The sequence below is a fragment of the Sunxiuqinia sp. genome, assembly GCF_055140945.1.
Genome location: NZ_JBSQYS010000002.1, coordinates 1 through 57,671, shown reverse-complemented (window position 1 = coordinate 57,671; position 57,671 = coordinate 1). Strand labels below are relative to the sequence as shown.

Sequence of the window (57,671 nt, the reverse complement as noted above, 5' to 3'; positions counted from 1 at the left end):
CACCCGAACAACTGACGGATCAGGATAATCACCTCCTAAAACCGGATTTTCGTAATAACTCCCTTCTTCCATTTGACCATTCTTTTCTTTTTGATCTGACTGACTGCAAGAAAAGCAAGTTCCCATCAAAGCAACCAGAAGTAAAAGTGTATTCCATTTCATTTTGTATAAGTTTAGTGTTATTTTGTTTTTCTAATAATGGCGATAACGATTTGGAACTGATGTCTTTCAATCAATAAACCTGGTTCGTCCACCCGAGAGCTTAATCAAATCAGCTAAATCATAGTAGTTCAAAACACCATATAAGACATTTGAATAAACATCGCGTTGCATTGGATTTTCAAGATATTCAACATATGATTTCACCGATCTAAACACCTCTGTATTTTCAATTCGTGAATCAAGAAACGTTGCATGAATAGCAGCAGGTCCGTAGCTTCCATTCGCTTTTAGCTGAACCGGATGACTAGCCAGCAAAGAGTTGGATTTGCAAAAATTGAGCAATGAGAAGATATCAGTTACCCGCTGACCAACAATTGGCTTGCCAATATGCATGCTGATCATCGCATTTCGATATTCGCGATTCCAGTATTTTGTATCGTTTAAAGAAAGAGGATCGGTAGTTTCGCCAAATCCACGCAAGTCAGCACATATCAATAGTTGATGTTGATTGACAAATGAACTGAGGGTGGTTTCATCGCTCAAAATTTCATTTTTACCCCCTTCGTTCAAATAAAGAACAACCGGACTTTCCGGATCTATTGTTTCGGGTTTAACAACAATGCAAGGAATAGGCATTTGCCCTTTACGCACAATCTGATACTTGATCAGATCGTAATTTCGATTTTTGATCAAGCCGGTTTGTTCCACCTCAATTTCTTCATTGGGCAAACTGATGCCGAGGATTTCCATTACCTTTTGACTGACTTCTGCATTATCTTTCTGAAGAAAATCGTGGCGCTCAGACTCATATTCGTTGGCCAACTTTAAATGATATTCAGGAATGGAAACATTGCCAGAGATGGAAGTGATAACTTGTCCTGTGACGGTGCATTGTAAATCAGCCGCAGAAATATTGGGCTGATCAGCCTCTTTCACCGCCACTGTATCCTGAAACATCCATCGGCGAAACCAGCTAACCATTGCTTCACGTTTGGGTTTTGGCATACCGTGCCCGCCTTCAATTGTAAATAAACTGACTTTTTCAGGGACTCCCAACGCCGTATAAGCCATTTTGAGTTCATCAAAGGCCTGAGTGGCTCCCCAGTAATCAACAAAATCATATTTTCCCGACATAATGAGAACCGGCTTTGGAGCCATCATCAACACAAAGTCAGCGATTTCCAATTGTTCCCTTCCTTCGTATGGAGTATGCTGACATCCGTCGGATGGGCCATCCAATTCCAACACCCTTTCTCTTTTTGAAAAGTAGCTGCAAACGGTGGCCACCTGAATACGATCGTCCAGCCCAACCAGATAACTGGCTTGAGTGCCCCCGCCCGAACTACCAAATGCACCAATCCGTTTTTTGTCAATATCAGTGCGGCTAACCAAGTAATCCACGGCCCTGTGATTATCCCAAAACTCATAAGCTGCCAGGCTGTACCCCAGTAAATTGGCTCCACTGTTCAGCAAGGTATGTTCGGTTGTTGCACCACGCGTTTGTGCCTTGCTGTCTGCATCCACAAACTGTATTCGCTCGCCCTGACCAATCGGATCGACAACCAAGGTGGCAATTCCATTCCTGGCACAAAGGATAGCTGCTTGCGATGCAGGTATTTTACCGCCCAATCCATGACCACAAAGTTTAACCACCGCCGGAAAAGGGCCATCGCCGTCCGGCAAATACATATTGGCGGTTACAAATCGATTGGGAATACTTTCAAAGATGATTTTTTCAATACGAAAACCATCATACTGTGAGCTTCCTATAATTTGGGCGTTTAAAGCTGCCCCCTCAGGAAAATTACCAACAATCTTTTTGTATCGTTCAATACATTCATCCCGATATTTAATCATAGAAGCCCTTGATGCAGATGCCTCTCTAAAATGGAGTTCCCGACCTGAATATTGACGATGCACTTCACGCATCAGATATTTATTGTATGCTGTACTCATTCGCCATGGAAGCGAATTGAATCTTGCTTGCCCTTTTACATTTAAGGCAAACCCGCCTATAATGATCAAAACGACAATTAGTTTTTCAAGCTGAATTCTTCTATTCATGATGATGATTTAGTATGTGTTATTTCATTTTCAGCCAACAAACAGTGTCCCCTTTAAAAGGAGCTTTTAAGGTAATCATCTTTCCGCCTGTAATCTCCGTTTTACTTTTCAGTAGTTCACCTGTCAGAGGATTGACCCAATTAACGAGATAAGTCGTTGAGTCATCAGTTAAATCAATTTGCAGATCAGTAGATTTACTATAAACAATGTAGCCTGCCCCTTTCTTGCCTAGCGCATATTGAGCAACATCATCTTTTTTGCTCACCAAAGGACTCATTTCAACGGCGTTTTGCAAAAAAGAATCATCGGTCACAGGGATCGTCTCGAAAGAACCGCCTCCCATAAATACGGCCCAATTCTCCAGTTTATTATGTCGTCGCGAATACACAATCGCTTTGGACGGATACAACCGTCTGAATTCACTTACAGCACGGTAGATCTGATCAAATGAAGTTTCACCGACATCCATAATCCTCAGGTATTGACGAGGCGCCAAACTTACACCTCCTACTGGTGCATACAAACTACCATCATCCCGATATTGCCATTGAATGACATCAATAATATCGACAATTTTTGAGCGTTTCGAATCTGCTAAAACCGCATCCTGTACATCCTTTGTCCCCGGAAGCATAACGAGCACATCTTGGCTGTTCTCCTTTTCCCACTCCGCAATAACATCCAGCCAAAACTCAACAAAATGCAAAGGACCGGTGTATTCCAATCCTAAATGATGAATCACGTTCGTGTTGTCTTTAAATTCAGTGAGGCTTTTACGGATGTATTGCTTATGATATTTTTTACGAACCACATGTGTTGTATCGTAAAACTCCTCGGCCATGTAAACACGTTTATCGCCTGCATAATGCGGATTTTCAGCAAAGCCCAGTTCATTGATATTATTGGCCGATCGCCATGGGTAATCAACCCAATGAGCCCCTTCTTCAATAATGTTGTGTTGCAGGTAGTGTTCCTGAATGAACAGCAAGCCATTTTGATCAGCCAGATCTGCAAATCTTTTGAGTCGCATCCAGTACCAGGGATTCCATTTGTTCAAGTCGTATTTGCTCAGGCGATCGAAAGCTTCGCCAAGGCCACTTCGGCTAAAAGGTTGTTCAAAAAACGGAGCCCAGACATCCGCATCTGCTCTTCGCGTGCGGGCATGATCATCGCGACGGCGTTCGTACCATAAGCTCGGATAATGCATCAGAACGAGCGTCCCAGCCCTTTGCATATCTAAAACCAGCGTGTCGATCTGATCAGTTAATCCTCTTCCATATCGTCCGGGAACAAAACGCGTTAAATTTGGAATAGCTTTTTTCACGTAGCTCGGACGTGTTGACCCGCGCCACAGCGAGGTTCGGTCTCTCCCTCCTGTTGCAACTTCGCCCGCAATGGTAATCCATCCATTTGTAATTGATGCCGAAATTGCTGGTTTGTTGGAACCATTCCATTCTTCGCCGTTGCTTTTTGTCCAACGTTTAGCCGTTGAAACATCGTTTTGAATTGGATACTTTTCTATCATTTGGTCAATCCACCCATCCATCGTCAAATCAGGAGTTTTCGATCGTTCACTGTTTCTTGCAGATAATTCGGGACTTGGGGCCGTTGTTTCTCCGGAATCGTAAACCAATATCTTTTGCTCCTCTTCCGACTTTTTACCGGTTCGGGCTTCCAGTTGCGCATAATAAATGCTTTCCGGTTTCACGAAGGTATGTTGTAACTCATGATGCCCGCTGCCATAACCCTGTGCCCAGCTTGCAAACGCCCAGTTTTGAGCTTGCGGAGGAGCATCTAAATGAATTTGAGCTGCGCGGCATTGCCAGCAAAGTGAGTTCGCAGCGGTCCATCCACCACCCTGCCCATCGACATCGCGAAAGGCGAAATTGATGTTTCCTCCGTCAATCGTCATTTTATCGAATAAAATACCCGATGACCAACCACCAACGGCTCCACTAAAATTGTAGGGCAGATAGGAATAACATTGTACAAAAGCATTCGGTCCGGGGGTCGTAAACCCTACTGAAAAAGCATGATAGGCATATTCGGCATAACAACGCTGAAAAAGTATTTGCTGTCCTAAGGTTTGAAATGCATAACGCCTGTAGTTGCCGATCTCACCAACCGGAGAAAGCGACTTGCAGTCTTCAACCGTAATGCGGCTAGCTGTTTCCCAAATTGCCACCGCCGAGCTCACAAAGTTTTCAGCCACGACTCTACGCACCCATCCATCTTGAATATTCTCCATTGTGATGGCCATCCAACGATGATTCTCATCTTTTTTATTGGACTCGTCAAACGCTGAAACACATCGCAAGTTCTCAATTCCGACATGACTAATTCGGCCTTCCCATTCATAGTTGATTACTTTTCCGCTACCAAACTGAGGATCAATCGAATTGGTTAATGGAGCATCTAATTGGATTGAGTTTGAAGTAACAGCGACAACCGTTCGATCCCAATTAAAATCGAAATCGCCTGCATCCCATTTAGTCAGCAGGTAATCCACATAAATCCCAATTTTATCAGCACTAATACTTTCAATCCATTTTTGGGTTGAAGGTCTGTTAACAACAACATGGTCTCCAACTTTAAACGAATGGCCATTTTCAAAAGACAATTCGCTGGTATTAACCGGGAAATAGCGATTTTCCAGTTCCGTTGTGTCAAGCCCGTGCTTGTTATCTATCCCTACAACCTGAATTAAGGTTTCGCGACCAACTCCTGCTCCTAATAAGGTTGTCCCGTCCTCCTGACAACCACTCCCTCTTAACACTACACCTGAAGTTCTAATTTTCAAGCTGCCTTCCAGACGGTAAGTACCTTTTTCCAACAAAACTGTTCCGCGAAACCCGTTTTCGTCAATCGGTAAATCAGAGACATAGTCAATAGCTGACTGAATTAATACCGTTGCATCCTGTTCTGATGACGGCACGATAACTTTTACAGGCACATTAGGAATGGAACTTTCCGAAGCATTAAATCCGCAATAAGAAAAGTCGGGCACCCGATCTCCGTTTTCATTTAATTTATACTCCAGCTTTCCATCCGAAGTAATATGAATCGGAGAATCAGAAGTTGTTTTAAAATGAGCAAATCCTGATTGATCAAAGACATGCATTAAAAATAGAATCAGCAATAGGAGTTTTCCGGATTTTCGTTTCATTTTATTCGATTTTTATGTCAGGTTGGATAGACTAAGGTCACGGACCTATTTGATATTTTCGGTTTCGCTTCTATCATAAATTGTTAAAGACTCGAAACATGACACTAAATTATTCGCACTACTTAAAACCATTCAATTTTTAAATCTTTAATCAGAGTTGCTCCACTACCAATGCTACCGGTATGTTGAATACTAAATCCACCATACGGTGATGGTTCAATTTCGGCTTCCATATCAACTACTCGTTTGACCTGACCGCCATCGTGAGCAGTAAAATACTCCCCGGTGTTTTCAGCATGCACAACTAACTTATTGCCTTTTATTTCAGCGCTTATCAGGCATTTTGGTCGGTAACATGATGCCGATACAGGCTCGCTAATCGCTTTGGCAACTCCATCTTCGTATTTCATTAATATAAAATCGGTGGCATCGCTATATTTCGTCGTTCTGATCAGTCGCAGCGCATAACCGTTCATTTTTTTCAGATCCATTTTTAAGCCAATATCCATGTATTGTGCCCGGGCACTGCTAAATCCCTGACCCGCTGTTTTTGCCGGAACAGCAAGAAAACGAACCTTCATATCACCAAAACTTTCACCAGCCGGTTGATAACGCATCCGTGCCCCCTTTGTTGCTTGCACAAAACCGGTATCGCTAGCAGCACCGTTTACTCCGGAGCCATAATACCATGGATCTTTGCTGTTGTCTGCTTCCCAATTAAAGTCGTGTGTGTCGGCAGGCGCGTAACTATCGAGCGCCCAGAAACCGGGGATTACTTTGGGTTGATGGGCTGTTGACAGGTGTTCAAGATCCGGAATCAACACTTTTGGATTCTGTGTGACATCGGCAGCTGCAATGGTTTTCTGAAAGACTGTTCTCACGGGGTCACCCGGGTGGCAACGCAAATGTTTTGGCGAAACACTGGCCATGATAAAGTAGCCTACGTCTCCCGCAGTGAGGGTGTAAGTTTTTAGCGGCGTGTTAAAACGGGAAACCGCAACTTCAATTGGATTCGAACCATTGGAATCAGTGCATCGATACCAACTCACCAAAGATTGATCTTCATAGCTCATGTCCAGTTCGTAATTCACGTTTAACTGCCCTTTTTCAGAATTCTGAATCTGTGGTAGTTCAATAAACCCAGGAGGTGAAAGAAACGATGGAGTGATGTATAACACAGACGCAGCCTCCAGACCGGAATTTGTAGACGCTGTGACAACCACTTCGCGGGTTTCATCACTTTCATTTGTTGGGATCACCAAACAGGTTCCGTCGCCCTTATCCTGCAATTTAACAAGCTCTATGAAATCAGAAGCCACCGACCAGTTTACATTGATATCTTCCTTTAATTCGTAGTTTCCAAATTTATTGATTGTAGCAGTTAAGGTCAGGCTATCTGTCCCTGTTTCCAGCGTATCTCTTGTTGGCTTGATTATAAGTTGAGTCGGTAAATCAGCATAATCCTGACCATCTTCTTTCTCCGCGTTTTCAACCAATTCTTTCACGCCCATCGGGTCCCAATCATCATTTCCCCGAAGCAAGTTGTAAGTATTGTAAATGACTTTTTCATCATGTACAAAACGATAGGCATTCAAAACAGGTTTGTTCGTCATATCAACAGTTGCATAGGCATGCTGTTGACTCAGAAGAACTGGTGCATTATTTAGACGAATATTGTATTGATAATTGCGTGCTTCCAACGAAGGATGATCTCGCCAGCCCAAGGATGAAAGCGTTTCGGAGTGGAAACGGGTATCAACTACAGCAAGCTGTCCTCCACTTTTGGTAAAATATTGACTGCCACGAGTAAAAGAAGTAATATCGCAATTCAGAAAAACCGCTCCGGTACCGGAAGTTCCCCAAAAAGGTTTACCGCTGTGAAAATCAAACGTACAGTCCAGATAAACCGCTCTTCCATTCAATGCATCATCGGTTGACTCAAAATGGCAACGATCAAACAACGTACGCTTGCTTCCCCAAAAAGGCCCGAGATTCAGTCGGCTGATGAAATTTGTATTCCGAGCGACAACTTTGTCGCCATCAGAAAAAACGAGTTGTGCCTGCACAATGGCGGAGCCACGTTTCTCTCGATTCAGTTTCGGATTGAGCGAATAAACCAAATCGATATTACAATAGTTTCCAAAAGTTATATTTTCGGCACAAAGTCCATCTCCTTTAATATTGAACATGGTGAAATTTCCCTTTGCACCCATCGTTTGCCCACGATTGGAAGCCAGAATCACATCGTAAGGATTATCAGACAAACCAAAAAACTTCAGCCATTCGCACGACAATTCCATTCCAAACGGCGTGCTTTGTCCTTCCTCTGGAAGTCGAATTTCAGGATCATCAGGATCATCAATCCAATACACCCAGGGAGCAATATATAAAGTCATTGGTTCATCTTCCGTTCCATTCGAAATATGATTTACAGCTTCGGTAAACGAATTAAAAACGAACGGAGATCGTTCTGCTTCTTTCTCACTGAGCTGTCCATCAATGTAGAATGCATGCTCACCAAGCTGTATTTTATTGCCTTTGTAAATAATGTAGTTGCCGTCAAAGCGAAGATCGGCATTGAGCGAATTAATCCTTTCCTGACCGGAAGACACCAATGTTGCCCCCAACAAAAATGATATAATCAAACTCTTTAAAAAGAGACACGATACTTTAGATACGCGTTTCATCAGTTCTCTTTTTTAAGGTACTCCATTAGTAATTTCATATTCCGAATGTATTGGCGCGTTGATATATACATTTGATCACTCTCATCAAGATAGGGTGAAGTATCCGAATTGTCGCCAACCATCGTGGATACAAATTCATCTGTTTGCTCTATCTTCTGACCTTCTCCAATGTACGGATTGCTTACCATTGCGTGTTCTACTAACCATCTGCCTTTATCATCCAACGACTGAATAATTTCATCAACGCGTTTTTTCAATGAATCGTTGCGATCTCTAATACTTCTTTGTTCCGTTAAGCCTTTCAAAATCTCAATCCCATATTCTCCGGATTCATTTAGTGGCGAGTTCGCAATGGCTTCATCAGGCGATAAAGAAGCGATTCTTTTGTACTCCTTCTTTAAAAAATCAAGAGGAATGTAGGTTTTCCCACCATAATGGCGCAGCAGCTTTTCATCATTTTGGTCAGTATAATAGTGCCCGTATTTTACATTGGAACCTGTGCGATGCACATAAATGGGATCACCAGTTTCGGGATCGATAAAAGCAGGATGTGTATATTTTCCTTCCTGCGTTTGATCTTCAGGAAGTTGGTTTTGTTCGAGCCACTCAATAGCTGGTGGAATTGCAAGTAGAAACTTTCTTTCGCCGGAAAATTCATAAAACTTGAGAAGAAGCATGCAGTTTTTAAACGTCGCCGAAGGCAAAAGACCTGCCGGCTCATAGGTCCTTGCGCTTGCAGCCTTTAACTCCATGTTTAGTTGTTGACTCCAGCCACCGCTGCCATTCTGGGCAACAAGATAAAAATTCATTGCCCGCCTGATCGGATCTAAAAATCGTTGTTCTCCCAGCAGTACATAACATTGAATCAGAAACTGAATATTGTCCCAGGTCACATCATCGTTGAGCGTATAATAGGATGAATAATCCGCGTTTCCATTTTTACTATAATCAAATTTCAAAGGATATCTTTGCGGCCAGCCCCCCAGTGGATATTGGCTTTCAAGGATGAAATTGATCGCCTTATCGAGAGCTGGCTTATAGGTGGGGTCGAGTTTGGTCATGTACATACGAAGCAAATATCGGGCTGCTCCGGAGGTCACCCCATCGTCGAACGTGCTATTGCCATAGTAATGTTGAAATTCTTCGAGCCGCCAGCCATTTTTACCAATGGTGTTATACCACTTCTTTAGAGAACGATCGCCCCCGAAATCAATCATATAATTCCATCCACCCTGATGGCTTTGTCCCCAAATAAGAGCTGCTGCAACTTTCTTTGCGGCTTCATAATAATACGGATTGCCTGTTGTTTCGTAGGCATCCAGAAAGGAATCCCCCATCGTCACGGTTCCAGGATTTTGGACCCAAATCATGGTTTTGCAGGCTTCCATTTCGCCCCAACGTCGAGAAAAATCGGGTAGATAGTACCATACATATCCACCATTATAACTTACTTCTTCAACCATAAAGCGGGTCGCTTTTAGCATGGACTCCTTGGCCTGGACTGTTAGTTTTTTGGTTTGCGCTGAAGTGATATTAATGATGAAAGAAAAAAGGATCAGAAAAAAAAAGCCTTTTAGGTGTTTAGTTTGTCTCATAAGTTTGTAGTTATTATAGTTTCAACTTCCTACTTCTGTTCAGCCTTCACAAGGCTAATCATCAGTGGGTTATTGTATTCCAATTCACATTTTTTTACGTATTCGGTAAATGAAATTTGGTTGTTGTACACAGCTCCTTCCGACCAGGCATTAAGCAACATGTATTCGTAACTATTATTTGCATCGGGACTTACCCGAAAAGTATGGTTCCCTTTGAAATCTTCTATAAAATGATACTCCGGTTTGTATTGGGTTTTAACAATTAAGCCAGCCCCAATGAACGGTAGGCGCCATGCATCACGGTCATCAATATTTTCAGGGTCTTTAATATTTTCCGGACCTGATGAAAGCAACATCCCATTTTGCTGGATGAAAAAGTTTTCCTCGGGTTTTTTGCGTATCCCGCAGCCCATGAGCACTCCGGATTGTTTGGGAAAGAATTGCGTATAAACCACTTTCGATGTGCAGTAGCTTTGTCCGGCATAAGCAGTGTAGTACTGGTTGTATTCGTAAAAGCCATTACCGGTATCCCAGTTCATGGTTTTTATTTTTATGGTCGATCGAAGCGGGCCATTACTGATTACTTCGTAGGCGTAACGGGTGTCCGAAATTTGCCCGGCGTTCCATAACGAATTGGGCGCTAGTCTTTCGTGCGTGGGCGTAAAGCGCGGACGACTTATTTTTTCCGGTTGACCGGCAAATTCGAACAAACAAATGGCACCACCGCCAAAACTAAAATCAACACTTTGAATATCGCTTCCAAAATCTTCATTTTCATATACTACCCCGTAACCATCAAGGTTTTCCATGTACAGGCGGTTCGACATAAGCATCGGTTTGCGTTTTGCAAACACATCGACACTGTTTGCAAACCATATTTTCCATCCTACGTTTTCACTTTCCCAGAATGGCATTTGATGGCGGCAGTAACTACCAATGTTGGCATGTGTGCGGTGCGGGTTCCAACCCCGTATGTTTTCGCCAAAGTAGATGTAAACGGTTTTCTTTTCTTTTGCCTTAATATTCACCTGGAAAAATAGTTCATCCCATATTCCGTCTTTATCAAGGTCATCGAGTTGATGAAAAATAACATGGCCGTTGGTTTCCTTCCGCAATTGATGACCTCCGTTGCGTTCTAAAATTTCCGGGCTTGGCTCATCTGCCGATGGTAGTATCGGGTCAACAACGGTAATCCACATTTCATGAATATCGGGCATTGGAAAGTCATCGCGCGAAATAATAGCCGGACAATTTTCCCTATCAATATTTAACGAATTTTCGATTGTATATTCCAAACGAAGATTTGGCTCAAAGTTTCCTTGTGTGTACCAACTCTTTTGTTGGGAAAATACTCCTGTGGAAATGAAAAGCGAAAAAAATACGATTGTGATGTGTTTCATGTTTAGTGTTTTATTGGTTAAGATAGCAAATTAGTCTGAACATATTTTCAATGTACGTACTGGTAGATATTCCTTTTGTATCTTCGGAAAATCGGAAAGGAGATGTGTCATACTTATCACCATTCTGCGTGCAACTGAAGTCGCCTTCGGTAGGTTGAACAGGGCCATCGCCAATGTATGGGTTTGAATAAGCAAACGTTCCTTCCCAGTAGGGTTTAATTCTTAGGTCATTTATAATCTGTTGGGCATCTTGTTCGATTACCGGATGAATAGTACCACTTACAAATTTTGGAAGTTTCTTTCTTTCAGTTGTTTTTAATGGCGAATTCTCTGATGCTTTTTCCGGGCTAAGCATTTTCAAATGGGCAAAACGATCTTTTAATCTTTGCAGATTAAGCGATCTCATTGAAAATGTGGGCATCCATTGGTTGAGGTGATTATAGTCGGCGAAGTACTTTCCGCTTGTGGCATTTGATCCTGAGCGATGTACATAAAGTGGTTTATTGGTGCCAACTTCAACGCACGAAGGATACAAATCAAAACCTGGCAATATCTCCCGGGGGTAGTATTCCTTAAATTCTTCCGGTAATTTTATTGATTCAAGAAACTGAAGTGCTTCAGGGATACGGGTTAAAAATTTGGTTTCGCCGGTTAATTCATAGTAGTCCATCAGTAAACCGATACACGAATAGGTTGCCCCGGAATAGATTCCGGCAGGTTCATATGTTCTTGCGCCGGTTGGTTTCAAATCTGTTGTAAATTGCCACGACCAGCCGGGTTGTGGTGCGTCTTGCTGCAAGATCATTATACAATTCATCGCTCTTTGGATGGGTTCGAGCAAGCTGGAGTCGCCTAAAAGTTCAAAGCAGGAAACCAGAAAAAGAACATTGTTCCGGTGAACATCGTCATTTAATGTTATGAATGAACTATAATCGGGATGATTATCTTTTTGATAGTCGTTGTTTAAAGGAAAGCGCTGAGGCCACCCGCCAATCGGATATTGACTTTCGAGTACAAAAAGAATTGCCTTTTGAAGTGGTATCTTAAATTGTGCATCATTTTTTTCCTGATACATTCTCAATAAAAAATATGCCGGACCAAAGGTTGCTTCGTCATCAAAGGTTGCGTTTCCGTAATAATGCTGAAATTCCTCAAGTCGCCAGCCATTTTTGCCAATGGTGTTGTACCAATCAATAAGTGATTCTTCTCCTGCAAAGTCGATCATGTAATTCCAGCCCCCGCTATCGAGTTGCCCTTTGATGAGCGCCTGTGCGGCTTTTTCTGCTGCCTGATAATAATACTCATTGCCTGTTGCATGATAGGCATCCAAAAATAATTGTCCCATGGATGGTGTTCCGGGCGCCTGTGTCCATATCATAGTCGGTTTGGCTTCCATTTCGCCCCAACAACGCGATCTGTCAGGCGTGTAATTCCACACATATCCACCATTATAACTTACTTCTTCAACCATAAAGCGGGTCGCTTTTAGCATGGTTGATTTAATCTCTTTTACTAAAGGTTTGTTTTGAGCTGATAACAATTGAAATGAAGTCAGTAAAAACAATGCAAGGATCGCATTTACTCTTTTAGCTTTCATATCAGGTTAGTTTAAGTTGTCAAGTTTAGTTCGTTTTCGTTGTAGTCACATTTCGAATGATAAAAAATCCTTCGGTGCTAATTGCCTCGGCGTAATCTTTACTTTGTAAATAGCTCCCTTAAACCAGGAAACTTTATTTTGCCGAACTCCGATGGAGGTTTGCCCTGAGATTATAGGCATCATTTCGATTTTTCCTTCCAATTCTTTTTCATGATTGACGTAGGTGATCAGTTGTCCCTCGTTCACCACCAAAGCCACATGATACCACTGATCGAGTGGATGCAATATACTTGGGTCAATTAATGCAATATCGTCTTTACCACTATTCAGGTAGGCATCAAAATACCAGTCAGTTTCTGTAGCACGAATTTCAAATAACATTCGGTTATCAGAAACCTCACCAATATGTACAAAACGCTGCTCAAAATTACTTTTACTAGAAGGTTTGAATATTGCTTCAACTGTATAGTTGGATAAATTGTACAATGGTAGAGAGTCTAAAAAAATCGCATCATCAACCCCATCAAAAAATACTGCGCTACCAAAGGGGCTTTCGATTGTCTCGGGAGATCCTAAAATGGTAACAAGCGAAGAATCAGCTTTTAGAAGGTCGGCCATATTCCACTTTAGATCGGAACCAGTAACCAGAGAATTGACTTGGGCTTGAGAATACGTTGGAGCTGTAATAGCAAAAAAAATAGTGAAGATAAGATAAGTTAGAGATAGTCGGTTCATGGTAGTTTAGTTCATGGTATTTCGCTTTTTGGAATTAGAAAGTTAGTAAGATTTTTGCGGTTAGTGGTTTATTTAAAAAAATCCGTCAGAAGTTCTGACGGATTTTTTTATTATATCAATTGTTACTTATTGTTGATCAAAACCATATCCATTGGTTATTAGTCCGTCAGAAGTTGCAATTGTTTGAGCATTCATCGGGATCAAGTAGATTGGTGCAGTTCCTGGTACATAACCGATGAAAACATAGTCTGAATACTCAGCTTCATATTCGATTAACCACTGCCCCCATTTTTGTCTTTCATACCCGTCTGCTTCAAGAGCTGTAGCTTCAGCGCCATCCGGATCAATGTGAGTGAACAGACCTTCGATAGCTGTGTTTGTAGCGTAATTGCCATTGTAATCAGCACCGACGCCAGCACCCCCAACGTTTTCCCAATTGTTGTATTGACCTCTCCATCCTGGGTTTAATACTGGATCTTCCATATCTGGAGCCTTAGTTGTTAATCTGTATCCATACATTGATTCTGCGTCAACTTGCTTAGTCCAAACATAGTTTGAGATCACGTTACCGTTAGGGAATTGGTAGTATCCATTAGACTTTAGTCCATTGATCATTTCAGTAAGATCATTACGCAGATCTGCAATCATTTCAGGCAATTTACCATTTCTGATCATATCCCATTTACGAAGACCTTCGCCACCAAACTCCAGCTTTCTTTCTGTAAGAATAGCATCTAACAATGCTTCACCTGATAAGCTATTAATGTAGTTTGTAACTTTCTCTGATTGCATATCCTCAGGAAATGCGCGACTCCGAACTTTGGTCAATTCTGCTTTGGCATTACCTTCTTCACCCAGCACGGCATAAACTTCGGCAAGCATTAAAACAACATCCGACATGCGCATATAGGGGTTATTAACTCCCGACTGGCGTTGCTTTTGATAATAAGGTGGGTTCATGCGGTTTTCATCCCATTTGTTTAAAGCAAGACCACCATTGGTTTTACTTCCTGGCTCTAAACTCAATAATGTTTCTCTACCATTACCCTGGCTCGCTGTAACTGCAACAGTCACGTCACGCCTCAAGTCGTAAGGATCAAAGTCGTTGTAGTAATAGGTTGGATGCATTCTAGCTTGTCCGTAACTTTTGGCTGGATAAGCATTAGAACCACCACCCCCGGATGGGCGACCAAATGCGTATGGACGTTCTGAATATACGCCTTGTGTTTCAGCAATCTCATAAATAGACTCGTCTGATACAACTAAATTAAGCATTTGCTGGAAAACATACTGGAATGGATTTCCAAATTCTTCGCCATTAGGACCTGTTCCTCTTGGATCTGTCTGCACAAGTGTGGCGGAGCCGGGATTAGCAATAACATCTGACAAATATTTCTTCGCTTTTTGATAGAATTGTTGGTAATCGGTACGACGGGTATATACTCCACCACTGTATTCGCTACCAATTTGCTCGAACGAGAGCGTATTTCCATCAAGGTTTTTGTAAAAGTCGGCACCCAAGTCAGTACGACGGGTCGCATAACCACCTGCAAACAAACACAACCTGCCTACAAGTCCTTCAGCATAAGTACGAGTCATTCTTGTTTTAGAAGAAAACTGATTCTCTCCTGCACGGAACATCAATGGGATTACTTCTTCCAGTTTTTGAATCTGATACTCGTAAATTTCATCGCGCGATGTTAATGTTGAGTCGATTTCCAAATTTGAAATTTGATGTGGCACATCGCCATAGTAGCGACAAAGCTCATAATACATTGTTGCTCTTAAAGCAACAGCCTGTCCGTAAATATTCGATAAGTCTGTTGGCTCACCATTGGCTATCCATTCAGGATACAAATCTGTCTCCTCATAGTTGGAGATCAAAATATTACATCTCGCAATAACATCGTAGGCTCTGTCCCAAGCGGGATCACCAAAATCAATGTTAAAACCTGAAGTTCCTCCTTCGTATAGATTTTCAGGAATATGACGTTCCTGAGAAGTATATTTCTCTGGATGTCTTTCCGCATCGGAACTACAAACGGTTAAAGAATAAAACAACCCATTAGAGTGAATTCGGCTATCTCTCCAAACTTCGTAAGCTCCATCCAAATAGGCTGTTGCACCACCCGGATCAGAAAGTACGAATTCAATATCGGTATCAGATAGGGAGGATTGTTCCAAATAATCGCTACACGATGTGTATGCAAACATTGTCCCTACCAACATAAATAAATATAATATCTTTTTCATCATGTTTTAATATTTTTCTTTTAATTAAAATTAAAAATCAACACTTAATCCAAAAGTATAGGTTCTAGATCTTGGATAGGCTCCAAAATCAAGTCCTGGAGTTGGATAAGCACTTGATGTTTCGCGAGTGTTTACTTCAGGATCAAGACCAGAATATCCTGTTATAGTCAATAGATTTCCACCTGTGAAATAAAGTCGCAATCTTTCAATACCTACACTTTGTGTCATCATACTTGGTAGAGTATAACCAACAGTCAACGTATTTAAACGTAGGTAATCAGACTTTTCAAACCATTCTGAAAGAGTCAGACCAAATTCGTGATATGGCAAGTGATATTTAGCATTTGCATTTAAAGCATCCAATGCTTCAGGATCGGTTACAGCAACAAGATCACCAGATGCATCAACATCGTAAACCCGATATGCATCACTAACGAAACCAAGTCTATTAGAACCAAATGTGTTGTCTTTACTTCCGACTGTGTTCAACAGCTTAGAGATATTATACACATGGCCTCCCATCGCATAAGTAAAGTTAGCGCTAAAGTCGACACCCTTATAGAAAGCGCTCAGTCCAAATCCACCTGTATGACGAGGAATAATTTCGCCTAACTCTGTTGCGTCGTCTGGTGTGATTGTTCCGCTTCCGTCAGTATCTTTAATTTTCAATGCACCTGGGAAAATCTGAGAACCAATACTTACTGTGTTACCTTCTGCATCAGTTCTGACTACATCAAATGGATTTGGATAGTTACCAGTTTGGTTAAACCCATCGTAGAATGGCACACCATCTCTCAACATGTATTGTCCTGTACCCTGGTCGTAAATGAAGTCATCTGTCGTATAAAAGCCATCGTACTCATAGCCGATCACTGTACCAACAGGAGTTCCTTCATTAAATAAGAATTCTTTTCTTGGATAAGTAGAAGAAGAGTTCCAGTCTGTTCCGTAATCGGTAATGATTCCTTCCGCCAGTTCTTCAATATTGTTTTTATTATAGTTATAAGTAGCATTCACGCTCAGGCTGAAGTCTTGCTCCCGAATAATGTCTGCTCCCAGCGAGAATTCAATCCCCTTATTGGATGTTTTACCAATATTTTGAAATTGAGTAGTAAATCCTGTAGTAGGATTAACAGGGACTTCACCTAAAAGATCTTTCGTGTTGTTCCAATAAACTTCAAGCGATCCGTAAATACGGGTGTTAAACATACTATAATCAACTCCAAGGTTTCTTGAAATAGTAGTTTCCCATTTCAAATCAGAATTTGGTAAAACTCCTTTTGGATCATAGGTAATAACACCGTTATCAGAAAAATTAACGTCATAAAGGGCGTTCCAAGCATCGTAAGGGATGTTGTCAGCACCAGCCGAACCTACAGACAAACGTAGTTTCAAGTTGTCAAGCCAGTTATTGGTACTTTCAAAAAATGGTTCGTCTGAAACGCGCCAAGCTAATGCTCCAGCAGGAAAATATCCCCAACGGTTATTAGGTGCAAATTTTGATGATCCATCAGCACGCATAGTAGCTGTAAAAAGGTAACGTCCTTTGTACGAATAGTTGAATCGGCCAAAGCCTGAAATCGTAGTTGATGCTACGCCAACATTATTGTAGAAATTAAAATTTGTCTTTGCAATGGTATACTGATCATTTGCAGCATCATAATCTGCAAACTGCGCGAATTGTATCTTCGCCATAGCTGTCTTAAAATCAAAGTTAGCAGGGTATCCTTTGCCATAGATTCTGGTGCTAGTAGATTGAGATTTACTCATTTCGTAACCACCCAAAACAGACATACTATGATCATTTCCTAGGTTTTGAATCTGCCAGTTCAATGTTGTGGAGGAACGATAGCCGTAACCTCTTTGCAACGTTAGTTGCGCTTCTCTGTCCTGAATCCTATTGTTATCATCTGCAAAAGCAACACCTGCATCATAGAACTGATCCTCACCATGTTTTCTATTTGCTGCAAATTCAGTTCTAAAAGTCAACCCATCAACAATATCCCAGTTGATGTATGCAATACCTCTAAATCTATTGTCATAGTTGAAATTCTCAATATCCATTGTTCTGGTATATGGATTGTAAGTTTGATCCAGATTCACATCACCGTTACCAAAACCTGGTGCTTGCGTTAGATCGCCGTGTCCATAGATATATTCGGAATCAATAGGACTAAACAGATAAGCACTTGACAAAAGTGTTCCTCTACCGTTGGTAATGCTTTCTCTTCCTTCTGTAGTAGATTGTACGTAGCCAATATTAAAGCCAATCGTCACGTCATCGTACAGCTCGTGCTCCAATTTAAGAGATGCGTTGTATCGTTTGAAACCAGACTTGATCTTGATACCTTCGTCATCGACCATATTTGCGTTGAACGCGATTGTTGTCTTTTCAGTTGCACTGGATACGCTGATATTGTGTTCCTGTGTCATGGCTGTGCGAAGAAGATCATTGGTATAATCGTGAACTGGTACATTAGCGTAATCAGCGTAATTATTACCGTAAGCAGATCCCAATCCGTAGTAACTCGCCATTGCGTCAGGTGCATTACCACCAAAAGCAGTCATATAGCTCCATTGATGAAGAATATAGTCTTGTGCACTTAAAACGTCATTCGTTTTAGCCGCTTCCTTTGACTGGATATATCCACTGTATGATACCTTGGTTTTTCCCTTTTTGGTATTTAAACCTTTTGTGGTTACGAGGATTACGCCATTAGCACCTCTGGATCCATAAATGGCAGTAGAAGATGCATCTTTCAACACGTCGATTGATTCAATTTGATCGGCAGGAATTTCGTTCAGTGAGCCTCCCGGAACACCGTCAACAACAACCAATGGATCGTTTGATTGAGTGATAGAACCTCCCCCACGAATCCGAATGTTTACATCAGCACCTGGTCTACCATCTTGCGATACGACTGATACACCAGACAGTTTTCCTTGTAAGGCCTGAGCTACATTAGCGACAGGATTCTGTTTAAGATCTTCAGTTTTAATCGAGGAAACAGCACCTGTCAAGTCTTTCTTTTTTACCACACCATATCCAATAGCGACCACTTCTTCCAACCCAATGGTTTCTTCTTCAAGAATAACATCTATGTTTGATCGTCCATTAACGGCCACCTCTGAACTTTTCATCCCTACGAAAGAAAATACAAGAACACCGTCACCTGGAACATTTGTTATATTATACTTTCCGTCGAAATCAGTAATTGTTCCTGTTGTTGTACCTTTTACAAGTACTGTAACTCCCGGAAGTGGAAATCCACCGCCATCAGTAACAACACCAGATACAGATACCACTTGTTGACTAACAGTGTTTACAGGAGTTAAAACGATATGGCGCTCTTTTACAAGAACACTTACGTTTGAATCATCAAAAATCTCAGCAAGAACAGTTTCAACATCCTTATTTTGAATTGATAAATTGACCTTACGATCAACATCAATTAACTCACTATTGTATAAAAAATAATAGTTTGACTGTTCTTCAATTTTCGCTAATACATCCTTTAAAGACGTATTTTTAAGTTCAAGGTTCAACTTTGCAGTTTGCGAGTAGGTTCCTACCGCAAACGTCTGGAAAGTCGTCACCAATACAATCAATAGTACATTACGCATAATTGATAAAGTTTTTTTATATCTCCGAAAAACGGGATATAAGTTAGCAATGTTTTTTTTCATAAATTAGCACTGATTTTAAATTTAACATTTGAACATTAAGTTTTTATTTAAATCGGTGGGAAGTGTTGCAGCACTTCCCTTTTTTATTCTTCTTTTCTCAATTCACAAATTTCTATCATCGATTACTGGTATAGCAATCAATTATTTTCTTTTAAATATGACCTTTGATTTGCCTGAATCTATTTCTGATTTTGGTAAATACTCAACTTTCATTGATGAACTTAACTCAAGCAAGTCGACAACTTGTTGGATCGATTCATTTTCAAAAGTCGTCGTATAGCGATAAGCCAACAGATTTTCATCAGTAATTTCTACTTCCACTCCGTACCAACGTTCCAACTCTCTTGCAACTTCGAGTAATGGAGCATCATCAAATACCAATAAACCTTTTCGCCAGGCAATATATTTGTTCAGGTTTTGATTGATCAGTTCAGTCGATTTTTCATCTTTACTATAACTCAGATGGTCTCCCGGTTTTAGCTTAGCTCGCTTTATACTCTTATTTTCTACACTAATATTCAAATCAATACTTCCTTCTACCAAGCAAACTTCTACCCGGTCATCGCGATTATATGATCGAAAATTAAACTGAGTCCCATGAACTACTACTTCAACATTGTTAGAATAAACTTTAAACTCAGAGTTATCCATTTTTGCAACATCCAAAAATGCTTCTCCGTGGAGTTCAATATTACGGTTGGCTGATGAAAACGGTAAGTTATATTTAATTGTTGTTCCTGCATTAAGCCAGACGTTACTACCATCGGGTAGCAGAACCTTTGATCGGGTTCCTACGGGGCAAACAACCTCTTGTACTGATTGTACAATTTGCTGTTTAGCATTTAAGGGCTCTGGGCGATTGTTGATTTTAGAAATACTCCAGATGGTAACTAATAATAAGGGTAAAATTAAAATCGCAGCAACACGACTGAACTGCTCATATAGTCGGAAAACTTTTCGGCCTTTTTGAATCTGTTTTTTCACAAAGGAATATGCTCCATCGGTATCTACTTCGTCTTTTTGTAGATACAACAAATGAGCTTTAATGAGTTTATCTTCATCTGAAAGTTTGGCATGCTCCTGAACAGAACGTTCATATTTTTGGTTCGTAAGTAACGAATTCTTCTTTTTCATTGATCAGTTAGGTTTCAAGCAAGCAACTATTTACTCTTCCAATAATTAATACAAATGAAAAGGCACACACACGTACGCAAATGTTATTTTTTATTAAAAGTTTTTTAGAATTCCGAGTAAGAATAGCAATCCAACGTAGTCTTTCAACTCGACCCGAAGAATTCGTAAAGCTTTACTGACCTGAGTTTCAACGGTTCTCTTCGAAATATCAAGCTCATTAGCGATCTCATCGTTAGAATCTCCCTTAAAACGACTTTTTATAAATATTTCGCGACAGCGATCAGGCAATTTGTCTATTGCTCTCTTTATTTCTCCCTGAAGTTCTTCTGAAATATAAATATCGGGATCATAAAGAATGTCCTCTTCCACCTGTGCCCTGATATATTGATGAACCTTTTCCTTGATACCCTCACTTTTCAGATAGTTAAAGGCTCTGTTTTTAATGCATGTGAACAGGTAGGGCTTTAACGAATCAGCAGAGTTGATCTTCAATCGGTCTTCCCATAATTGAACAAAAAAGTCCTGAACAATCTCCTCGGAGTCAGGTCTATTTAAAATAATTTGATTCGCGTATAACACCAATCCTGCATAATAAAAACGAAACAGCAACTCAAAGGCGGTCTCGTCACCAACCTTAAAGCGCTCAATAAGAGTACGTTCGTTGATATTTTCAATTTTTTGCATCGGCCAAAAATAAGAGTTCGAAAATAGGCTAATTAAACTGAATTACAAAAGGCTGAAACTGCACTCAAACAGAAAGCTATTCTTCCTCATTCGACATCGCCTAAAAGTCACTTCGCTTATTTCTCGTTAGGAACTTATGAAAGAAGTAGATAAAGTACACAGATCAGTTCTTATTTTTTCCAAATCAGCCGCACCCGCCACATTTGTCGTCGCTACATGAACTACTTTTATTTTTGAAAAAATACTTTTTAACCAGAAAAAAAAGGGCTGCTGCAACAATGAGATAAACCAATATTTCCTGAAATAGTGCCATAGTTTACATCCTCCAACAATTATGCCAACAGCTGATATGCGATCATGGCAACGATATAGGCAAAGCCACTCATAAATCCGAGCTGGATAAGGGGCCATTTCCAACCATTAGTTTCTTTTTTCACGATAGCAATCGTACTCATGCATTGCAGTGCAAAAGCATAAAAAAGAAGCAAAGAAATTCCCGTCGGGAAATTAAATAGCTTACGCCCGGTTCTCAGGTTAACATCTTCCGACATGCGTTGTTTGATGGTTGCCTCTTCGTCGTTTCCAACACTGTAAATCGTTGCTAAAGTTCCTACAAAAACCTCGCGTGCAGCGAAAGAACTGATTAGGGCAATTCCAATTTTCCAATCGTACCCCAAGGGGCGAATCGCCGGTTCGATAGCTCGGCCAACAGTGCCAATATACGAGTGCCTTAACTGATACGAAGCAATAGCGGTCTCAATATCCGGCTCAGAGAGTTGGTCACTTTGTGATTGGTTACGTACAATTTCTTCGGCATGATGAAATTCATCAGAATAGCCATTGGAAGCTAAAAACCACAGCACAATTGAAATGGCTAAAATTATCTTTCCGGCAACAAGCACAAAGCTTTTGGTTTTTTCGATAACCGTATAAAGTACATTCTTCAACAGGGGTAATTTATATCCCGGCATCTCAACCACAAAGAAAGTACGAGAGCGGTTTTTAATTATCTTATTAAGAACGAATGCCGCAAAAACAGCCATACCGAATCCTAACACATACAACCCCATCAGAGTCAGTCCCTGTACGTTGAACCCGAGAACGGTTTGGTCGGGAATCACCAATGCAATAATGATCAGATAAACCGGGAGACGTGCTGAGCAAGTGGTAAATGGAGTAACCAGAATGGTAATCAGCCGTTCTTTCCAATTTTCAATGTTTCGAGATGCCATGACGGCTGGAATTGCACACGCTGTTCCGGAAATCAGGGGGACAACACTTTTTCCACTTAATCCAAAACGGCGCATCACCCGATCCATTAAAAAGACGATCCGGCTCATGTAGCCACTTTCTTCCAAAATTGAAATAAACAGAAATAGAAAAGCGATTTGTGGTACAAAAATGACAATTCCTCCAACTCCCGGAATCACTCCTTCTGATAATAAATCAGTCAATGCACCGGCGGGCAAAGTATCTTTTGTCCATTCGCTAAAACGAGAAAACGACTGATCTATAAAATCCATCGGGATGCTGCTCCAATTGTAGATGGCCTGAAACATCAACAACATGATCATGAAAAAAACAACATAGCCCCAGAATTTGTGGGTTAAAATACGATCCAGGACTCCACGCCAGTCTTTTGCTTTTGTGATATCAACCTTGTAGGCTTTCTTCAGAATTTTATTGATAAACAAGTACCGTTCAATGGTTTCCTTTTGCTGCAAGCGTTTTATTTCTGACGTATTTCTCTCTGAATATTCGTTAACCGGAAGTAGACTTTCATTAATTTTCAGCAAAGGCTCCCCCTGCGAAACAACCAACCAAAGTTGATACAAGTCTTCTCCCCGATAAGCATCTTCAAGTTTCGAAAAATAGCTGGGATCAATCTTTCGAAGATCGACACACCCGGTGGTATTCAATTGCTTATAATTTGCGATTGTTTCTTTGAGTTGCTCAATGCCAACGTTCTTTCTTGAGCTAACAAGTACAATTTTTGTATTCAAATTCTTTTCCAACAAACCAATATCGAGCGAGATTCCGCGCCTTTCAATCTGATCGGCCATATTGATAACAAGAACTGTTGGAACATTTAAATCTTTAATTTGAGTAAAAAGTAACAGATTCCGTTTCAGATTCTCCACATCGGTCACCACCACTGCTAAATCAGGATAATCCTGGCTTTTCGGATTAAGTAGTAATTCAACGACCAACTGTTCATCGGCCGACGAGGCGTTTAAACTGTACGTCCCAGGCAAATCTATAACGTGAGCCTTATCTCCGTTAGGAAGTTTGCAGACTCCTTCTTTTTTCTCAACGGTGATACCCGGATAATTGCCGACTTTCTGTTTTAAGCCAGTGAGTAAATTGAAAATTGAAGTTTTACCGGTGTTCGGATTCCCAATTAATGCAACCTTGATTGTTTTGCTCATGCACTTTTACGCAACTTTTGAAATTTCGATCAACTCAGCAGTCTCTTTACGGATAGCTAAAAAATTGCCGTTTACATTTAAAAACAACGGATCATTAAACGGGGCAACCTGAATGAGTCGCACTTCATTACCTGGCAAACATCCCATTTCCTGTAATTTTACGGGAATATGATCAACCGAAAAATTCGTTATAATACCTATTTCTCCCGGCTTGAGATTAACAATTGTATTAATGATATTGGTTTTCAACTCTTCTAACATCTTGCGATTTCCCTTCTTTATATATTCCAAATGCAACTTACAGACTCACACGATTAAGTATACCTGTACTTTTCCTTCTGACAATTAACACAAAAATAGGGTTTCACGTGTCAACAGGCAATCCCCTTTAATGGTGATATTTGATCTAATTACAGTCGTATATTTTTCTCCTATCCCTTTTTGTTGTGATTACAAAAAACTAATTCGTATGCCATATGAGTAGTGCGAATAATTTGGTGTCATGTTTTGAGTCTTTAACAATTTGTGATAGAAGCGAAACCGAAAACATCAAATAGGTCCGTGACCTCAATTCGTGTTTTGGGTTTCAATAAGCTGGTATTTCGTTATCACTTCCTGCAATTTTTTTTTTGCTGATTAATTTTAAAATGCGATAGCCTCAGTCTGAAAATACACTCATTGACAAAATGACCGAAGAACTTCTTCCCCTATTTTACTGTCAGTGTATTTTGGGTAACCGACTTTATCGATTCAGAAAAACGTAATTTAAACTCCTCTGCATAGAAATTTGCACAGCTATCACCTTTTCATATTTTTGCAAAAAAAAAGCAAATGAGCTGCAGGCTAGCGAGGAAAGAGATTGAAGCCATAAAACCAACTAACATACTCCCACAAACACCATTTTGGGGGAGAGTAAAAGGTGATCAGGGATTTCAACCCAAAGGTTTCGAAATAAATGTGTCAAAGAAGTTATTAAATCCGGCGAAAAGTGCGGATGAACGAATAAAGGAAGATGTATTGGTTCTGATAAAGTACATCAATGACACTCATTGTTTTGCCTACGTTCCGTATGGTCCCAAGTTGGAACCCACCTTTGAAAACCAAGGTGTATTTCTTGAGAAATTATCTGAATTACTGGGAAATCATTTACCTACAAATTGCATCTTCATCCGCTATGATTTAATGTGGCAGAACCAGTGGTCACAGGAATCAGACTACTTCAGCAATCCTGATTTTTGGCAAGGACCGCCAGAAAGCAACATTCAGGAATTCAGGATAAACTACAAAACAAATACGTGGAACTTACGCAAAAGCCCGGTCGATATATTACCCAAGAATACCTTTCTTTTAAATTTGGATAAAACTGAAGCTGAGTTACTGAGTAATATGAGATACAATACCCGCTATAACATCAGGCGAGCCAATAAACAGGGTATTTCGATAAAAGAATATGGTATCGAGCATATTTGCGATTGGTACAAACTATACTCCGACACGGCGATCCGGCACAATATCCCGCTACAGAGCGAAGAATACTTTGCCAATATTTTCAGAAATCAGGACAATCGCGAAAATGGGGTTCACATTAAGATGTTGATGGCTGACTTCGATGGGGAATTTTTAGCATCGATGTTTTTAGTATTGTCTAAAAACCGGGGTACCTACCTGTACGGAGCTTCATCGACCGAAAAAAACAACCTCATGGCAAGTTACGCTCTTCAATGGGAGGCAATACGGATAGCTAAAAAATGGGGCTGTACAGAATATGATATGTTTGGATCGGCTCCCAATTTAGATCGAATGCATCCCTTACACGGCGTACATATTTACAAAAAAGGATTCGGTGGCTACTTATACCATCGAATGGGATGCTGGGACTATCCCTACCTTTCCGAAGAATATGAAATGATTAAAATGAAAGAAGCCAGCAACTGAAACTTGCTATGATCTTATAGTTTTTCGAAATATTTCACCCACAAATAATCAGACATATCCAACGGTGTATTAATTACAAACGCCCCCATTAAAATAACTTTATCAGCTTTAAAAAACTCTTTAATCCTTTTCGACTGGGTCACAATAAAATCGTGACTTTCATCAAACAGGATATCCATCACTTTAGGTTCTGGCTGTTCTTTGGGAATAACATCAAGTTTGGGAGCCAGCATTTGCTGAATTCGTCCCTGCTGAAAATCATCAGGGTCAATTTGATCTGGCATGCCTTTGTGCTGCAACAAACTTCGGTATGCTCCAAAAGCTGCTCCACACGACAAGGTATCACGCTTTTGCCCGTGCCGGTGAACAAATCCAAGGCTTTTTTCATCGATAGCTAAGTGCGGGCCAAAAAAGACAAATGCTGTTCCTCCGTCAGGTATGTGATCGCCGAAAGCATTGAACCCGGTAATTCCGGTAAACGGATATCCGGCCAATCCACCAATTAAAAACACATTATTAAAATAGCTGCGTACTTTTTCAATGACTACGTTATTCAATTCATCGGGGCACAACGAAACTGCAGCAATGGTGTTTTCGATCTCCAATCCGAACTCATGGATCATTCGCTGATAGTATTCGTCCAACACCTGATCGTAAGGTGCGGCCTCAGGAAAAAGTGCTCTGATTCTATCTTCAACTATACTCATATTTATATTTTTACCCGGTTGTTCCTAAAGCGTTTGCAATGGCATTCACACACTGAAGCAATACAAATAAATGTTCAGACTCATCGTTGGTTTGTTTTTTTCTGCTACTCCGCCATTTTTTCAACAAATCAATTTGAGCGTCATGCAAATTATTCATCGCTTCGGCACGCAAAATTGTCGAATAATAATGATTTTTGCGTCGTTCCTTAAATGGTTTTTGAAGCATATCGGCCAACATGGCCTTTGTTAAATCAAACTCTTTGCGAATCTTGTTCATCATCCGCTCCCGAATTGCTTCATCTTCTACTAAAGCAGCATACTTATCCATAATTCGTTCGTCAGTTGCTGCAATACTCGAATCCAGGTTTGTTATTACATATCGTACAAACGGATCATACTTGACTAGTTTCAGCAACTTCTCATATTCATCAGTCTTTTGGGTTTTCAGCTCATTTAAAGTTGAACCTACACCATACCAGCTGGTAATATTGAACCGAGATTGCGCCCAACTGAATACCCATGGGATAGCACGTAAATCTTCCATTGTCCGCTTTCCGGTTCGCCGGGCCGGACGTGAGCCAATCTTGCTGGATTCGATCACATCAATTGGTGTCGCTTCAGCAAAAAAGTGTATAAAATCGGGGTCACTAATTAAATCGCGATAAAACTCCCGACCACGAATTCCCAGCTGATGAAACAATCCTGCAACTTCCTCATTTTCTTGGGACTGATTCGCATGCAATATGGTTTGAGCAGTAACACTTGCCAACATCAACTCCAAATTATAAGCAGCATTCATTTTATTGGCATATTTACGCTCGATAGTTTCCCCCTGCTCAGTAATCCGCAATTTCCCATTGATTGCCCCATGCGGCAATGTTTTCACAAACCAATGCGACGGACCGGCTCCACGGCTGATACTTCCTCCTGTTCCATGAAAAAAGCGAATGAGAACACCATGCTTCTTTCCAACCTCGGAAAGACGCTGCTGCGCTTCATGTAAAAACCAGGAACTTGCCAGTATTCCACCATCCTTGTTACTATCGCTGTAACCAATCATCACATCCTGATAGAGATCATCTGCCTGATCCCGCTTCTGTTGATATTTCAAACTGTTGATGACCACCGGATGACTGAGATAGTCATCCAGAATTTCGGGACTGGCTAATAAATCTTCAATGGTTTCGAATAGAGGCACAACAGGCAATTTGGCTGCCAATAGATCACCATATTTCAGGGTCATTCCAGCTTCTCGCATGAACAGGTAAACAGTTAGCAAATCCTCAGCGTTGCGAGTCATGCTTATAATAAGTTTGCCCAATGAACGGGTGCTGTATTTGTCAATGTGGTTGCTCACCACCTGCATGCTTTCAATCACATTTCGAGCTTCTTCGCCAGCCTCAGAATGATCGACCAAAAACGGACGATTAACCTTTAATTCGGTATCCAAGAAAGAGCGTTTAGCAACCTGCGAAGCAGTTAGCTCACTACCTTCATCCTGTCCCAAGGAGGATACGACAAGTTGTGACAATGCTTTCTCATGATATTCGCTGTTCTGGCGGATATCCAATTGGGCCAAATGAAAACCAAAAACCATTAATAGTCGCTTACATCGCCCAACATCAACCTGGGCAATTTCAAGTAATCCACGATTTTGTAGCTCAACAAACAAGACATCCAAATCTTGTATTAACTGATCAGAATTTTGGTAGCTGGTTGGTCTGTTTTCAAGTTCCAGTGTGTATTCCTGACTTTGGTTGATTGGTATTTTATTCAATAAAAGTAACACATAGGCTTTAAATAGTTCGCTTCTATTCTCTTCCAAAACCGACTCACCCGAGCGTCCCAACTCTTTCGCCATCTGCTGTACCCGATCGACAAACGACGAAGAAACCTCCTTACTATCGATATAGATGCTCAGTTTTTGAGCTAAAAGAAGCAGTTCCTGACGGACAATTATAAAAGCATGAATACGCAGTTTATTAAGTGTCATTTTTGTTGTTTCAGCGGTAACCAACGGGTGTCCATCCCGGTCTCCACCAACCCAATTACCAAAGGACAAACCCGGTAACAGCTCCATGTTATTCAACAAACTTTCATCGAATTCAGATTCCTTCCAGGCTTGTCTCAGGCGTTTATCCAACAGGACAACAACCTCGGGCAGTACATTCGTCAGATAGTGCAAGATGTTGTCCAGCTCTGACTCAATGTGCGGTTTTTCAATATAAATCTCGCCAATATTCCACAAGCGATGCAGTATCTGCTTAATTTCATCGCGAATATCCCCTTGCTCAATGCGAGTGTACATTTGATTTTCGCGCTTCACCAAAAGCAAGTATAGCTTCCGGTATTCCTGTAAAACAACCGAACGTTTTGCTTCGGTGGGATGTGCTGTTAACACAGGCTCAATCATGATGTTGGGGAGTATGGCCAAAATCTGCTTTTCGTCAACTCCTTTTTCCTTAAGCATCTTGAAATTAGTAGCCCACAAGCCATTTACCTTGCTCATGTCCTCTTCTTCTTTTGCCCGACGACTTTGCACTGCTCCATTTACCTCAACAAGATTCAGTAACTGAAAACACATCGACAACATGTGAATATAATCATTACTCAGCAATACATCTTTCGGAGGCTTTTGAGTTGAATTGATCCAGGGGATATGAGGAACTATTTTCTGCGCTCCACTTTCCGTCAGAACCTGGGCAAAGCTTTGCAGCAAAAAACTAAGATCATTGTAAGGTTTTCCAAGTGCTTGTTTTACTTCTTCGAAAACAGACTCCATATTTTGACTATTTTATTTTCAGCAGTTAAACAGACTGAAGCATTGAACAGTTCAAAAAAAGGACGAAGGAGTCTTAAAAAAGTCAAACCCGTGTATGCGCACTCACCTGATGAGCTTGCGTACCGATAATAATAACAGACGGCATAGGTGGATCAACAGTTGTCAGATAGGACTCAATCTCACCCAGTGACGATGTAAACAGTTGCTGATCGGGATGACCAACCCGACTGACAATTTGCATCGGAGTTTCAGCCGGGACGTCCCGAATTAGTAATTCTTTAGAAAGAAGAGTGAGGTTTTTTAGTCCCATATAAACCATAACAGGAGCATTCGCTTTAATCACCGAAGCCACCTCATCAATATTATCAAAACCACCTCTCCGTTTGTGTCCGGTATAAAACATGGCCATGCTATTAGCATTGCGCAAGGTTACCGGAATATGAAAACAAGTGGCAGCAGCGAGTCCGGCAGTAATCCCCGGAACCACCTCAACATTCAGGTCCTCCTGCAAACAAAACGCAAGCTCCTCGGCCCCACGACCAAAAATAAATGGATCGCCTGCTTTTAAGCGCACCACGCGTTTGCCTTCATTGGCAAATTGCTTCAGCCGACTGTGAATATGATCCTGCCTCTCGGTTTGATGCTGGCCATCCTGGTAATGTTTGCCGGCATAAATTCGTTCGGCATTTGGGTTGGCTGCCTCTAATATTTCGGTGCCATGCAAGGCATCATACAAAATCACATCAGCCTGCTCCAATCGCCGAACAGCACGCACCGTGAGCAATTCGGGATCGCCCGGCCCGGCACCAACAATCGAAATAAGGTGAGTGCGTTTATTGTCTGGCTGAAAGCCCTTTATATGCTCGGTGGATTTTGGCATTTACTAAGTGTACTGATTGGTTTATAACAATTCGCTAATTGATGTTTGATACGCTGATCTTAAAATTCATGATTAACCGTTCCGAGATAATCCATAGGGCTGGGAAATTTGAATTGATAATTCAACATCCGAATTAATTTACTACTATCAACCAACTTAAACGGCGATTTTTCATTATTAAATGGTGGAGCTGAAATCCCGGACACAGCTGACGCCCGTTCGTAAAACTCCTGTCGAGTAGGATGAATCGGGCTGCACGCATTGAACGTTTCGCCCCAAACTTCATCATCAATAATTTTAATGATAATCTGTAAGCAATCATCCAAATGAATCAGGTTGACAGGCTTGGTTCCGCTAATTGCCTTTTTCTTTCGACTCAGGAATCGAGCCGGATTCCGGTCAGCTCCAATCAGCCCGCCAAAACGTAAAACGGTCGCTTCGAAGTTCTGATTTTGGGTTAACAGATATTCGGATAAAACCAAGGCTTTACCCGATGGCTTATCCGGCAGTAAAACGTCCTCTTCAGCCACCCTCCCATCCAATTCATTATAAACCGAAGTGGACGAAATAAACAGCACTCGTGGAACTTTGTATTCCTCTAAAAAACCCACTAACTGTTTGATTTGAGCCGGAAAAATAGTCTCAATAAATTCTACCCGCCGTGGAGGAATCGCAACAATAACCAGATCAGTATCAAAAAACGAAGGATTCTTTAATTGAACCTTATCAGCATCTAAAACCAGTCGATAAGGTTCTATTCCGGCAGACGCCATTTTTTTCAATTTCGATCGGGTCGTTACCGATCCTTTCACCTGAAAACCTTTCGCCAAAAGCTTCTCGGCCAAGGGAAACCCCAGCCAACCACATCCGAGTATGGAAATTCGTTTCATCTTAATTGTATTACTCTATGATAATATTGTGTTTGGGCTTCGGCTCATTCAACTTTTCGGTGATTCGCTTAATCGCATATTTCACAAACGAAAGCTCTTCTTGTTCCGAAGATTCCAGTACCAAGTTAGGAAATTCGGCCCAGGCAGCCTGTGCCGTGCGGTCTCCATTCGCTAAAACAGGTGCCTTAGGCGCAGGAAAATTCCCCGATGCTTTATAGCTTTTAATATCGCTTTCGTTAAAAAACAAGTACCCGTCAAAAACTTCGTTTAATAAAATTTCTACAGATGTATTTTTATAGACCTCAACCGACTGCCAGTTAACATTCTGACCATCAAGCAACTCAGGCAATTGATTAAGCGATTTATTTCCTCTCAGATAAATCACTTTTGTTCCATTGCTTTGTGCAATAATCAGTTCGGCCAACGAATAAGCATTGGATGATACAGGACGCAATACTTTTACACCACACCTGGACAAAATGCCTTCCTGCTTTTCCGAAAGGCAATACACCACATCATCCTTTTTCATTCCTATTTTATCAGCAAAACGCGAGAGCCAATGCGCAGCGTACGAGCTGGTTACCACCCACTTTTTATCGACATCCCGCAAATGTTCAAAAAAACGAATGTCGGGTTTACGGTAATTGATTCGAACGAGTGGTTGCTCAATAAAACGAATTTGTTCGCTAATCAGCCATTTGCGAGTTAAGGCTGATAATTTTTTTCCTACAAATATTGCCGGTAATTCCATATTTTCAATGTCTAAAATCTCTTCCTTCTTTTGTTTCTTTCACGTATTCTTTCCGGATAACGAAATCACCAAAACCTTCTCCTTTATTCCTGTTCTTGGCATAGTCTGCTATAATGGGGCGCAGTTCGTTCAGTATTTCTTCTTCCGAAAGAGTTTCTTTGTAAAGGGTATTCAATCTTGTTCCGTTGAAGTTCCCTCCCAAATAGAGGTTGTAATGCCCGAGCGATTTTCCGATAAAACCAATCTCGGCCAGGTAAGGGCGTCCACAACCATTGGGGCAGCCTGTCATTCTTATAACAATCTCTTGTTTTAAAAGATCGTGCTCTTCTAAAATTGATTCGATTTTGCCAACCATTGTTGGTAAGTAGCGTTCTGCTTCGGCAAAAGCCAAACCACATGTATTTAGCGCCACACAGGCAATTGTGTTCTGGCGTAAGCCTGATAGTTGAACCGGCCATACCTCGTACTTTTTCAGAATACGGCTGACCTTGTCTTTTTCGGTGGTGTTGCCAATTACCAGGTTTTGGTTTCCGGTTAAAATGAACTGAGCATCCTCTACTTTTTCGGCTACTTCGCGTAAAGCTGTCTTCAATTTTAACGAGTCGGTGTCTTTTACGCGTCCGCCTTCGATAAACAGATTCAGGCTCCATTTGCCATCAGTTCCTTTTTTCCATCCATAACGATCGCCATTACGGGTGAACGTAAAAGGTTTGGCTGGCTGTAGTTCGTACCCAAGGTACTTGTTGACTTCGGCTTTAAACCAGTCCAATCCCAAGCGATCAATTGTATATTTTAAACGAGCTTGCTTCCGGTTCTGTCGATTTCCGTTATCTTTTTGTACTAAAACCACTTTCTCAGCCACATCAACTGCCTGTTCGGGAGTACAAAAACCAATTACATCAGCCAAGCGAGGATAGGCTTCCGGTATGCCAAAGGTCGATCCAAAACCACCGCCGGCGGTTACATTATAACCGACTAATTTTCCTTTTTCTTCGATAGCGATAAATCCCAAATCCTGAGAGAAAATATCAATATCGTTATAGGGAGGAATAGCCACACCTATTTTAAATTTACGTGGCAGGTAACGAACACCGTAAATCGGCTCAACTTCCTGTTTGCTGTCGGCTACCTTTTTTTGGTCGAGCCAAATTTCGTGATAGGCAGTTGTGCGTGGCGTTAAATGTGCCGAAATATCGTCGGCTAATTTATAAACCGTTGCATGCAGGCCCGACTCACCCGGATTGGCGTGCGACATCACATTTCTATTCACATCGCCACAAGCGGCAATCGTGTCCAACAAGCCTTCGTTTATTCCCTGAATAGTTGCCTTCAACTTGGTTTTAATAACACCATGCAGCTGAAACGCCTGACGTGTGGTTAGTTTCAATGTGCCATTGGCATGTGTATCAGCCAGCTTATCCATTTGCAACCATTGTTTGCCCGTGGTAACCCCTCCCGGAAGCCGAACACGAATCAAAAATGAAAATGCCGGTTCCAGCTTCTGACGCTTTCGCTCTTTCTCCTGATCCCGATCATGTTGTTGGTAAATACCATGAAATTTTGAAACCTGCGTGTCATCATCAGCAATTGCTCCCGTTACCGGATCAGCCAGGCTTTCTTCCAGCGTTCCCCTTAGGTAGTTGCTGTCGTATTTTATTTTTTCAACCTCACTTAATGTGCTCCAATCTATTACTTCGCTCATATCTTTTAAATTCTTTGTTCCTTATTCTTTCTTCTCAATTCTTGACTCTTGATTCTCGGCTCTTTATTCTTGACTCCAGCCATCCTAATACACATCAGCCATAAAGCGTTTTTCTTTCTTCAGCTTTTTGAAATAGGCACGAGCCTTTTTATCAGTCATTCCTCCTTGTGTTTTAATAATGTCTAACAGGGTAACCTGAACGTCGCGAGCCATGTATTTCATATCGCCGCACAGGTAAAAGCTCGCTCCGTTTTCAAGCCATTTAAACACTTCCTCCTGCTGTTGCTTCAGTCTGTCCTGGACGTAAACTTTTTCTTCCTGATCGCGCGAAAATGCCAAATCAATTTTCTCCAGATAACCTTTTTTTAAGTACTTCTGCCATTCAACCTGGTACAAAAAATCAGACGAAAAGCGACGCTCGCCAAAGAACAACCAGCTTTTACCTTTTTGGTTGGCAGCCTCACGTTGTTGTAAGAACGCACGATAAGGAGCAATACCAGTTCCTGCGCCAACCATAATGATCGGATTTCCATTTTCAGCAAGTCTGAAGTTTGGATTTTTATCAATGTAAATAAGGGCAGTTTCATCCACCTCTAACCGATCGGCTAAAAATGTTGAGCAAGCACCATAACGCTCACGGCCCTTGTTTTCGTAACGTACACGCGAAACAGTTATGTGCACTTCATCTTCAACCGACTCTTGACTTGACGAAATACTATACAAGCGCGGAGGAAGCGGACGAAGAGTTTCTAAAAATTCGGTCGCGGTCAGCTTTGCCGGAAACTCATGTAATAAATCCAGCACATCGTGTCCGTATAAATAGTGATCTAGCTTATCTTCATGCTCTACAATCTCCTGAACTTTTTTCAGTCCGGTTTTCTCAGCATACTTTTGAATGACATCCCGGGTTAATAGTGTAATTTCGTAATGATGCTCCAACGCTTCATTGAACTGTAATTTTCCGATTCGGGTTTCCACCACCTCATTATTAATTACGCCTAACGACTTGATGATGTCTTTCACCAATTGCGGTGGGTTTTGCGCAATTACGCCTAGAGCGTCGCCCGGCTCATATTTTATACCGGAACCTTCAAGCGACAATTCCAGGTGGTACACTTCTTTATCAGAATCACGTCCGGTTATGCGAACTTTATCAAGTACGGTTGATTTAAATGGGTTCTTTTTTGAGTAGGCATTCTCTTCGGATTTCGTTTCCGTAGGTTGAATAGATTGTGACGAAGCTTTTGGCTGTAACTTACCTAATTCGACCAACACATCATCAGTCCATTTGGCGGCGTCTTCCTCATAATCTACGTCACATTTTACAATTGAAACCAATTCGTTTGCTCCTGCTTTTTTGAAGGCCTCGTCAATATCAACTCCGGTTTGGCAAAAAAGCTTATAACTTTTATCACCCAGAGCCAAAACTGAATAATTTAAACCCTCGAGCTTCGGAACTCTTTTCCCGGTAACAAACTCGTGAAAATCTTCAGCCATTTCCGGTGGTTCTCCCTCTCCATGTGTACTAACAATAACCAGCACATTTTTTTCGTCTTTCAATTGCTTAGGTTTATAGTCGTCCATGGGTTTGGTAACACATGCTATATTTTGAGCCACTGCCTTTTCGCAAAGCGTTTTAGCCAAAGCTTCACTTCTTCCGGTATGTGTGCCATACAGAATGGTCAGTGGTAATTTTTCTACTGATTCAGTTGCAGCCTCAACCGCCACTCCCTGGGGTGTTACGCCAGCAGACACTGCTCCTGCTAATCCTTGAAAATAACCACTCAACCAAGTAACCTGATCGGGTTGAATACCTTGTGTCAGGTCCTGCAAAGCTTTCAGTTGAGCTTCATTCAATGGGGATAATTTAATACTCATTTCTTCTGGTCTTTATCTGTTTTAGTTTCTAAAAATTCTTTGATCTCGTTTCTGATTCTGATTGATGAATAAACATCTTTCGCATTTGAGCTGACGGCCACCCGAATGTTCTCGTTTTGGTAGATGGCCGGTGAAACAAATTGGCAGAGTGCCGGATTATCATGAATGTTGACAAGTACTCCAGCTTCACGTCCATCTTTCGCAATTTGAGCATCCAACTCGGGGTTGTTTGTACATGAATAAAACATCAGGTAGCCATTCAAATCACCTTTTTCGTAAGCTTTTTCGCGATAAGGGACATCGCTGTTTTTAATATCGTCACACACTTGCAGTGCAATTACTTCCAGATAAGCATTAAAACGCTTCAGAATTTTAATCTTGTTCCAGGCCGACTGATCTCCCCCGATGATCAGGATCTTTTCGCCGGCAATGTTAACTGCAATAGGTAGGTAATTCTTTTCCATGCCTTTTAAATTTGATATTCGATGTCGGAGTCATCAATTTTTCCGAACTTAACTTTATTCCACGTGCGTTCGTGGAAATAATACAAGATCATCTTTGTAAACAACTCAACACCTCCAATGGTCACAGCATACTCTAATTTTCCAACAACCAACCATGCAATCATTATCGTGTCGATGGTTCCAACCATTCTCCACGAAATTGTTTTTACGACACTGCGATATGCTTTTTCTCTCATACTCAATTGATGTTATTTTATCTAAAACCATAAAAAAAGCCCTTCTGGATTTCAGAAGGGCTTTACTATGATTGTTATATCACACTATATTATCATCTAATTTTTCCCTTCTGTATAAGAAATCCACAACACATACACATCATCATGTTACATGTTACACACATCATTTTATATACAGAAGTTCTAAAATTCATCGATTCAATTTTTCGTTTGCTTAACGCCTCAAATGTAGATACATATTTGAAAAAAGCCAAAAAAAATACTTCCTTTTTTTTATTCAATCTAAATAAGGATAGATAAGTGATTAATTTCTAATTTGTTCTGATTATAAATTAATGTAAATTATTTCTTAAAAACTTCAAATTGTTATTTTTGTGCCGAAATATTTTATAAAATGAAAAAACCAAGTGCGTGTAATACAATAGAAGAGATTAGAAATGAGATTGATCACATTGACCATTCCATCCTCAAACTACTAGCCAACCGCCAGGAGTTTGTTGAAGAAATTGTCAAATACAAAACCGATCAGGACTCAGTAATTGCGCAAGACCGCCAAAACGAGGTTTATGCCCAGCGACGCGAATGGGCGAATAATCTGCAATTGAATGCTGATTTTATCGAGAATATTTTCAAGCAATTAGTACAGCACAATATTGAAAGAGAACTCAAACTTTTGAAAAAATAAACCATAAAGACTTAAAAATGTACAAAAAAGATATTAAAGTACTGGACTGCACCGTTCGTGATGGCGGACTGATGAACAAGTGGCAATTTGATGACGCCTTTGTAAAAGGAGTATATGACGCATGCGTTGAAGCAGGTGTTGATTACATGGAAATTGGTTACCTGAGTAGCGAAAAAGCCTTTGACCGAAAAGAAGTTGGGCCATGGAAATTTTGTGCCGACAAAGACTTACGACGCATTGTCGGTGACAATAATACAAATCTGAAATTATCGGCAATGGCTGATATTGGCCGGATTGACTTTGACGACATCCCGCAAGCCAGCGAAAGCCTGATCGATTTAATTCGCGTTGCCTGTTATGTACACCAAATGGATAAAGCGATTGAACTAGCACACCACTGCATGGATAAAGGTTATGAAACAACGATCAATTTAATGGCTGTTTCTAAAGTTAGTGAACATGATTTGGATGAAGCATTGACTGATTTTGCCGCATCAAGAGTTCCTGTTTTCTATTTGGTGGACAGCTTCGGAAGCATGTACTGCGAGTCGATTGAAAAATTGATGGACAAATACACCAAAGCCTTACCCGGGAAAGTAATCGGAATTCATGCGCACAACAACATGCAACTAGCTATGAGTAACACCATTACCTCGTTAATGAAAGGTGCAACCATGCTGGACGCTACCTTGCTTGGGATGGGACGTGGTGCCGGAAACTGCCCGATTGAAATCTTAGTAGCTTTCTTGAAAAATCCTAAATACCGATTGTTGCCATTATTAAAGGCAATTCAGGAGCAAGTGTTGCCCTGGAATAACAAGATTGACTGGGGATACCATGTTCCTTACCTGATTACAGGAGCTTTAAACGAGCATCCGCGCAGTGCAATGGGCTGGATGGATTCGGAAAAGAAAGATGATTTTGTTTCGTTTATGAAAGAAATGCACGACTACGAATTACTAGAGTAATACGATATTACGCGGCCTGTCCGCGAATCAAACCCTAAATTCATCAACCTTCATCATTTATTTGGTGAAGGTTTTTTGGTTTAAAAATATTAACAACCAATAAATATCTAAAAGTTTCAAGTTTGATAGAAAATTGTATTTTTGCTATCTGGATTGTCAAAATGATTCAAAAGCTTAAACATATCGGAGCATTTTGTATGTGGATAGCCATGGTGGTGATCATCGCCCATGCTGTTATTCCTCATCACCATCATGCTCGTGTTGCAACCTGCGAACACGAATGCACTCACGACAATACGGCAACAAGCGTTACTCAACAATCAGTTGACTTGCATCAAACATTGGCGACAACCCAGTGCCAGGAAACGCACGACAATGCGCATTGCCATGCTTGTCATTTCTCCACCGAAGCAACCACCAACCTATCAAAATTGACAATTAGCAATACCATCTACATTTACAGCTTTGTAGCGAATTTGCTTCAACCCAAAGAAGAGATAACACATGTAGATTACTGGATTAATCATTACCAATTTGATTTTTATTCTCACGTTTCGCTTCGTGGCCCTCCGGCCTTAGCTTAATTCCAACCTTAGTTTTCTAATTCTATTTTTAATCATTTTCAGCACTAGCTGAGAAGCAGTTGACATGTTAATCATGAAGAAGATTATTCTACCATTTTTAATGGCTGGCTACCTGTTTTGGGGTATCGCCTGCACACATAAGCATCATGAAGCTGAACACGATCACGCACATTCCGGAGATTCAGAACACAGTCACGAAGAGCAAGGACACAACCTTTTAGCGGAAGGGCACGACCACGAAGATGAAGGTGATGACCACGACCACGAAGGAGAAGAACACCTGCACGAAGGAGAGCACCTGCATGATGAAGGAACACACCAGCATGATGAGGGAACACACCAGCACGATGGAGGAGCATACCAAAACAATGAAGGAGAGCCCCAACACGACGAAGGAGAACATGCTGATGACTTAAAATACGGCATCGTTGAATTACAGCCAAAAACGTTTAGAGAAGTAATCCACACCAGCGGGAAAATTATGCCTGCTCAAGGCGATGAGATTACCTTAACGGCAGTTCACGATGGTGTTGTTGTTTTTGGTAATAAAGCACTAATGTCCGGAGAAAAAGTCAGAGAAGGTGAAAAGCTCATAACGATTTCCGGCAAAGGTCTAATCCACGACAATATTGAGACAACCTTTATGGACTCGAAATCAGCCTTTGAGACAGCTAAAGCCAGTTATGAACGCGCCAAGTTGTTGAATGAAGATAAAATAACCTCGGACAGAGAACTCGCCGAGATAAAAATGGCCTACGAAAAAGCAAAGAATAGTTACGAAATTGTTCGTAAAAATTATTCAGCTGGCGGACAAAAGGTGGCCGCTTCAACCAGCGGTTTTATCAAAAACGTTTTTGTAACAGAGGGGCAGTTCGTCACCACCGGACAGCCGCTTTTGAAAATCACAAAAAACAAGCGTCTGGTCGTTAAAGCTGATGTTCCGCAACGCTACTTTCCGATGCTGAGCAGAATAAAAACAGCCAACTTCGTTACAACTTACGACAAGAAACTTCATAAAACCAATGAGCTGAACGGTCAATTAATTTCGTACGGCAAGTCAACCGGAGACAATTCGCTATTCACCCCGATCTATTTTGAAATCGATAATGTAGGAAACCTCTTGGCTGGCTCATTTGTGGAAGTTTACCTGAAAACCGTGGAGATTCCGAATGCGATTGTGGTTCCCAAGTCTGCTTTGCTTGAAGAAGCTGGCCGTTACTATGTTTTTGCTGAAGAAGGTGAAAGTTTTGAAAAGCACTATGTCACGATTGACTGCAACGATGGCGAAAATTACCACATTTCCAATGGTCTTAACGCAGGCGATCATGTAGCGACCAAAAATCCGTATTTAATCAAATTGGCTTCTATGTCGAGCGCACTGCCGGCACATAGCCACCAACACTAATTCTTCAAAAAAAACAGTTATGCTGAATAAAATTATTGAATATTCGCTGAAGAATAAGCTGGTGGTTCTGATCATGGCGACCCTTATTCTTGGTGCCGGAATTTATGTAACCACCGACATGGAGGTGGATGTTTTTCCTGATCTAAACGCACCAACCGTTGTCGTCCTAACCGAAGCGCATGGGATGGCACCGGAGGAGGTTGAGCGGCTGGTTACCTTCCCCATTGAAACAGCAGTGAATGGAGCAACGAATATCCGCAGGGTCCGAAGTTCCTCAGCCATGGGTTTTTCAATCGTTTGGGTTGAATTTGACTGGGATATGGACATTTACGACGCCCGCCAGATTGTAAGCGAAAAACTAGCCAACATTGCCGATGCCATGCCTGCCGGAGTGGGCTCTCCCACCCTGGCCCCACAATCATCCATCATGGGCGAAATTATGATGATCGCCCTGACGGCTGATGAAACTTCGGCGATGGATTTGCGAACTCTGGCTGACTGGAATATTCGCCCTCGCCTGCTTTCGGTGGGCGGAGTAGCTCAGGTAGCCATTATTGGAGGCGATTTGAAAGAGTTTCAAATTCTGGCCGACCCGCTCAAACTGAAGTTTTATGATGTTTCTTTTCACGAGTTGATCGCAGCATGCCAGGCATCCAATGAAAATGTGTCGGGTGGATTTCTAAACGAGCACGGACAGGAATACCTGATCCGGGGATTAGCCCGTACCAACATTCTGGAAGACATTGGCAACACTTTGATTAAAATGCAGGACGGCCATCCCATTAAGGTAAATGATGTAGCTACCGTAAAGATCGGCACTGCGCCTAAAATTGGTGACGGATCATACCGCGGAGAAAAAGCAGTTATCCTGACTGTTACCAAACAGCCCAATATTAACACGCTGGACTTAACCGAAAAAATCATAACATCACTGGATGATTTAAAAGAAACGCTTCCCGGAGATGTGAAGATTCACACTGATATCTTTGAACAGGCTAAGTTTATCCAAACATCGGTCAATAATGTTCAAAAAGCACTGATTGAAGGGGGATTGTTTGTTGTGATCATCTTGTTTGTCTTTTTGATGAACTACCGCACCACGATCATTTCAGTACTGGCTATTCCTCTCTCTCTGCTGGTAGCTGTTTTGGTCATGAAATGGCTCGGAATTTCCATCAATACGATGACTTTGGGAGGAATGACCATTGCCATCGGTTCATTGGTTGACGATGCGATTATTGATGTTGAAAATGTGTACAAGCGCCTGCGTGAAAACAGTCGTTTACCCAACACAGAAAAGCGACCTCACTTCAACGTGATCTACGAAGCGTCGGTTGAAATTCGTGCGTCCATTCTCAATGCCACTTTGATTATCATCATCGCTTTTGTACCCCTGTTTTTCCTCTCGGGTATGGAAGGCCGTATGCTTAAACCACTGGGGATTGCTTACATTGTTTCGCTGTTTGCGTCCTTGTTTGTTGCTGTAACCGTCATCCCCGTTTTAAGCAGCTTTTTACTGACCAACGAAAAACGACTCCAAAGGCAGGCAAAAGGAAGCCGGGTGGAACGCTTCTTACAAAATTACTACACCAAAACATTGAGCCAGGCCATTCGCTATCGCAAAGCAGTCATCAGTATTTCCGGAGTACTGTTTGTTCTTTCAATCTTATTAGTTACCAGCTTTGGCCGGAGTTTTCTGCCGCCATTCAACGAAGGCTCGCTTACAATTAATACGACAACCATGCCCGGAATCAACCTGGAAGAAAGCAACAAACTGGGTGTCGAAGCTGAACAAGCCTTGTTATCGATTCCCGAAATCACTTCGGTTGCCCGAAGAACAGGACGTGCAGAGATGGCAGAGCATGCTTTTGGTGTTAATGTTTCGGAGATCGATGCCCCTTATCAGTTGGATGATCGTTCGAGAGTTGATTTTTTGAGCGAAGTACGCGAGAAACTCAACCGGATTGAAGGGATTACAGTTGAAGTTGGACAACCAATTAGCCACCGGATTGATGCCATGCTTTCAGGTTCAAAAACCAACATCGCCATTAAGCTTTTTGGTACCGACTTAAACAGTATGTTCCGATTGGCTAACCAAATCAAAGAGACCATTCAGGATGTGAAGGGAATTGGAGATTTATCCGTGGAGCAGCAAATTGAAATTCCGCAGTTGCAAATCAAACCAAACCGCGAAATGCTTGCTCGCTACGGCATTTCGGTAAATGAGTTTCTCGAATTTGTGGAATATGCATTTGGTGGCGAAAAAATCTCTGATGTCTTTGTCAACGAAAAAGCCTTCAACTTAATTCTAAGGTTTGACGACAAAAGCCGGGATAATATCGAAGCTATTAGGAATGCGCTGATAGACACGCCGGACGGACAAAAAGTACCACTTTATTATGTGGCCGATATTGAGTCTACTTTTGGACCAAACACCATTGGTCGCGAAAATGTGATGCGCAAAATTGTCGTGGCAGTCAATGTTGCCGACCGTGATGTTCGAAGTGTTGTCAATGATATCCAAAAGGAAATTAATGAAAACATCCAGCTACCCGAAAATTATCATCTCGAGTATGGCGGACAATTTGAGAGTGAAGCAGATGCTTCGCGTACCTTGATGATCGCATCGCTTGGTGCCCTACTCATCATTTTCATCCTGCTATATGTCGAATTCAAAAACACCAAGCTGGCCATGATTATTCTGATCAATCTTCCGCTGGCATTAATTGGAGGCGTAATCGCTATTTGGATGACCTCAGGTGTTATTAGCATTCCATCAATCATCGGGTTTATCACGCTCTTCGGAATTGCAACACGCAATGGTATTTTGCTGATTTCGAGGTATCAATCGTTATCCGATCAGGTTGTAAGCTTAAAAAAACGGATTGTGCATGGTTCGGCTGATCGGCTTAATCCGATATTGATGACTGCGTTGACTGCTGCTTTGGCATTAATACCACTTGCACTGGCCGGCGAAAAACCGGGAAACGAGATTCAGAGTCCCATGGCTATTGTAATTCTTGGAGGATTGCTTAGTTCAACCCTATTGAACATTTATGTCGTTCCAATAATTTACTATCTATTTCAAAAAAAACAGGAAGCAAAATAACAAACACATGAAACTAACATATATCATACTACTGACCTGTCTTTCGTTGGCAGGTTTTTCTCAAACCAATCTGGATAAATTTCTGGATTTAGTTGAGCAAAACAATCAAGAATTGATTGCGGCACGCCAGTTCCTCGAAGCCGAAAAAGCTGGTTTCCAAACGGGATTAACACCCGACAACCCTTCGATTGAATATGGGTATTTCCCGGGAAGTAAAGAAGAGATGGGCACCAAAACAACTTATGGAATTAGTCAGGCTTTTGAGTTTCCAACCGTATATTCTGTTAAGAAAAAGCTGGCCAATAATCAAAGTCGGTTGAGCGAACTGGATTACCAGGTCTTCCGGCAAAATAAATTACTTGAAGCCAAACTATCGTTTTATAACTACGCTTTTCTACTCAAAAAGAAGCAAGAGTACCAAAAACGTTTGGAACATTCTACGCAACTATTGCAATCCTACCAAACAAATTTCGACAAAGGGAACACATCAATTCTGGATTTAAACAAGGCCAAAATTCAAAACCTGAAGATCAAAAGCAGTTACCAAATCCTCTTAACAGAAATTGACAATGCCCAAAAAGACCTGACTTTATTTGCAGGAACCGACACCATTGAGCAGAAAACCCAAAATATATCTGAGTTCGCACTACCGGGTCTGGAAAGCATTTTAGCAGAGTTCCAACAGCTAAAACCAGAGATCCGGTATTTGAGCCAGGCGCAGCAAGTCGCTGAGATGAACATCCAATTAGCCAAGCAAAACTGGCTTCCGGAATTTGAAATCGGTTACGAAGCAGAAAAAGAGCCTGATGGCACCTACAGAGGATTACATGCGGGATTATCCCTCCCCTTATGGAAGAATAAAAACAAGCTCCAACACGCCAGGGCTCAGGCCAATTTCAAAACCCAACAATTGAAATCAAGAATTGCCGTTCTGATCAACGAAAAGGAAAAGTTATATTTTCAAGTACAGGAATTAGATCAGATCCGACAAGAATACAAACAAACTTTAGAAGATGCTGCCAATGTTACTTTTTTGGATAAAGCGCTTCGATTGGGACAAATGTCGGTGATTGAGTATTTCAATGAGTTGACCTTTTACTATGAAACGATTGACAGCTATTTGGAGATAGAACTGGCTCATGCAGAAGCACTCGCAAGACTCACATCATATAAATTATAATTCAATCATTTAAACATTATCCAAATAAGCATCAATTAACTAATAACATATCACACATTAATAGATAATTAAATATTTATTTCTAATTTGGCATTCTTAAAATGAAGGAATAGGGACGGCAGGAAAGAGGAGAAGGATTATGAGAGATAACCACCCACAGAATACAACATTGATTGCGAAAAAAGATGAAATAGAGAATCTGAAAAATCAATTGAAAGAAGAGCAAGCGAAAAGTGCACAACTAAGAGAGCAGCTCGAGCAATTGAAAAAAGAAACGCAGATACCCGTCTCGGCGCGAAAAACAACCAATACTTACGCATCAAACCATTTCAATAGTTTTGATGATTTAGCAATTCCAGTATGGAAAATTGACTTTAGCCCGGCTCATTTAAAAATTCAAGAATTAAATTTAAAAGGGATTACTAATCTGCACCAGTATTTTAGTAATTCTCAATCAGACTTCATCAAGTTATTAAAAAGCATAAAGATCTTAAACTTCAATAGCGAGTCATCAAATTTCAGCCGGGAGGTATTTGGTAAGAAACAAGACGAGTTAAGCTGTTTGTATGAAATATATCAGGCCTGGAATTTTAAAAGTATAATTGATTTATTTTCAGCGATACAGATAAGAGCAGCGCGTTTCAGAACCGAAATTTCATTTAGACTGCCCGATGGCGAAAAAAGATATTATATCTTAAAATGGATTAGCACAACAGGTCACCACAATTATAATCGGGTGTTGATTTCGATGATTAATAATACCGACCGCCGAATAATGGGAAAAGAGCTGGAAGAAGCAAATAGAGTGTTATCAACGTTAATCAGCAACCTGAAGGGAATTGCCTACCGGTGCTTGGCTGATGAAAACTGGACAATGTCTTTTATTAGTGATGCTGTTTTTGAAATGACAGGATACCGCTCAGACGAACTAATAAACAATCAAAAAATTTCATACGCAAATCTTATTCATCCCGCAGACAGAGAATATGTTGAAGTAGAAATAAACAAAGCCATCGCGAAAAAAACGCGTTTTACAATCGAATATCGAATAAACACCAAAGACGGAAAAGAACGGTGGTTTTGGGAACAAGGAACCGGAGTTGAAAACAAAAATAATGAGTTAGAATTTCTGGAAGGGTATATTATAGATATTACAGAGCGGAGAAAGGCGGAACAAGCGCTACTGGAAAGCGAAGAAAAATTTAAGAAAGCGTTCCAATCAAGTCCCACAATAATCATGTTAACCTCAGCTCATGATGGAAAAATTATTGAGACAAACGACAGCTTCGAGCAAATTACCGGATGGAAGCAAGAGGAATATTTAAATAAAACAACAAACGAGCTTGGCTTATGGGCTGATCCCAAAGACAGAGATGAATATATCCGGCTCTTAATGCGAGACGGATCGGTTAAAAATAAAGAATATGACTTTTATCTAAAAAGTGGAGAAGTACGAAATGCGCTTGTTTCAGGCCACATACTCAAGCTAAGAAAAGGCACCGTTATTCTTGGTGTTTTGACTGACATCACTCAACAAAAAGAAACTCGTCGAGCCATAAACAATGAGCGGATTCACCTTCGAACAGTAATTGAAACCATTCCTGACCTAGTCTGGCTAAAGGATGTTAATGGCGTTTATTTGAATTGCAACTATCAATTCGAACAATTTTTCGGTGCCCAGGAAAAAGATATTGTGGGCAAAACAGATTATGACTTTGTTGATAGAGAACTGGCTGACTTTTTCAGAAAGAACGACCAAGCTGCAATGAGGGCTGATCAACCTAAAACGAATTTGGAATGGGTCACTTTCGCTAGCGATAATCACCGAGCACTGTTAGAAACAATAAAAACTCCAATGCGCGATTGCACGGGAAAATTGATTGGTGTAGTGGGTATTGCTCGTGACATTACCGAGAAGAAAAAAAATGAGGATGCACTCAAGCAAAGCGAAGTTCTTTACAAAGCTATTTTTAAAAACACAGGCACTGCAACCTGTATTATTGGTGAAGATAAAACGCTACTGCTGGGTAACGAAAAACTGGAAGAGCTAACGGGCTATTCCAAAGACGAACTCGAAAACAACATGAAGTGGACAGACTTTGTCTCTCCTGAAGATTTAAAACGAATGCAGCATTTTCATGAAACAAGAAGAGAAAATGGAGAAAAAGCCCCCAAACAATACGAGTTCACTCTGATTGACCGAAAAAACAAAAAACACCATATCCTTCTAAACATTGATATCATCGATGGCACGACGATGTCTGTCGCTTCGCTTTTGGATATTACCGTCAGGATTAATGCGCTCAATGAATTAAAACGTAGCCACAAAAAATATCAAAATCTGGTTGAAAACATCAATGATCTCTTTTTTGAAATTGATAGCAACTGGGATTTCAGCTATTTGAGTCCAAGCTTTGAAACCTTAAGCGGCTATTCCGTAAATTCATTCATCGGGCAACCGTTTACCGATGTTATTTTGCCCGAAGACCTGCCAACGATTAATGTGAACTTTAACGATCTGATTAACGAAGAAACAATCCCCACGTTCGAATTTCGGTTAAAAACGAAAAACAACGAGTTAATTTGGATACGCAATTCTGCCCGTCCGATTTACGATGAAAATAAAGAGATAATCGGAGCCAGAGGAATCGGCATTAATATAACAGAGCAAAAAGAAACAGAAATCCAGCTAACTAATGCCAAAGAAAAGGCAGAACAGGCTGATTATTTAAAGTCTGCTTTTTTGGCTACCATGTCTCATGAATTGCGCACCCCGCTTAATGCAATCATTGGATTTAGTCAGTTGATGGATGAAACCGTTAATAAGAGCGAGATGATTGAAATGGCAAAGATCATTTTTGATAGTGGCAACCACCTGCTTTCAATTATTGAGTCCATTTTTCATTTAACAATGCTCCAGTCTAACCAGACTCCAATTCGAATTGAGTTATTTATGCTGGGAGACTTATATAAATCATTACGATTTTATCTGGAAAGTGAACTACGCAAAAAAAATAAAAATCATATTGAAGCTCAGTTTGACGACTGCGTAAACAAGTATCCAAACTTGCAAATTCAAGCTGACAAGACAAAGCTAACCCAGTTGCTGACCAACCTCCTGAGCAATGCCGTTAAATATACGGAAGACGGAAGTATTACCCTTGGCTGTTATGTTGAAGGAAAAGACCTTACCTTTTATGTGAAGGATACCGGAATTGGAATTCAAAAAGAGAAGCAAGAGATAATATTTGAACGCTTTAGGCAGATTGACGACACCAATACTCGAAAATATGGAGGTGTTGGGTTAGGATTAGCAATTTGTCAGGAAATTTGCGATTTGCTGAATGGAAAAATTTGGATCGAATCGGAGCCGGCAAAAGGTTCGTCTTTTTATTTTAAACTTCCGAATGCAATTTTCATATGATTGTAATTGATTATTTATTAGGTATCATATGGAACTCGCACTTTAATCATTACCTTTTGTGTTTTTGACTAAGCATACTCGTTTCAATCGGAAATAAAGCTAGAAATTGATTGTTAGTTGAACAGCCCCCCTTTTGGGTTCTTCAAAGTTCGAAATGGTTACTCCAAGTAACCTGATTGCTTTGATAAAAGGCTCTTCTTGCTTGAGCAATTGAAAAGCATGTTGGTGCAACAGTGTCAAAGAATCAATATTCTTATCAAGTGTTTTGCTTCGTGTAATTTGTTCGAAATCTGCGAATTTCACTTTCAACGTTAACGTTCTACCTCGCATATTAGCTCGCTGAAGCCGATTCCAAACCTCTGTTTCTATTTTTTCGAGCTCCTCGGCCAGATCCCTCAACAAATAATAATCATGCCCAAACGTGCGTTCTGCACCCAGCGATTTTCGCTCACGGGTGGCAACAACCGGCCGCTCGTCAATCCCCCGTACAATATTATAATAGTATGCACCCGATTTACCAAACTGACGAATCAACTCCTGAAGCTCAAACTGCTTTAAGTCAGCACCAAAATAAATGCCCTGATTATTCATTTTCTCCGCTGTAACCTTGCCAACTCCAAAAAACTTACGAACCTCCAACTGTTCGATAAAGGGCACCGCCTCCTCAGGTGTAATCACAAAGATACCATCCGGCTTGTTTTCGTCTGAAGCGATCTTAGCCAAAAACTTGCAATAGGAGACACCAGCCGAAGCCGTCAAATTCGTTTCCTCTTTAATTCGCTTTTTAATCTCCCGCGCAATAAGTGTCGCCGATGGTTTTCCTTTCTTCGCAAAAGTGACATCTAAAAAGGCCTCATCTAATGACAAGGGCTCCACGAGATCAGTATATTCAAAAAAGATATCGCGAATTTGCCGGCTCACCGCTTTGTACTTGTCGAAATTGCCCCGCACAAAAATCAAATCCGGACATTTACGCTTTGCCAAAACCGACGACATCGCCGAGCGCACCCCATAGCGTCGCGCTTCATAACTGGCAGCAGCAACAACACCTCGCGTACTATCACCTCCCACCACAACCGGCTTTCCTTTTAAATCAGGATCATCCCGTTGCTCAACCGATGCATAAAAAGCATCCATATCAATATGTATAATTTTTCGGTGAGCGGTTTCCATAACTAAACGATGAGCGAACCAATGAAAAGCAATTTTCAGTAGTTCAAATGTAGATAAATTCGTTAAAAGTTGTCATATCCATTCATTTTTTACGGCTGCTACTAATCATAACTCTTTCGTTCCTGTGAAAAATAGCAGGGTTTAAACAGAAAAACGCTTAACTCATGAACTTAAGGCCATATTTTTATTAAAGTAGTAAACAAAATACTACTTTAATGGGCGCAAAACGCAAGACCCGAATACACAAAAAATAACAATACTGGGGAGAGGGGAAAAACACTATAAAATAAAAAACTCCCACCGAAGCGGGAGTATAGGTTTTAACACCTTCGGCATATAACCTTATTGTGATAAGATGTAAAATGATTTTAATATGAGTATTTCAAACGTAATAGGCTAAAAACAACGAACCTCAGCAAAACTGAGGCTCTAATTTTTTCCTTCGGCATATAGCCTTATTGTGATTTGATGTGATTCAAAAGTACAAAAAAAAATAATATACGCAACGATGACTAAAACTAAACTTGGATTAGATATTGGAACGAACAGTATTGGCTGGGGAATATTGGTTAAGGAAGATAAGAAATATCACTTCTTGGAGAAGCTAGCAAAAGATGGTACGGTGCTTCCAACAAAGGGCAGTTATATTTTCCCAAAAGGAGTTGACGGACAAGAAAAATCAAAAGCTGCTACCAGGCGTGGTTTCAGAAGTGCCAGACGGCGCACTGATCGAATAAGACGAAGAAAGGCTGCTACTCTTCAGGTTTTATCAGACAATGATATGTGCCCAAAATTATCAGATGAAGAAATAAGCAACTGGCGTTATAAAAAGAATTATCCATGCAATAGTGATGAGTTTATAAAATGGCAACGTACAGGAAGCAAAGGTGGAGATATTGAAACCGAGAAATTGAAACAACCTTACTACCTTCGATACTTGGCTGCGACGAAAGAAGGCTTAATCAATTATCGAATAGGCCGATACCAGCTGGGGCGGGCATTTTACCATTTAGCTCAGCGCCGGGGCTATCTCTCACTTGAAGAAGAACAAGCTGACGATGCTATTGAACAATTCAAACTTGCCGTCAGCAAATTATTGGATGAGCATACCAATTCATCCAGTTTCCTAGAACCTTTTGGAGCAGTTGCCGAAATGTATAAAAGCGATAAGAAGGTTAAATCGCTAACCGGGAAAATTAAGAAGAAGATTAGTAAAGAACCTTCTTTTGAAGTTATTTCCGCTTTTATTATTGATGAATTCAATAAAAAAGAGAATTTAGGCAAAGTAGCTACCGAGATCAATGACCTGTCTCAACAAATCGCCGATAGTGAACAACCAACATTAGGTTGCTATTTGAACTCGATCTATGCCCGACAAAATGGTGATGGGACAACCGAGCGAATCCGGGGGAAGTACATCGATCGAGAAAAGCACTACTTACGCGAGTTTAATTACATCTGCGATAAACAAGAAATTGGTTGTGAACTAAGAGAAAAACTTCGATTTGCCATCTTTTATCAACGTCCATTAAAGAGCCAGAAAGATTTGGTCGCGAAGTGTCCTTTAGACCCCAAACGTAAACGAATTGCTTTATCGCATCCTTTGTTTGAGGAATTCAGAAAATGGGAATCCATTAACCGGATTAAAATAAAAACAGAATCAGACGAGAGGCTTAGATTTCTCAATAAAGAAGAGAAAGAACTAATTGCCGATCAATTCAACTTTATAAAAGATGTCGAGTTCAATAAGTTAGCGGAAAGACTATCTGGTGACAAAAATTATCGTTACATAAAAGACAAGGAGAAATTGACTGCCGATGTGGAATTCAATTTTCCGGACACAACAACTTTTCCCGGATGCCCAACGATAGCTAGAATTAAAAAGGTATTAGGGAAAGACGAAAACGGCAAGTATTATTACGACAGTCTGCCCTTGCTAAATACTGGTCATAAAGAAGAAAAGGGTAAGATCCAAATTAGTGTCGAGGATATTTGGCATTGTTTGTTTGTTGATTCTTTCGGTGAAAAAAGCAAGCAACAAGCACGAAAAGAATTTGCAGAAAAACATTTACCCTGGGTTGATACTGAGGGATTCTCAAAAATAAAGCTAAAAAAGGGCTATGGAAATCTCAGTAAATCTGCGATCAAAAAGATTTTACCATACTTGCAGCAAGGAATGTTGTATTCTCATGCTGTTTTTACGGCCAATATTGATAAAGTGCTTGGGCGAAAAGCAACATCGAAAGAGATTGAAAAAATTTCGGTATGTATAAAACAGGCATTGGCATTACACGGATTTGAGAAAAAGGTAAATGCTGTTGTGAATAACTACATTGAAAAATACAAGCATGATGAGAATGGAATAGGCGATGACCCAAACAGCCAGTGGGCGCATCAAAATGGGATTAATGATGAAATTATCTCCTGGTTTTCAGAAACTGATTTGGATGCGATGGGTAAGGAAGAACAAAATCGTTTGGAGCAGCAGTGTTGGGACAAATTTATTAAACAGGCTGATAATAAGCGTCCTCAGAATGTAGAATACCTTTCGTCGAAAACTATTCCTGATTTCATTGAGGAAACCATTAGCAAAGAATTTCCAAATGAAACAATTGATGTAAATAAATTATATCATCCTTCGGCAATGGAGGTTTATCCTAGAGCTGAAAAACGTTTAGGCAATCCGGAAATAAGTTCCATTAAGAATCCTGTATTCAATAAAGCCATGCACCAGATTAAGCATTTGGTAAATAAGTTGATTGAAGAGGAGCTAGTCGATAAAGATACCGAAGTGAATGTTGAGTTGGCACGTGAAATAAATAGTGCCAGTTATCGTCGCGCATTAACACAGTATCAAAAAGATCAGAAAGCAATCCGGGATTGGGCAAGGCGAAAAATTATCGGATGCTATAACGAAAGTGTTCGTGAAACGATTAATCCAACCGATAGGCAAATAACCAAGTACATTCTTTATGCCGAGCAAAACGGGCAGTGTCTTTACACTTCACAAACGATTACACCAAGGAAGTTCTTTACTGAACAGAAATACGATATAGAGCATACTATTCCTCGTAGCAAGTGGAACGATAATTCGTTAATCAATAAAACACTGGCCAACGCCGATTTTAACCGGAACGATAAGCAAAATGGACTACCTGCTAATCTCGATTTAACATTTGAAGGACAACAAATTGATGCCGACACCATAATTCAAAATCGGGATCGATGGCTAAAATCATACAATATCTCAAGTAATGAAATTCAGTTTAATGTGTCTTTAGAGTCGTTGAAAGCAGAGCATAGAAAATACAAAGCAGCAGCCCGGGCAGCGACCGGAGATGCTGCCACCCACGATGAATTAATGTACCGGGCTCATTATGCCCGCTTGCGATTAGATTATTTGGCTCAGAAATATAAAACCTTTGAGCGGGATGAAATTCCGGCGAAATTCAATAACGCCAATCTGGTGGATACCCGCTTAATCACCAAATATGCGCGTGCGTATCTGAATTCATATTTTAAAAAGGTAAATGTGATTAACGGGCAGGTTACCGATACGCTTCGAAAAATATGGGGGTTACAAGGAGAATATGAAGAAAAAGACCGCAGCAATCATATTCATCACTGTATTGATGCTGTTACGGTTGCCTGTGTTGAGAAAGGAACAGCAAACCGAATGTCGGAAGCATTTCATCAATATGAACGTGAGTATTTTCACGGTGATTCAGCGACAAAGGTGTATCTGCCGGAACCGATGGATAACTTTGTTGATACAATGAAAAAATTGAAAGAGGAGGTATTTATATATCACAAGCATGTCGATCGCATTAAACCTTTGATGGATGAATTAGAAAAAGAAAACCCTAAAAGACTAAATCTAAGGGGAGCTTTAAATAAACCTAATCCTTATGGAATAATAAAAAAAAATGGAGAGGAAGTTTTTGTACAACGCTCATTAGTGAAAGACATTCAGGATAAAGACATTCCTTCAATTATTGATGATATGATTAAAGAACGTATCATTCATTTAATACATGAAAATGGAGATGTAAAAATCGACAGACTTAAGAAAGATGGTACTATATTCTTGCCAGAATACAGTTATATTCAAAAGAATGGAAAGACTAAAATTCTATCAGAAATGATATTGCGAAAAATACGATTAAAAGCATACAAACAAAGTCAATATCCACTGAAAGAAATACGTAAAATAGATCATTCAGAACAAGAATACAAACGAGATATTTATGTTTTAAAAGAAAAAGATTCTAATTATGAAGCTCGCCTATTTGGCGATTTAATTCCAGATAATCCAGAAGGAAGAACAAAATTTACGAAGAGAGAGTATTTTTTAATTAACTCAATTAATCTGGTGAAAAGCGAAGTGTCTATCAATCCACATTTTCCATTTCTATTTTCTATCCATTCTGGTGATCAGTTTTTGATATTCGACAAACACCCAGAAGAAATAAACTGGAATAACAATGATAATCTGAACAAAAGACTGTTTAAGATTAAGAAGTTCGATGAAGATCAAAATATTATTCTACAACGGAATAGCCATTCATATGCAGAGAAAGATATTTACGCTAATGAAAGTAAACTAGAAGAGATGGTCGCTTTTTTGTTGAAAAAGAAACCATCATCTTTTCGTGCTGTTCCAACAAGAGTTGACGAATTAGGACGCATTGATATTGAGTATTCAAAAGCCTTTATCGAAAAGCATATATAGTAACCACCCCACTTTTCCCAAAGTTCAAAACTTTGAAAAAGATGGATCACGTAAATAAAAACCAATGAAAACTCGAAACCACTACTTTTTGCAGCTACCGGAGGCAAGCTTATACCAACGAAAGGCTTTTGCAGAGTTTCCCGATGCTGGATTTGTTCAAGAAAAGATTTTGGTCACCATTCCTGAGGCTAGTTTAGGTGCACAAAAGTCTTTAGTAGCCGTCCCGTAAGGTCGTGTTCGACAGCAAAAGATTTTAGTCAGGATTCCGGAGGCTAGCTCAAGATCATAAAGTAAAAGATGAATAAAACCGATCAAAAGAAATCGATTTCAACCAAATAATTCGAATTATTAACCTTTAAAATGTAGCCGTATGATTGAAATTTCGTTATCAAAATTGAAAAACAACACCCTGTTTACCTTATGTTTAAGGGTACATGAACTCGTTCTTGCCCAAAAAACCCCCGAAATGGGCATCGACCTCTTCTTTAACCGTTTTGCTGAAGCATACAATTTGTATAAAGCAGCCATGGAAAAAGTTGTACTAAGCGCTGCCGATGTGGCACAAAAAGACAGCTTTCGCGATACCATGTGGGTAGCTCTACGCGCCCATGTAAAAAACTATTTACGCCATCCGAAGCTGTCAGCCAAGGCCGAAGCCATACTTGCTGAGCTCGACAAATACGGATCGGCAGTCTACAGTCAGAGCTACGAAGCCGAAACAGCTATCATTAAAAGTGTTTGCAATACTCTGGATGCAACATTTTCGACCGACCTGAACAAAATACAGGCCAATGTGTGGTTCGATTTGCTCAAACAGGCCGACGCTGAATTTGAGGCAGCGCAACGTAGTTTTAACAAACAAAAAACCGATGCCAACGAAGTGGATGCAGCCTCAACCATTCGCCCCGAGCTGGAAGATGCCCTGCGCAAACTATTCGCTTTTCTGCCCATGCAAGCCGAAGTAACCAGCGACGAAAATCTGGTAAAACTTGTTAAGCAACTCGAAGTTGAAGTTAGTCGGTTTTAAACGCATTGAATAGGACTTCGAGCTTGCAAAATCTCGAAGTCCTATCTTCTTAAGCTGAAAAACAGAAATTATGAAATCCCATCATCCGCCGCTTGAACACGGCCACTTCTACCACATCTATAACCGTGGGATAAACAGTTGCAAGCTATTTCGCGAAACAACCAACTACGAGCATTTCCTGGGTTTGTACAACAAATACATATCGTCGGTGGCTGACACTTATGCATGGGTATTAATGGGGAATCATTTTCATTTGCTGGTACAAATCAAAAAAGAAGATGAAATCGGTATCTATGAGTCATTAAACGCTGACAGGTCTAACGACTCTGTCAGGTTTCAAACAACAACCAACTTGTCAGAGTCCGAAGGACCTGACAAAGTTAAAAAACCAACTGTTCATCGCCATTTTTCGCATTTATTTAATGCCTACACCAAATACTTTAACCCGAAATACAATCGCACAGGGAAATTATTTGAAACACCGTTTAGCAGAATCAAGATCACTTCTGAAGCCCATCTTAAATTCCTGGTCTACTACATCCATCACAACCCGATCCATCACGGCTTTTGCGAGCACTATCTGGACTACCCCTGGAGCTCTTACCTAACGATCCTTTCGCCCAAAAAGACCCATTTAAAAAGGGATGAAGTACTTCAATGGTACCGGGAGGCTGACTGCTTTAAACAGTATCACAGCAAACAGTCCATCGAAAAATTTCTGGAGCTACAGATCGACAAACCGTATTAAAACGATAATAGCAATTCCCATTAAAACCAAAGAACCTTTCAGAGTCTTCAAGACCTGAAAGAGTTTTACGCTCCAAAGAATAAAAACCATTAAACCAAGAACCATGCTTAAACGAACCCTATTCTTCTCCAACCCCTATTATTTAAGTTTAAAAGACTGCCAGCTGGTTATCCATTCGAAAGATGAGTTGACAACGAAAACGGTCCCAATAGAAGATATCGGATTTATTGTATTCGATCATCCGCAAATCAGCTTTAGCATGAAACTAATCGAGTTCCTGAATCTCCATAACGTGGCTGTTATTTTTTGCGATAGTAAACACATGCCCTCTTCCATGCTGCTAAACCTGGAGAGTCACAGTTTACAAAACGAATTGTTTCGTGCACAAATCAGTGCCTCCGAACCATTGAAAAAGAACCTGTGGAAACAAACCATCGAAACAAAAATAAAAAACCAAGCCGCGCATCTCGAAAAACAGGGACACAAAGCACACGAACTCCGGGCTTACGCCAAAAGTGTAAAAAGCGGCGATATTGAAAACCGCGAGGGGCTGGCTGCCCGCGTGTATTGGGGTCGGCTGATCGGCAATGGATTTACACGCGACCGCTATGGCGATGCTCCCAACCATTTACTAAACTATGGCTACATCCTGCTGCGCTCGGCGGTAGCCCGGGCATTGTCTGGTTCCGGCCTCTTGCCCACCCTGGGCATCCATCATCATAACAAATACAACGCTTTTTGCCTGGCCGACGACATTATGGAACCTTACCGACCCTTTGTCGATCAATTGGCCTTGCGCATTTATGGTGATTATCCGGATGAATTGTTTCTGAACAAAGACATGAAAGCTGAACTGCTGAAGCTAATGACCACTGATGTATCTATAAACGATAGCAAACGCCCGCTGATGGTAGCTCTGTCTCAGACGACTGCTTCGTTGAGCCGTTGTTTCAGTGGCGAAGGCAGAAAAATAACCTACCCGGTTTTTGAATAAATTCGCTGCAACCTTCAAGCGTTAAAAAAAACTTGAAGGGTTTAAAAGTATAAACATGGAACAAACCCGTTTAAATGCTTATCATATCATGTGGTTATTCGTATTTTTCGACCTGCCGGTAACAACCAAAAAGGAGCGCAGGCAGGCAACACGGTTTCGTAAGGATTTACTGAAAGACGGGTTCTCGATGATGCAGTTTTCGGTTTATATACGTCATTGCGCCAGTAAAGAAAGTGCCGAAGTACACGAAAAACGAGTCAAGGGCTTTGTGCCGGAAAAAGGACAAGTGAGTATCCTCTCGGTTACCGACAAACAATATGGGAATATTGCCAACTTCTGGGGAAAAGGAACCGCTCCTTTGCCTGAAGGTCCGAAACAACTGGAAATGTTTTAACTTTACGCGGGTAGAATCATCCTGAACTCGTTTCAGGATTTCCCCCAAATAACGCCTCGTTCCTTGACATACTGACTTTTCTTATTAATTTCGTACCGATAGGATTAAAAAAATGATGCATTAGACCACTTCTTTGGAGTAAAACAAAAGGTTTTTACAGTGAAGAAACCGCTAAACCCCTTGTGAAATCGGGGATAAAAAGCCCAAGGTTGTGGTTTGATGTAAAATAAGCAAGACTTTCAACTAGAACTGTATCAATTTGATTAGACATCTGGTTGTGGTTTGATGTAAAATAAGCAAGACTTTCAACGGTTCTCGATTTCTTCAATCACATCATCGGGTTGTGGTTTGATGTAAAATAAGCAAGACTTTCAACATACCTCTGCCACGCTTGCCGTATGGGATAGTTGTGGTTTGATGTAAAATAAGCAAGACTTTCAACTTGATTGTTTGCGATCTCCATACCATTTGTGTTGTGGTTTGATGTAAAATAAGCAAGACTTTCAACGAAAAGCTAAACCTCTATAATCTGGCATTGGTTGTGGTTTGATGTAAAATAAGCAAGACTTTCAACGAAATTCACTTTGCCGCGCCTGAGAACCGGGTTGTGGTTTGATGTAAAATAAGCAAGACTTTCAACCCTTTACAGGTAGCGAAAGTATTGGCGTAAGTTGTGGTTTGATGTAAAATAAGCAAGACTTTCAACTATAATCAACATCCTCCGCAGGTATTTGCTGTTGTGGTTTGATGTAAAATAAGCAAGACTTTCAACGTTGGTTCTTCAGGAAGTGGAAGCGAATCGGTTGTGGTTTGATGTAAAATAAGCAAGACTTTCAACCGCCATTTGTTGTAGTAAAATAAGGATTTAGTTGTGGTTTGATGTAAAATAAGCAAGACTTTCAACCGACGATCAGCGGCAAGGGCTTTATTTATTGTTGTGGTTTGATGTAAAATAAGCAAGACTTTCAACAAAAAGATCAAACAGTCATATTTCCTAATTGTTGTGGTTTGATGTAAAATAAGCAAGACTTTCAACGATGATTGACTTTTCGGGCGAGGTACCCATGTTGTGGTTTGATGTAAAATAAGCAAGACTTTCAACCGTAAAGTCTGAAATCGCCAGCTACATACATGTTGTGGTTTGATGTAAAATAAGCAAGACTTTCAACAGTTTCCCGGAACCGATGCAGGAGTGGTGGGTTGTGGTTTGATGTAAAATAAGCAAGACTTTCAACGTTGTCAAAACGATTAAAATAGAAAGCCTAGTTGTGGTTTGATGTAAAATAAGCAAGACTTTCAACAGTAAGCAAATGATTCAGGATGAGAAATGTGTTGTGGTTTGATGTAAAATAAGCAAGACTTTCAACTATAGTTCTCGTTGAACACACCAAGAATTGGTTGTGGTTTGATGTAAAATAAGCAAGACTTTC

Annotated in this window: 39 protein-coding genes and 1 CRISPR repeat array (1 of these 40 running past the window's edge); of the genes, 14 read left to right on the top strand and 25 right to left on the bottom strand. The window is 40.7% G+C overall.

The window, feature by feature from the left end; genetic code table 11:
- The 15 genes from ACTB00_RS01050 to ACTB00_RS00980 all read right to left on the bottom strand — a co-directional run.
- Positions 1 to 162, bottom strand: the start of a protein-coding gene (locus ACTB00_RS01050) for a family 43 glycosylhydrolase (RefSeq protein ID WP_463298093.1). Its footprint begins 1,362 nt before the window's first position; the window shows 162 of its 1,524 coding nt (coding positions 1–162); it begins with the start codon at positions 160 to 162; the stop codon falls past the left edge of the window.
- A gap of 66 nt (positions 163 to 228) precedes the next feature.
- Entirely contained in the window at positions 229 to 2,226 is a 1,998-nt protein-coding gene (locus ACTB00_RS01045; protein WP_463298092.1) for an alpha/beta hydrolase family protein, read from the bottom strand.
- Between the two features lie 19 nt (positions 2,227 to 2,245).
- Positions 2,246 to 5,392 carry a DUF6298 domain-containing protein gene (locus ACTB00_RS01040; protein WP_463298091.1) on the bottom strand — a complete coding sequence of 1,049 codons (3,147 nt, stop codon included), beginning with the start codon at positions 5,390 to 5,392 and terminating at the stop codon, positions 2,246 to 2,248.
- 122 nt (positions 5,393 to 5,514) lie between these two features.
- The gene (locus ACTB00_RS01035; protein WP_463298090.1) at positions 5,515 to 8,079 is read right to left on the bottom strand and encodes a pectinesterase; all 2,565 of its coding nucleotides are present in this window, start codon (positions 8,077 to 8,079) and stop codon (positions 5,515 to 5,517) included.
- On the bottom strand, positions 8,079 to 9,674 hold the full coding sequence (locus tag ACTB00_RS01030) for a pectate lyase (RefSeq protein ID WP_463298089.1): 1,596 nt from the start codon (positions 9,672 to 9,674) through the stop codon (positions 8,079 to 8,081). The genes ACTB00_RS01035 and ACTB00_RS01030 overlap by 1 nt, the downstream gene beginning before the upstream one ends.
- A gap of 29 nt (positions 9,675 to 9,703) precedes the next feature.
- The gene (locus tag ACTB00_RS01025; protein WP_463298088.1) at positions 9,704 to 11,074 is read right to left on the bottom strand and encodes a DUF4861 family protein; all 1,371 of its coding nucleotides are present in this window, start codon (positions 11,072 to 11,074) and stop codon (positions 9,704 to 9,706) included.
- 10 nt (positions 11,075 to 11,084) lie between these two features.
- Positions 11,085 to 12,671 carry a pectate lyase gene (locus ACTB00_RS01020; protein ID WP_463298087.1) on the bottom strand — a complete coding sequence of 529 codons (1,587 nt, stop codon included), beginning with the start codon at positions 12,669 to 12,671 and terminating at the stop codon, positions 11,085 to 11,087.
- Between the two features lie 45 nt (positions 12,672 to 12,716).
- On the bottom strand, positions 12,717 to 13,406 hold the full coding sequence (locus ACTB00_RS01015; RefSeq protein ID WP_463298086.1) for a LamG domain-containing protein: 690 nt from the start codon (positions 13,404 to 13,406) through the stop codon (positions 12,717 to 12,719).
- A 126-nt stretch (positions 13,407 to 13,532) separates the two neighbouring features.
- Positions 13,533 to 15,662, bottom strand: coding sequence for a RagB/SusD family nutrient uptake outer membrane protein (locus ACTB00_RS01010; protein ID WP_463298085.1), 2,130 nt, complete (start codon positions 15,660 to 15,662; stop codon positions 13,533 to 13,535).
- A 27-nt stretch (positions 15,663 to 15,689) separates the two neighbouring features.
- On the bottom strand, positions 15,690 to 19,283 hold the full coding sequence (locus ACTB00_RS01005; protein ID WP_463298084.1) for a TonB-dependent receptor: 3,594 nt from the start codon (positions 19,281 to 19,283) through the stop codon (positions 15,690 to 15,692).
- Between the two features lie 204 nt (positions 19,284 to 19,487).
- Entirely contained in the window at positions 19,488 to 20,480 is a 993-nt protein-coding gene (locus ACTB00_RS01000; RefSeq protein WP_463298083.1) for a FecR family protein, read from the bottom strand.
- A gap of 93 nt (positions 20,481 to 20,573) precedes the next feature.
- A complete protein-coding gene (locus ACTB00_RS00995; protein WP_463298082.1) occupies positions 20,574 to 21,164 on the bottom strand; it encodes an RNA polymerase sigma-70 factor in 591 nt (196 codons plus the stop codon).
- A 184-nt stretch (positions 21,165 to 21,348) separates the two neighbouring features.
- Positions 21,349 to 21,477, bottom strand: a complete 129-nt coding sequence (locus ACTB00_RS00990) for a FeoB-associated Cys-rich membrane protein (protein WP_463298081.1) — start codon at positions 21,475 to 21,477, stop codon at positions 21,349 to 21,351.
- Positions 21,478 to 21,496: 19 nt separating this feature from the next.
- Positions 21,497 to 23,593: a ferrous iron transport protein B gene (gene feoB / locus ACTB00_RS00985; protein ID WP_463298080.1), complete on the bottom strand. Its 2,097-nt coding sequence runs from the start codon at positions 23,591 to 23,593 to the stop codon at positions 21,497 to 21,499.
- Positions 23,594 to 23,599: 6 nt separating this feature from the next.
- Positions 23,600 to 23,854: a FeoA family protein gene (locus ACTB00_RS00980; protein ID WP_463298079.1), complete on the bottom strand. Its 255-nt coding sequence runs from the start codon at positions 23,852 to 23,854 to the stop codon at positions 23,600 to 23,602.
- Positions 23,855 to 24,424: 570 nt separating this feature from the next.
- Between ACTB00_RS00980 and ACTB00_RS00975 the strand changes: the two genes are divergently transcribed.
- The gene (locus tag ACTB00_RS00975) at positions 24,425 to 25,528 is read left to right on the top strand and encodes a lipid II:glycine glycyltransferase FemX (RefSeq protein WP_463298078.1); all 1,104 of its coding nucleotides are present in this window, start codon (positions 24,425 to 24,427) and stop codon (positions 25,526 to 25,528) included.
- Between the two features lie 14 nt (positions 25,529 to 25,542).
- Here ACTB00_RS00975 and ACTB00_RS00970 read toward each other — a convergent pair whose 3' ends face one another.
- The 9 genes from ACTB00_RS00970 to ACTB00_RS00930 all read right to left on the bottom strand — a co-directional run bounded on the left by ACTB00_RS00970 (position 25,543) and on the right by ACTB00_RS00930 (position 35,818).
- The gene (locus tag ACTB00_RS00970) at positions 25,543 to 26,235 is read right to left on the bottom strand and encodes a hypothetical protein (RefSeq protein ID WP_463298077.1); all 693 of its coding nucleotides are present in this window, start codon (positions 26,233 to 26,235) and stop codon (positions 25,543 to 25,545) included.
- Between the two features lie 10 nt (positions 26,236 to 26,245).
- Positions 26,246 to 29,017 carry a phosphoenolpyruvate carboxylase gene (locus ACTB00_RS00965; protein ID WP_463298076.1) on the bottom strand — a complete coding sequence of 924 codons (2,772 nt, stop codon included), beginning with the start codon at positions 29,015 to 29,017 and terminating at the stop codon, positions 26,246 to 26,248.
- An 82-nt stretch (positions 29,018 to 29,099) separates the two neighbouring features.
- The gene (cobA, locus tag ACTB00_RS00960; RefSeq protein ID WP_463298075.1) at positions 29,100 to 29,897 is read right to left on the bottom strand and encodes a uroporphyrinogen-III C-methyltransferase; all 798 of its coding nucleotides are present in this window, start codon (positions 29,895 to 29,897) and stop codon (positions 29,100 to 29,102) included.
- A 59-nt stretch (positions 29,898 to 29,956) separates the two neighbouring features.
- Positions 29,957 to 30,787: an NAD(P)H-binding protein gene (locus ACTB00_RS00955; RefSeq protein WP_463298074.1), complete on the bottom strand. Its 831-nt coding sequence runs from the start codon at positions 30,785 to 30,787 to the stop codon at positions 29,957 to 29,959.
- A 10-nt stretch (positions 30,788 to 30,797) separates the two neighbouring features.
- On the bottom strand, positions 30,798 to 31,538 hold the full coding sequence (locus ACTB00_RS00950) for a uroporphyrinogen-III synthase (RefSeq protein ID WP_463298073.1): 741 nt from the start codon (positions 31,536 to 31,538) through the stop codon (positions 30,798 to 30,800).
- A 4-nt stretch (positions 31,539 to 31,542) separates the two neighbouring features.
- Positions 31,543 to 33,240, bottom strand: coding sequence for an NADPH-dependent assimilatory sulfite reductase hemoprotein subunit (locus ACTB00_RS00945; RefSeq protein WP_463298072.1), 1,698 nt, complete (start codon positions 33,238 to 33,240; stop codon positions 31,543 to 31,545).
- Between the two features lie 84 nt (positions 33,241 to 33,324).
- The gene (locus tag ACTB00_RS00940) at positions 33,325 to 35,118 is read right to left on the bottom strand and encodes an assimilatory sulfite reductase (NADPH) flavoprotein subunit (protein WP_463298071.1); all 1,794 of its coding nucleotides are present in this window, start codon (positions 35,116 to 35,118) and stop codon (positions 33,325 to 33,327) included.
- Positions 35,115 to 35,582 (bottom strand): precorrin-2 dehydrogenase/sirohydrochlorin ferrochelatase family protein, encoded by a 468-nt coding sequence (locus ACTB00_RS00935; protein ID WP_463298070.1) that lies wholly within the window; start codon positions 35,580 to 35,582, stop codon positions 35,115 to 35,117. The genes ACTB00_RS00940 and ACTB00_RS00935 overlap by 4 nt, the downstream gene beginning before the upstream one ends.
- Positions 35,583 to 35,587: 5 nt before the next feature.
- On the bottom strand, positions 35,588 to 35,818 hold the full coding sequence (locus ACTB00_RS00930) for a DUF2061 domain-containing protein (RefSeq protein WP_159516969.1): 231 nt from the start codon (positions 35,816 to 35,818) through the stop codon (positions 35,588 to 35,590).
- Positions 35,819 to 36,212: 394 nt separating this feature from the next.
- Here ACTB00_RS00930 and ACTB00_RS00925 point away from each other — a divergent pair, with 394 nt between their 5' ends.
- From ACTB00_RS00925 to ACTB00_RS00895, 7 genes are all read left to right on the top strand, one after another.
- Entirely contained in the window at positions 36,213 to 36,503 is a 291-nt protein-coding gene (locus ACTB00_RS00925) for a chorismate mutase (RefSeq protein ID WP_463298069.1), read from the top strand.
- 17 nt (positions 36,504 to 36,520) lie between these two features.
- Positions 36,521 to 37,471, top strand: coding sequence for an aldolase catalytic domain-containing protein (locus tag ACTB00_RS00920; RefSeq protein ID WP_463298068.1), 951 nt, complete (start codon positions 36,521 to 36,523; stop codon positions 37,469 to 37,471).
- A gap of 122 nt (positions 37,472 to 37,593) precedes the next feature.
- On the top strand, positions 37,594 to 38,055 hold the full coding sequence (locus tag ACTB00_RS00915) for a DUF6769 family protein (RefSeq protein ID WP_463298067.1): 462 nt from the start codon (positions 37,594 to 37,596) through the stop codon (positions 38,053 to 38,055).
- 73 nt (positions 38,056 to 38,128) lie between these two features.
- Positions 38,129 to 39,460, top strand: a complete 1,332-nt coding sequence (locus ACTB00_RS00910; RefSeq protein ID WP_463298066.1) for an efflux RND transporter periplasmic adaptor subunit — start codon at positions 38,129 to 38,131, stop codon at positions 39,458 to 39,460.
- A gap of 19 nt (positions 39,461 to 39,479) precedes the next feature.
- Positions 39,480 to 42,569: an efflux RND transporter permease subunit gene (locus tag ACTB00_RS00905; protein WP_463298065.1), complete on the top strand. Its 3,090-nt coding sequence runs from the start codon at positions 39,480 to 39,482 to the stop codon at positions 42,567 to 42,569.
- Positions 42,570 to 42,576: 7 nt separating this feature from the next.
- Positions 42,577 to 43,749 carry a TolC family protein gene (locus tag ACTB00_RS00900; protein WP_463298064.1) on the top strand — a complete coding sequence of 391 codons (1,173 nt, stop codon included), beginning with the start codon at positions 42,577 to 42,579 and terminating at the stop codon, positions 43,747 to 43,749.
- Between the two features lie 139 nt (positions 43,750 to 43,888).
- The gene (locus ACTB00_RS00895; RefSeq protein ID WP_463298063.1) at positions 43,889 to 47,173 is read left to right on the top strand and encodes a PAS domain S-box protein; all 3,285 of its coding nucleotides are present in this window, start codon (positions 43,889 to 43,891) and stop codon (positions 47,171 to 47,173) included.
- A 99-nt stretch (positions 47,174 to 47,272) separates the two neighbouring features.
- Here the strand turns inward: ACTB00_RS00895 and dinB are convergent, their stop codons facing one another.
- Complete coding sequence (dinB, locus tag ACTB00_RS00890) at positions 47,273 to 48,346, bottom strand: DNA polymerase IV (protein ID WP_463298062.1); 1,074 nt, start codon at positions 48,344 to 48,346, stop codon at positions 47,273 to 47,275.
- Between the two features lie 508 nt (positions 48,347 to 48,854).
- Here dinB and cas9 point away from each other — a divergent pair.
- The 6 genes from cas9 to cas2 all read left to right on the top strand — a co-directional run bounded on the left by cas9 (position 48,855) and on the right by cas2 (position 56,241).
- The gene (cas9, locus tag ACTB00_RS00885) at positions 48,855 to 53,078 is read left to right on the top strand and encodes a type II CRISPR RNA-guided endonuclease Cas9 (RefSeq protein ID WP_463298061.1); all 4,224 of its coding nucleotides are present in this window, start codon (positions 48,855 to 48,857) and stop codon (positions 53,076 to 53,078) included.
- Positions 53,079 to 53,142: 64 nt separating this feature from the next.
- Positions 53,143 to 53,307, top strand: a complete 165-nt coding sequence (locus ACTB00_RS00880; protein WP_463298060.1) for a hypothetical protein — start codon at positions 53,143 to 53,145, stop codon at positions 53,305 to 53,307.
- Between the two features lie 141 nt (positions 53,308 to 53,448).
- Positions 53,449 to 54,105 (top strand): DUF6261 family protein, encoded by a 657-nt coding sequence (locus ACTB00_RS00875; protein ID WP_463298059.1) that lies wholly within the window; start codon positions 53,449 to 53,451, stop codon positions 54,103 to 54,105.
- Between the two features lie 70 nt (positions 54,106 to 54,175).
- A complete protein-coding gene (locus tag ACTB00_RS00870; protein ID WP_463298058.1) occupies positions 54,176 to 54,853 on the top strand; it encodes a transposase in 678 nt (225 codons plus the stop codon).
- Between the two features lie 103 nt (positions 54,854 to 54,956).
- Positions 54,957 to 55,847: a type II CRISPR-associated endonuclease Cas1 gene (cas1, locus tag ACTB00_RS00865; RefSeq protein WP_463298057.1), complete on the top strand. Its 891-nt coding sequence runs from the start codon at positions 54,957 to 54,959 to the stop codon at positions 55,845 to 55,847.
- Between the two features lie 55 nt (positions 55,848 to 55,902).
- Positions 55,903 to 56,241, top strand: coding sequence for a CRISPR-associated endonuclease Cas2 (gene cas2, locus ACTB00_RS00860; protein WP_463298056.1), 339 nt, complete (start codon positions 55,903 to 55,905; stop codon positions 56,239 to 56,241).
- Positions 56,242 to 56,449: 208 nt separating this feature from the next.
- Positions 56,450 to 57,608: a CRISPR direct-repeat array (repeat unit 36 nt; unit sequence GTTGTGGTTTGATGTAAAATAAGCAAGACTTTCAAC).
- Positions 57,609 to 57,671 lie beyond the last annotated feature (63 nt).

Excerpts from the sequence above, each read along its gene's own strand:
- ACTB00_RS01045 (WP_463298092.1), bottom strand. The coding sequence starts at position 2,226 with ATGAATAGAAGAATTCAGCTTGAAAAACTAATTGTCGTTTTGATCATT.
- ACTB00_RS01040 (WP_463298091.1), bottom strand. The coding sequence starts at position 5,392 with ATGAAACGAAAATCCGGAAAACTCCTATTGCTGATTCTATTTTTAATG.
- ACTB00_RS01035 (WP_463298090.1), bottom strand. The coding sequence starts at position 8,079 with ATGAAACGCGTATCTAAAGTATCGTGTCTCTTTTTAAAGAGTTTGATT.
- ACTB00_RS01030 (WP_463298089.1), bottom strand. The coding sequence starts at position 9,674 with ATGAGACAAACTAAACACCTAAAAGGCTTTTTTTTTCTGATCCTTTTT.
- ACTB00_RS01025 (WP_463298088.1), bottom strand. The coding sequence starts at position 11,074 with ATGAAACACATCACAATCGTATTTTTTTCGCTTTTCATTTCCACAGGA.
- ACTB00_RS01020 (WP_463298087.1), bottom strand. The coding sequence starts at position 12,671 with ATGAAAGCTAAAAGAGTAAATGCGATCCTTGCATTGTTTTTACTGACT.
- ACTB00_RS01015 (WP_463298086.1), bottom strand. The coding sequence starts at position 13,406 with ATGAACCGACTATCTCTAACTTATCTTATCTTCACTATTTTTTTTGCT.
- ACTB00_RS01010 (WP_463298085.1), bottom strand. The coding sequence starts at position 15,662 with ATGATGAAAAAGATATTATATTTATTTATGTTGGTAGGGACAATGTTT.
- ACTB00_RS01005 (WP_463298084.1), bottom strand. The coding sequence starts at position 19,283 with ATGCGTAATGTACTATTGATTGTATTGGTGACGACTTTCCAGACGTTT.
- ACTB00_RS01000 (WP_463298083.1), bottom strand. The coding sequence starts at position 20,480 with ATGAAAAAGAAGAATTCGTTACTTACGAACCAAAAATATGAACGTTCT.
- ACTB00_RS00995 (WP_463298082.1), bottom strand. The coding sequence starts at position 21,164 with ATGCAAAAAATTGAAAATATCAACGAACGTACTCTTATTGAGCGCTTT.
- ACTB00_RS00990 (WP_463298081.1), bottom strand. The coding sequence starts at position 21,477 with ATGGCACTATTTCAGGAAATATTGGTTTATCTCATTGTTGCAGCAGCC.
- feoB (WP_463298080.1), bottom strand. The coding sequence starts at position 23,593 with ATGAGCAAAACAATCAAGGTTGCATTAATTGGGAATCCGAACACCGGT.
- ACTB00_RS00980 (WP_463298079.1), bottom strand. The coding sequence starts at position 23,854 with ATGTTAGAAGAGTTGAAAACCAATATCATTAATACAATTGTTAATCTC.
- ACTB00_RS00975 (WP_463298078.1), top strand. The coding sequence starts at position 24,425 with ATGAGCTGCAGGCTAGCGAGGAAAGAGATTGAAGCCATAAAACCAACT.
- ACTB00_RS00970 (WP_463298077.1), bottom strand. The coding sequence starts at position 26,235 with ATGAGTATAGTTGAAGATAGAATCAGAGCACTTTTTCCTGAGGCCGCA.
- ACTB00_RS00965 (WP_463298076.1), bottom strand. The coding sequence starts at position 29,017 with ATGGAGTCTGTTTTCGAAGAAGTAAAACAAGCACTTGGAAAACCTTAC.
- cobA (WP_463298075.1), bottom strand. The coding sequence starts at position 29,897 with ATGCCAAAATCCACCGAGCATATAAAGGGCTTTCAGCCAGACAATAAA.
- ACTB00_RS00955 (WP_463298074.1), bottom strand. The coding sequence starts at position 30,787 with ATGAAACGAATTTCCATACTCGGATGTGGTTGGCTGGGGTTTCCCTTG.
- ACTB00_RS00950 (WP_463298073.1), bottom strand. The coding sequence starts at position 31,538 with ATGGAATTACCGGCAATATTTGTAGGAAAAAAATTATCAGCCTTAACT.
- ACTB00_RS00945 (WP_463298072.1), bottom strand. The coding sequence starts at position 33,240 with ATGAGCGAAGTAATAGATTGGAGCACATTAAGTGAGGTTGAAAAAATA.
- ACTB00_RS00940 (WP_463298071.1), bottom strand. The coding sequence starts at position 35,118 with ATGAGTATTAAATTATCCCCATTGAATGAAGCTCAACTGAAAGCTTTG.
- ACTB00_RS00935 (WP_463298070.1), bottom strand. The coding sequence starts at position 35,582 with ATGGAAAAGAATTACCTACCTATTGCAGTTAACATTGCCGGCGAAAAG.
- ACTB00_RS00930 (WP_159516969.1), bottom strand. The coding sequence starts at position 35,818 with ATGAGAGAAAAAGCATATCGCAGTGTCGTAAAAACAATTTCGTGGAGA.
- ACTB00_RS00925 (WP_463298069.1), top strand. The coding sequence starts at position 36,213 with ATGAAAAAACCAAGTGCGTGTAATACAATAGAAGAGATTAGAAATGAG.
- ACTB00_RS00920 (WP_463298068.1), top strand. The coding sequence starts at position 36,521 with ATGTACAAAAAAGATATTAAAGTACTGGACTGCACCGTTCGTGATGGC.
- ACTB00_RS00910 (WP_463298066.1), top strand. The coding sequence starts at position 38,129 with ATGAAGAAGATTATTCTACCATTTTTAATGGCTGGCTACCTGTTTTGG.
- ACTB00_RS00905 (WP_463298065.1), top strand. The coding sequence starts at position 39,480 with ATGCTGAATAAAATTATTGAATATTCGCTGAAGAATAAGCTGGTGGTT.
- ACTB00_RS00900 (WP_463298064.1), top strand. The coding sequence starts at position 42,577 with ATGAAACTAACATATATCATACTACTGACCTGTCTTTCGTTGGCAGGT.
- ACTB00_RS00895 (WP_463298063.1), top strand. The coding sequence starts at position 43,889 with ATGAGAGATAACCACCCACAGAATACAACATTGATTGCGAAAAAAGAT.
- dinB (WP_463298062.1), bottom strand. The coding sequence starts at position 48,346 with ATGGAAACCGCTCACCGAAAAATTATACATATTGATATGGATGCTTTT.
- cas9 (WP_463298061.1), top strand. The coding sequence starts at position 48,855 with ATGACTAAAACTAAACTTGGATTAGATATTGGAACGAACAGTATTGGC.
- ACTB00_RS00880 (WP_463298060.1), top strand. The coding sequence starts at position 53,143 with ATGAAAACTCGAAACCACTACTTTTTGCAGCTACCGGAGGCAAGCTTA.
- ACTB00_RS00875 (WP_463298059.1), top strand. The coding sequence starts at position 53,449 with ATGATTGAAATTTCGTTATCAAAATTGAAAAACAACACCCTGTTTACC.
- ACTB00_RS00870 (WP_463298058.1), top strand. The coding sequence starts at position 54,176 with ATGAAATCCCATCATCCGCCGCTTGAACACGGCCACTTCTACCACATC.
- cas1 (WP_463298057.1), top strand. The coding sequence starts at position 54,957 with ATGCTTAAACGAACCCTATTCTTCTCCAACCCCTATTATTTAAGTTTA.
- cas2 (WP_463298056.1), top strand. The coding sequence starts at position 55,903 with ATGGAACAAACCCGTTTAAATGCTTATCATATCATGTGGTTATTCGTA.